This is a genomic window from Novosphingobium rosa NBRC 15208, from assembly GCF_001598555.1.
Taxonomy (GTDB): domain Bacteria; phylum Pseudomonadota; class Alphaproteobacteria; order Sphingomonadales; family Sphingomonadaceae; genus Novosphingobium; species Novosphingobium rosa.
In genome coordinates this window covers 1-56,066 of record NZ_BCZE01000021.1, presented here as the reverse complement: position 1 = coordinate 56,066, position 56,066 = coordinate 1, and the positions used below count along the sequence as shown (strand labels likewise).

Here is a 56,066-nt window from a genome sequence, read left to right as displayed (position 1 = left end):
ATAGCCAGCGCGATCAGCTCCTTGGTACGTGTATCGAGCGTGCCTTCGCTGGTGGCCGCACTGGCCATGGCGGAAAAGGCCTTCATCACCTCGGGCGCGCCCAGACGGACCTCCTTGATCGCGCCGGACAGATCCCTGGTCATCTGTGGCCAGTCCTTGTTCATGCTTTATCTCCTTCCAGAAAAAAAAAGCCGCCGACCCCAGGCTGCGGGACCGACGGCTGAACCAGATCACGGTTAAGCGCGTTCAGCGATCAAGCGCGCCGACCAGCGCATCGAGCTGCCATGCGGCAACAAGGCTTTGGCCCTCCGCCTCAATGTGTGCGGCCTGCGCGGTCACGGCTTCGCGCTCGGCATCAAGCACCGCCAAGGTAGGTTTGGCCCCCACCTTGGCCTCCAGCCGTGTCGAGCGCAGGGCTTCGTCTGCCGCGGCGCTGCGGGCCTGGGTCGCCTCGGCCATGCGCCGCGCGGTGGACAGGCCGGTCCATGCGGAGATCACCGCCGTATCGATCTGGTCGCGCGCGTCGCGGGCGCGTGCCTCGCTGCCGTCCACATTGGCGTCCGCCTCGTGAATCTTGGCCGAGGTGCGCCCACCCGCCCATAGTGTCCAGTGGCCGCGAATTCCGACAGAGACCGCATCGGCGCGGTAATCGGGGAAGAACTGGTCGCGGGTGCGGGTCGCCTCGGCATAGGCGCCAATGGTGGGCAGGCTTTCTGCCTTGGCGGCGCGCACGCCGGCGCGGGCGATGTCGACGCCCTTTTCCGCTTGCGCCAGAGCTGGGTTGTTCTGATGCGCCCCGTCGATCGCTTCCTCCAGCGTGGGCGGGGTGGGTGGAGGCGAGGGCAGGGGGGATAAAGCGCCCGCGTCATGACCGGTCAGGCGGCGGTATTGCGCCTCGGCGGTGATCCGGCGGCCTTGCGCCTGCGCGAGACCGGCTTGGCCCTCGGCCCGGCGCGCGGTGGCGCTGGCAAGGTCGGAGGCGGGGATCTCGCCGCTCTTGAAACGCAGGCCTGCCTGCCGCTCGACCTCGGTGAGTTCGCCCAGCAGCTGGTCGTAACGTGCCTCGATCCTTCGCGCGGTCAGCACCTCTGCATAGGCTGCCACCGCGCCCACCATGATGCGGGCGCGGGCATCGACCAGGCCCAGTTGGGCAACATCCATCCCGCCGCGTGCCTGGTCGATGGCGGCTGCCACCCTGCCGCCGGCATAGAGCGGCATCTCAGCCCCGGCCTTGAGGGCCAGCGGGGTGGTGTTCTGGGCGGTGAAACCGAAGAAGCCGCCATTGTCGATGCGCCCGGTACCGATCTCTCCCTCCACAGCCACCAGTGGATGACCCTGTGCCCTGGCGGCATCGAAACGGGCACGCGCCGCTGCATTATCCGCCTGCGCCTCGGCCAGCACGGGGGCATGGGCCAGTGCATCGGCAAGCGTGGTGGCCAGATCCTGCGCCTGCGCCGTGGCAGCGGGCAAGCACAGGGGCAGAGCACAGATCAGAAGGCTGACAGGCACGCGCATCACACCCATCCTTATTCGAAGGTGCAGCCGGGCCGGGCGCCCAGCGCCTTGAACACCATGGCGGCGGGGCAAAAGCCGGTGAAGCTCGCCTGGATCATGTTGGCCCCGGCGAACATCGTGAGGTAGATCCAGGCCGGGTGGATGAAATGGGCGGCCAGCGCGCTGCCCAGCACCACGCTGCCGGCAAAACGCATCACGGCTGTATCGAGCGTCATCATGCCTCTCCCTTTTGAGTTTGCTTGAGCTTGTTGATGCCGAGCATCTGAAGCGCGAGCTTCTCGTAAAGCGGCTCGCTGGTGCCGGTGCGCACCTTGCGCAGGAAGTATTTCTCGAAACCGACCTTGGCCATGTGCACCCACTTGCCCTGCGAGGACCAGTTGACGTTGCGGGGAGGCAGTTGCGGCTGGGCTACGAAAGCAACGCCGCCATCGCCGAAATCAGCCAGACACACCGCGTTCCATGAAGGGATCTCATTGGGCTCGCGCCCCTTGATCTGGGCCGCGAGATTGTGCGCAACGGCGGTCACCATGCTTTCGATCATGAAGCCGGTCTTGGGCACGCCAACGGGTACCGGTGTCGGGCCAATGGGTGGAATGGCAACGCACACCCCAAGCGAATAGACGTTGCGGAAGTTGGGATTGCGCTGGTGCTTGTCCGCCAGGATGAAGCCGCGCGGGTTGGTCAGCCCCTCGATGCCATGCACGGCCTTGATGCCGCGGAAGGCGGGCAGGATCATCGAATAGCCAAAGGGCAGGTCATGCGCCTTCTTGACCTTGGCGTCCTCGTCCAGTTCCTCCACATGCATCATGCCGGCCTCGACGGCGGTGATGCGCGCATTGGTCACCCATTTGATGTGGCGATTGCGCATCTCGCTTTCGAGCAAGCCCTTCGTATCGCCCACGCCGTCCAGGCCCAGATGGCCGATGTAGGGCTCGGGCGTCACGAAGGTCATGGGCACCGCGTCGCGGATCTTGCGGCGGCGCAGTTCGGTGTCGAGGATCAGCGCGAATTCATAGGCCGGGCCAAAGCAGGAGGCCCCCTGTGCCGCGCCCACGACGATGGGACGCGGATCCTGGCAGAAGGCATCGAACAGGTCGGCGGCATGGGTGGCATGGTCGGTGCGGCACACCGACACCGTGTGACCATCCGGGCCAAGGCCGCTCACCTCGTCAAAGGCCAGATCCGGACCGGTGGCGATCACCAGATAGTCGTAGGTGAGGCTGGAGCCATCGGCCAGGTCCAGCCGGTTTTCCGTCGGATGCACGCGCGCGCATCCCACGCTGGTAAAGCCGATCCCCTTCCTGCGCATGACCGGCGGCAAGTGAACGCGGATGGCATCGGCCTGCCGCCAGCGCACGGCCACCCAGGGATTGGACGGCACGAACCAGTAGTCCTCGCTGTCGGAGACCACCGTAACCTCGGCCCGGCCCTTGGTGGCATCGCGGATTTCATAGGCGGCAATGGTGCCGCCAAGCCCTGCACCCAGGATGACGATGCGCGGCAAGGACATTGGTTGCTCTCCCTTTCGATGATGCGTGGCAGGTCCATCTTGAGTCGCTTCGCCTGCCTGAAACACTCTTGACGAATATTCGTAAAATACAATATAAGCAAGTGGTGATTTTAAGGCGGTGCGCTCGGGTATCGCAGGGAGGCGTCTCATGATCTTCGGCATTGGAAAGACAAGAAAACATCACGAAATCGGGGCAAGCTCGCTCCACGGCATGATCACGGCGAATCAGGTCGTGATCGTTGATGTGCGGGAGCCGGACGAGTTTGCCGCCGGGCACATTCCCGGTGCGATCAACATGCCACTCTCGACGTTTCTCCCTGCCGCCCTGCCAGCTCATCCGGGCAAGGTGGTGGTGCTCAACTGTCAGGGCGGCAAGCGTTCGGGCATGGCGCTTGACCGCTGCGCGGCAGTCGGATCGGCGGTCGACACGCATCTGTTCGGTGGTTTCGGTGCCTGGGTCGCGGCTGGACTGCCGGTCGCGCGCTGAGTTGCTGAAAAGCCGTAAGGACGGGAGGGAATGATGCGCAAGGACCTGGGGCTGATCGTGATGCTGGCGTTGCCGCTGGCAGCTTGCGGCAAGGAGGAGGCGCCCCAGCAGGCACCTGGCATGGTCGCGGGACCGCGTTTGACGCTCGCGGCCATTGAGACGACTGATTGGCAAAGTGTCTCCGCAGAAGTGACCACACAGGATCAGGCTCAAGTCATCGCGCGGATCCCCGGTGTGCTCACCAGCCTGTCGGTGCGCGCAGGCGATAGCGTTCGCAAGGGGCAGGTGATCGGTCGCATCACCGACAACCAGTTGGCGTATCAGGCTGATGCCTATGGCGCGCAGGCCTCCGCCGCTGCCGCTCAGGCCCAGCAGGCCGGGGCTGAACTGGCGCGGGTGAAATTCCTCACGGCCAATGGCGTCTATGCGCAGGCCCGGCTCGATCAGGCCGAGGCAGGGGCGCGTTCGGCGCAGGCCCAGATCGCGGCGGCGCGGGCGCAGCAATCGGCGGTGCGTGCCGTGGCTGGCAACGGGCTGGTGGTCGCTCCGGCCAATGGCCGCGTGCTGCGCGCCGATGTGCCCGCCGGCTCGCCGGTGGCGCCCGGCATGGTGGTGGCCGCTGTCACCTCCGGCCCGGTGGTGCTGCGCCTCGATCTGCCCGAGGCTCTCGCGGCCAAGGTACGGACCGGCGCAAGTGTCCGCGTCGAGGGCATGACCGGAGAGGGTCATGTCACGCGGATCTATCCCGCGGTGCAGGGCGGACAGGTCAGTGCCGATGTCGCCATGGCCGGTCTCGATGCCGCACTGATCGGTCGGCGTATCGCCGCCAGTCTGGCGGCTGGCACCCATCGCGGACTCGTCGTGCCGCGCGGCTTTGTCACGGCGCGCTATGGCCTCGATTATGTCGAGGTGGTGGGCAAGGACGGGACCGCGAGCACCGTCCCGGTCCAGACGGCCCCTGCCACGGATGGCAAGGTTGAACTGCTTTCCGGCGTGTCGGCCGGAGATGTGCTCGTCGGGGGGGCGCAATGAAACTGGGCATCTCGGGCCGCATCACCCGCGCGACGATCGCCTCGCCGCTGACACCGCTGTTTCTGCTGGCGGCGATTCTGGTCGGCTTGATCGCGACAATCACCATTCCGCGCGAGGAAGAGCCGCAGATCAAGGTGCCGATGGTCGATATCCGCGTTGCCGCGCCGGGGCTTTCGGCGGCGGACAGCGTGGAGCTGGCCGGCAAGCCGCTGGAACAGATTGTCAAGTCGATCGACGGGGTGGAGCATGTCTACACCCAGGCGCAGGACAATGGCGTGATGGTGACGGCCCGCTTCAACGTGGGGCAGGATCCGGAGGCCGCAGCCACCCGCGTCGACGAGAGGATCAAGGCCAACATCGACAAGATCCCGGCGGGCGTGCAGCCCCCGCAGATTACGGTGCGCGGCATTTCGGACGTACCGATCCTGGTGCTGACACTGACCCCCAAAGGGCCGGGCTGGGACGAGCGCAGTCTTTACACGCTGGCGGGCAAGCTGCGCACCGAGGTCGCCAAGGTGGATGATGTGGGGCTCACCTTCATCACCGGCGGCCAGCGCGATGCCATCCGCATCATTCCCGATCCGGCAAAGCTGGCCGCCGCGCGCGTGCCGCTCTCCAGCGTGATGGAGGCTGTGCGTCAGGCCGGGCGTTCCTTCCCGGCGGGTACCGTCCGTGAAGATGGGCAGGCTCTGGCCGTGATGGCCGGGGCGCCTTTGCAGAGCGCCGATGCGCTGCGCCGTTTGACGGTGCGTTCGGCAAGCGGGGCGCCGGTGCTGCTGGGCGATGTGGCGCGTGTTGAGCAGGGCGGGGCGCAGGATCAGGCGCACAGCTGGCGCTGGGCGCGGGACGGTGCCGGGAAGAATGGCGGTTGGTCCATGGCGCCGGCTGTCTCCATCGCTATTGCCAAGCGCAACGGGGCCAATGCGGTGGATGTCTCGCAGGCGGTGGTGGCGCGGGTGCAGGGGCTCAAGGGCGGATTGATCCCGGCCAGCGTGGCCGTCAACGTCACCCGCGATTATGGCGAGAGCGCCAATGACAAGGCCAATGAACTGATTTTCCATCTGGCGCTGGCCACCGTCTCGATCGTCATCCTCATCGGCTTTGCCATCGGTTGGCGCGAGGCGGGGGTGACGGCCATCGTCATTCCCACCACCATCATGCTCACCATGTTCGCCAGTCGCATCATGGGCTTTTCGATCAACCGGGTCAGCCTCTTCGCGCTGATCTTCTCGATCGGTATTCTGGTGGATGATGCGATCGTGATGATCGAGAACATCGCGCGTCATTGGGGCATGAAGGATGGTCGCAGTCGACAACAGGCCGCCATCGAGGCCGTCGCTGAAGTGGGCAACCCCACCATCATCGCCACCCTGACGGTGGTGGCTGCCCTGTTGCCGATGTTGTTCGTCTCGGGCCTGATGGGCCCCTATATGGCGCCCATTCCGATCAATGCCTCGGCGGCCATGGTGTTTTCCTTCTTCGTGGCGGTGGTGATCGCGCCCTGGCTGATGGTGCGCTTTGCGCGGGCAACGCTCAGCCATGGCCATGATGGCGAGGATGGCGGCAAGCTGGGTGCTATCTATGCCCGCTATGCCGCACGCGTCATCGCTACCCGGGCCAGCGCACGGCGCTTCCTGATCGGCGTGGGCGTGGCCACGCTGGTTGCCTGCTCGATGTTCTATTTCAAGGCGGTGACGGTCAAGCTGCTGCCCTTCGACAACAAGAGCGAGGTGCAGCTTGTGATCGATATGCCGGCGGGCACGTCGTTGGAGCAGACCGGCCGTGTGGCCGAGCAGGCTGCCGCCATCGCCCGCCAGATCCCCGAGGTGACCGCCATGGAGGCCTATGCTGGCACGGCGGCGCCCTTCAACTTCAACGGTCTGGTCCGGCACTATTTCCTGCGCGCCCAGCCGGAGATGGGCGATGTGATAGTCACTCTGGCCCCCAAGGGCGATCGCAACCGGTCGAGCCATGCCATCGCGGTGGATCTCCGCCAGCGTCTGCGTGGCATGGCGCTGCCTGCGGGCGGTGTCATCAAGGTGGTGGAAACCCCGCCCGGCCCGCCCGTGCTGGCCACTCTGCTGGCCGAGGTCTATGGGCCTGATGAGGCCACGCGGCAAAGGACCGCACTGGTGCTGGAGCAAATTTTCAAATCGGTGCCCTTCATTGTCGATACCGGCAATTCCTTCGGTCTGCCGCGCCCGACGCTGCGGCTGGTGCCCGACCGCGATAAACTCGACCACTATGGCATTGGCGAGGGGCAGGTGCTCGATTCGATCGGCGCGCTGATGGGCAGGCAGGTGCTGACCTATGTGCCCCAAGGGCCGGGGCGTGATCCGCTGCCGGTCGAGATCGGACTGGACCAGAGCCAGCGCCAGGCGAGTGGGGTGCTGGCGGCGACGCCGGTCGCAGCCACCCCCGCTGGCCAGTTGCTTGGGCTGGGCGAACTGGTGGACTTTCGACGGGAGACAGGCGGTCAGACGATCTTCCGTCGCGATGGGCGCGGAGCTGCGATGGTGATGGCCGATATGGCGGGTCGGTATGAAGCGCCGATCTATGGGCTGATGGCGGTGGACAAGGCCGTGGAGGCTTATGACTGGGCGGGCCACGGCATGGTGAAGCCCCAGATCCTGATGCACGGCCAGCCGCAGGATGAAAGCCGCCCCTCGATCCTGTGGGATGGCGAATGGGAGATCACCTGGGTGACCTTCCGCGATATGGGCGGGGCCTTCATGGTGGCGCTGCTGGCGATCTATGTGCTGGTGGTGGGGCAGTTCGGCAGTTTCAAACTTCCGCTGGTGATCCTGACACCCGTGCCACTTACGCTGATCGGCATCGTGCTGGGCCATATGCTGTTTGGCGCGCCCTTCACGGCCACCAGCATGATCGGTTTCATCGCGCTGGCGGGCATCATCGTGCGCAATTCGATCCTGCTGGTCGATTTCATCCGCCACACCGCCACGCCGGGCAAGCCCCTGCGTCAGGTGCTGATCGAGGCGGGGCGCATCCGCGTGAAGCCCATTGCCCTGACAGCGGCGGCGGCCATGATCGGTGCCAGTGTGATCCTGACCGATCCGATCTTTCAGGGGCTGGCCATCTCGCTGCTCTTTGGTCTCGCGTCCTCCACGCTGCTCACCCTGCTGGTCATTCCGGCGATCTATGTGGTCTTGCGCGATGACGGGATGGCACTATCTGCGGAGTCACGATGAAACCGACGGATCTCACCGAGCTCAAGGCCAATGCGGCCTTCATGTCCCAGCGCCTCAAGGCGATGAGCAACGCCGAGCGCCTGCTGATGATGTGCCGGATGGACGAGGGCGAGGTGAGCGTCAACGAGCTGGTGGCGCTCACTGGCCTCAAGCAGTCGGCCGTATCGCAGCATCTGGGCATCCTGCGGGCCGAGGATGTTGTGGAGGTGCGGATCGACGCCAATGTGCGCTGGTACCGGTTGAAGGACCCGATTGTCTCAGGGGTGATCCACGCGCTCTGTGATCTCTGCGAGGTGCACGGGCTACAGCAGCCGGCGGCCGGTGCCGTGGCGGCTGCGGACCATTCTTGAACCTTCGCCCTAGCGGCGCTTGCGGCAGGTGCTGATCCCGAAAAGTGTGTAGGCGGGGCAGAAGCCGATCAGCCCGGTGATCAGCGGTATCAGGCCGATCCAGCCCAATGGTGTTTTTGGGCCGACAAAGACAAGCGAAACCACCAAGATGCCAAGGATGATTCTGACCAGGCGGTCGAAGCCGTTTTCATTGCGCATCGTCCATCTCCTTTTTTGATGGCAGAAGGGTAGAAGCGGCGAGCGATCGGGTCTGTGATGTAGATCAGTTTAGCGAGATCTTCTTCGCCTCGGCCAGTGCCGGAAGACGCAGGGGACGATGGCTACGGAGAATGGTGGCTAGGCATCCATCGTGATCGCCAGCTCCGCCCGCGACCGATCGAGAATAATTCTCAAAACCCGGTTCAGCAGGACGAAGTCAATCGTCCCGGCGTGCAGGCATAGTTCTGCGTCGGGTCGCGCAGGTTAACCGTTACAGCCTTCACCGCGCACCGGGTGATCAATTGGTAACCCCGGTGAGAATCGAGGCAAGGCGCCGGTCCGGATGCCTGTTGCGCGCGTCGTCGCACGGGATCAATATCTTGGCATGCCTTCTCTGTCGGACAGACTGCGCGGGAAGCATCAGACGGCCACACATGCTTCATGCTGCAAGATCGCAAGTCGCGATCTCGGTTGCTCTCTTAGAGGCGCCAATCGCCTTCGGCGTGCTCAAACCGGAGAGATGCCGTCCTCCAATTGAGAAGGGAACGGGTCACAGCGTTGACATAGTCGCTGCGTCGGTTCTGCACGTCCAGATAATAGGCGTGTTCCCAGACATCGATGACAAGAAGAGGGATCTGGTTGTCCATCATCGGATTGCCTGCATTGGACGTGGCTGTCACGCGCAACTTGCCATTTTCGAGCACAAGCCAGCCCCAACCGCTGCCAAATTCTCCAGCCGTCACCTTCGCCAATTCGTCGAGCAAGGCGTCATGGTTGCCAAAATCACGTTTTATGGCGCCTGCCAGCCTTGCTGAAGGGCTGGTCGCTGTGGGGCTCAGGCTTTGCCAATAGAGGTTGTGATTCCAGGCCTGTGCCGCATTCTCAAAGATGGCGTGCTTGCTCGGCTGACCGGCACTTGCAAGGATGATATCCTCCAGTGGATCCTGCGCCTGCGGAGTTCCCGCAACGAGCGCGCTAAGCTTCGCGAAATACGAAGCATGATGCTTGTTGAAGTGAAGGCCGATCGTGCGGGCCGAGATAAATGGCTCCAGCGCATTCACGGCGAAGGGAAGTGCGGGCTGTGAAAGAGGGGACCGGTCGATTGCCGGCACGGCTTCGGTTGCTTTGCATGGGCTTAGATCGAGCATGACGCTTCCCGCGGCCGCCATTGCTTGCAATACGGCGCGACGTGACTTGATAGGCATGTGCAAAGCTTTCCTGTCCCGTGTGGTTTCGAAATGCCTGCCTCAGGGCCGACATTTGGAGCGATCGTGATCGACATGCACCTCGTGCGCATCGTACGTTGCGGAGGCTTTTGTAAACCACCTACCCAAGACGTCATGGTGCAGAGATGTCCTCACCTCAAACCCTTGCGAAATCTCTGTCGGAGATCCGGTAAGGGGGGGGCTTGCGGTGAAGAGCCCAGGTTGAGGCCGCCATTTATCGTCGGCAGCTACGTCTTTGCGCTTCTTCCTCTGACGGAGAGAATGTTGGGATAATTTAATGTAATTTCCAAGTGCCTGTTAGTGCGTGTTTTTCCATTGAGCGATTATGTGAAGGGATGCCCTTGCCTCATAAGTGAAATATAAATTCCATAGTGGCGCCCTGAATATAGTCCAGGGAGCCTTTACTGACATGTCATACAGCACTCTGCGTGGGCGTTCCCCCGCGCCTGTTCGACTGCTTGCGTCGGCAGCAACAATCAGCCTGATTCCGGTGGCCTTGATGGTGCCGATGGCGGCCCTTGCGCAGACGGTTCCGCAAGAGACCATTGTGGTCAATGGCCATAATGACGCTCAGACAATCGCACCAGGCATCACCCCGCTGACTGCTGTACAGCCAACCTCGATCATCTCGGCCGATTTCATCGCAAAAAACCTTCCACCCTCGGGCAATTATGACGAAGCGATCAAGTTCAGTCCTTCAGTGTTTGACACGGCGCCGAACGGGCCAGGCCTTGCGGAAAGCCAGAACATTTCGATCCGTGGGTTCCAGGACGGCCAGTTCAACGTCACGTTCGACGGCATTCCCTGGGGCGACGCGAATGATTTCACCCATCACACCACCAGCTATTTCATGGCCCATGACCTGGGGCAGATCACCGTCGACCGCGGCCCCGGCACGGCCGCGACCATCGGCAATGCCACGTTCGGCGGCACCGTCTACACGCTGTCCAAGGCGCCCGAGGACACGTTTAGTGTCAGCCCCTATGTGTCCTATGGCAGTTTCAACACTTTCGATGCGGGCGTTGAACTGAACACGGGCAAGCTCAACAGTTCGGGCACGCGCATCTTCGTTGATGCCGAAACGCTCAGTTCAGATGGCTATCTCACCTGGGAGCGTCAGCGGCGGCAGAACATCTATGGCAAGCTGGTTCAGCCGATCGGCGGCAATTTTACCTTCACGGTCGTGGGAATGTACAATCACGTCCACCAGAACATTTCACTGGGCGCGACTCAGGCTCAGCTTGCGCAGTCTGGGCCGAATTTTGGTCTCTCGAACGATCCGACAAACCAGAATTACTATGGATATAATGCTGATTTCATCAAGACAAATTTCGAATATGGCGATCTCGCAGGTAGTTGGGGTGATGGCTGGTCCATCGACAGCAAGATCTATTCGTATGCCTATATCCACACGGGCCTGAACGGAGAAGATCCTAATGGTGAATATCCCAATCAGGTGGTGACAGTATCAGGAGGACCGCAAATTTCAGGCGTCCCCGGACAGTTGCTTGTTAATGATTATCGATCGATCGGCACTATCACCCGTCTAACGAAGAAGATGCCCTTCGGGGATATCCAAAGCGGTCTGTGGTACGATCATCAGACCAATTATCGTCATCTAAACGAAGTCATCATGTCCAATGGATTGATGGCTAATCTGGATGATAGTGGCAACAGCGCAACTGGCGACCCGGGTACCGGGGCCATCAACGGCATCGACCGGGACCTGCATCAAACCTTGCAGACTTTGCAGCCCTATCTGCAAGTGAATGTCAAACCACTTTCCGGCCTGACGCTGACACCCGGCGTCCGCTATTCCTGGTTTCAGCGCGATGTGAACGCGATCGTCAATGTAAAATACCCCGCCTCGGCTGATTACAGCAATACCTTCCATTCCTGGCTGCCCAGCTTTGAAGGCCGATATGAGATCAATCCCCACTGGTCGACCTATGCGCAGGTGGCCAAGGGCTTCCTGGCACCCAACGAGAATTATTTTAACTATTCGAATCCAGCCTCGACAAACTACCAGCCGGAAACGACCTGGAACTACCAGATCGGCACCACCTGGCAGAAGAATGGCCTCTCATTAGCGCTCGACGCTTATATGATCGACTTCTCGAATCTGATTGCCTCGATTGGCAGTGTCGGTGGTTTGCCAATATATGGGAACCTTGGAGGCGTGCATTACCGAGGCATTGAGGGCGAAGCGACCGTGCCCTTGGGCAAAGGCTTCAGCGCTTATGTTAACGGATCGATTAATTCGGCTCTCAGCACTGCGACGAATACCTGGGTTCCCAATGCGCCGAAGGGCACCGCAGCTGGAGGGCTGATCTACAGCCATAATGGTCTTTATGCATCGATTCTGGCTAAATGGGTTGGGGCCCGCTATGGGGATACTGGCGATACGCAGTATTTGGGAGCCTATGCAACCGCCGATATCTCACTCGGTCTTGATCTCGATCGGCTTGTGCGAAAAGCGTATGGCGCCAAACTCAAACTGAACATCCAGAACGTAACGAACAGCACCAAAATTATCAATCTTGCTGGTTACACGGTTGGGGCGGGAACCCCTTTGTACTGGACGAATGCAGGTCGTAGCGTGTTTGCTACTCTCGAATTGAAAATTAAATAATTATACATGAATTTATTGCCGAATACCGCAAGGGTGAGCCTGAGTGGTATTCGGTCAATTATTTCTGAATTTTCTGTAATTCATCAGTTGCACGCAATTTTTGGTACAATCGAGCGTTGGTTCGCCGCAAGGTGACGATGCCGACGGCCAGCAGGGGCAGGGCGCTGATGGCGATGGAGAGATCGCCCCGCCAGCGGTAAAGCAGCACGCCCAGCACGCCGCCAAGCAGGAAGGCGCCGATGGTGCCCACATGCAGGCGCAACCTGACCCATGTTCTGAGGCGATCTTCTCTCCCCTCGCTGCCGCGATCGCGGGCGATCAGGCGGGCCAGGCCGATCCCGACGTCGGTGGCCATGCCGGAGATATGAGTGGTGCGGACACGAGCGTCGGAAATATGGGTGACGATGGCATTTTGCAGACCCATAAGAAAGCTGAGGCCAAGGATGAGGCAGGCAATGCGCTCCGCAGCGGCCAGCAGCGGCGCGGCTACGCCCAGCACCGCCAGCAGCCCCGCCTCCACCAGCACGACATGGGCATAGATCGTGGCGATCTTCAGGCGCAAGCCGGTCTCGATGGCCAGGGAAGACAGGGCTGACCCGGCAATGAACGTGGCCACCACGGCCAGATAGAACAGTCCGTGTCCCCATTGGCCAAGCGCGATCAGGCTGGAAAGGGTGGAGACATTGCCGGTCATGTTGCCGGCAAAGAAGCCGACGGCGTGATAGGCGGCGGCGTTCAGGCTGCCAGCAACGCCTGCCAGAATGAAGGCCAGGCGGCGATCAAGCCTTGGGTCGCGGGCTTCGCCGCGCTGAATCAACACGGGAAACGATCTCCTTTCATGGGTAGAGTGGGCCATACAGCAACGGAAAGACAGGAAGAATTGAATATCGCCTGCAATTCTGGGAGTCTGTCTGGAAATTCGGTCATGCCGAATGTGCGGCACCGGCTCTGAAATCATCAATCCTGTTCCGGGTGTCGCTGGGTATGCTCTCTGGAAAACGCGGTGATATTTTCATGGTCTTCCTTCGGTTGGGGCTGACCTCCTTCGGCGGCCCGGTCGCGCATCTGGCCTATTTCCATCGCGAGTTTGTTCTCCGCCGCAAATGGCTGTCCGAGGAGGCCTATGGTGAACTGGTCGGACTGGGCCAGTTCCTGCCCGGACCGGCATCGAGCCAGGTGGGTTTCGCAATCGGCCTGACGCGCGGGGGCTGGCTGGGCGGCCTTGCCGCCTGGACGGCTTTCACCCTGCCTTCAGCGCTGGCCATGCTGCTTCTGGCCGGTTGGGTTGACCGCATGACCGGCCCTTTGGCCTTGCGCGCCCTTCATGGCCTGAAGCTGGTGGCCATCCCGATCGTGGCTCAGGCGGTGATCGATATGGCAGGCAAACTGGCGCCCGATCTCACCCGGCGACTGGTGGCTCTTGCGGCGGCCGTGCTGATGCTGCTGGTGGCCGCGCCGGCGATGCAGATCTGGATCATCCTGTGCGGCGGCGTTCTGGGCGCGTGGCTCTGCCGTGAGCGCGCCAACCCACCGGTATGCGGCGAGGGGTGGCGCCCGACGCCAGGCGGCGGCGCCATGTGCTTGCTTGCTTTCGGCGCTCTTTTCATTGTGCTTCCGATGGCGGCATCAGGCCATGATGTTCTGGCCATCGCAGCCATGTTCTACAGAAGCGGGGCTCTGGTTTTCGGCGGTGGGCATGTCGTGCTGCCGCTGCTGCGCGCGGGGCTTGTGCCACATTGGATGGGGGATGCCCCTTTCCTGGCGGGATATGGAGCGGCCCAGGCCATGCCGGGGCCGCTCTTCACGCTGGCCGCCTATCTGGGGGCGCTTTCCTTGCCTTCGTCTCCTGTCGCCGGCGGGCTGGTCGCTTTGGTCGCTCTGTCGCTGCCCGGGCTGCTGCTGATGGCCGGAGTCTTGCCCTTTCATGCCCGATTGCGCGGGCAGCGTGTGGCGCAGGGCATTGTGGCCGGGGTGAACGCCGCCGTTATGGGGCTTCTGGCGGCAGCGCTTTATACCCCGCTGTGGACCGGCGGGATTGTCGATGGGGGCGATGTTGCGATTGCGGGATCTGGCCTGGCCTTGTTGATGGTCTGGCGCTGGCCGCCGCTTGCTGTCGTTCTGGCCACTGTCGCTTTTTCCGTTGTGCGGAATCAGGTCATGTGAAGCGTTGGAGGCGATGATGGCGCGTTATGGCCCTGTTGTTTGGAAGATATTCAGATTATATTGTTGATAATGATTTTCAATCGGAGATAGAGATGATTTTGATTTTCACTATCTCTGATATTTTCCATTTTAGTCATCGTATTATATCGAGTCAAAAGGACAAATATTGTCATTTTGTAATTATTCCGAAGGTATGATTTCTGCTAACCGCCGCCCGTCAATCCGGGGGTCGAGGATATGGTGCGCAAGGCATTGATGGGGAAAGCTGCGCAAGGGGGACCTCTCATCAGGAAGCTCGCCATGGCATGCATGGGGTGTGCCCTGCTCGCCGCGCAGCCCGCCAAGGCGGCGCCCGAGGAAATTCAGGTCTATATGGATGAGATGGACAAGCCGGGCCATTTCGGCCTCGATACCCATCTCAACTATGTGACCGATGGGACCTATACCGACGACTATCCCGGCCAGCAGCAAGCACTGCACCGGCTGCGGATCACCCCCGAATTCTCCTATGGCATCACGCCCAATGTCGAGGCTGGCCTCTATCTGCCGCTGGCCACACTGGATGGACAGGGGCGGCTCGATCCGGGCGGGGTGAAGGCCAGGCTCAAATTCATCGCCCCGCGTGCCGAAGGGCAGGCCTGGTGGTGGGGCGCCAATTTCGAGATCGGCCATGTGAACCACAAGCTCGACGTCAATCCGTGGAATGCTGAGCTGAAGGGCATTGTCGGCACCCGCCTCAACAAATGGACGCTGGCCGAGAATGCCAATGTTGATTTCGTGGTTTCGGGCCCGCAGCCGCATTCGCCCGAGGTCGAGTTCGACACCAAACTGGCCTATGCCATGACCAAGGCTGTCTCGCTGGGTGTTGAAAGCTACAATGGCACCGGCAGCTTCGCGCATTTCGGCGCCGTGGGAGAAAGCGACCAGTCGATCTTTGCCGTGGCGGACATCGATCTGGGCCATTGGGCGCTCAATTTCGGGCTCGGTCGCGGATATGGCACAAATCCCGACCATATGATCGTGAAGGCGATCGTCAGCCTGCCGCTCGAACGCATACTGGGCCGACGGGATGCGGCGGACTGACGCTGGTTGTCGCGCTGGTCCTGAAGGGAAGATGTGATGTCAAAACGTGATGTTGCGCAATGGGATGACGACGCCGTCGATCCGGAGGCCAAGGCGCGGGCCGCCTCGCGCAGCACCTGGGTCAGCGTGGCGGTCAACACCTGCCTGTCCGCGCTCCAGGTGCTGGTCGGCTTGCTGTCGGGATCGGCGGGCCTGATTGCCGATGGGGTGCATTCCCTGTCCGATCTGGTGGCCGATTTTCTGGTACTCTTCGTCTCCGCCCATTCCAGGTCCGATCCTGACGAGCGCCATCCTTACGGGCATCACCGCTTCGAGAACGCCGCCTCGCTGGCTCTGGGGATGCTGCTGCTGATCGTGGGGGCGGGCATGGTCTGGACCGCAGCGGTCAAGATCGGACACCACACCGCCATTCCCAGGGTCGAGATGTCGGCGCTCTATGTCGCCGGGGCGGCGCTGGTCTCGAAGGAATTGCTGTTCCGCTACATGCTCGGCGTGGCCCAGCGGGTCCGTTCGGCGATGCTGGTGGCCAATGCCTGGCACGCCCGTTCGGATGCGGCCTCATCGCTGGTGGTGGGGGTTGGCATTGTCGGCAATCTGGCTGGCTATCCCTTTCTCGATCCCGTGGCGGCGCTGGTGGTGGGCTGCATGGTGCTCAAGATGGGCTGGAGCTTCGGTTGGGAGGCGCTGCATGACCTCATGGATCAGGCTGCCGACGACGAGCAGGTCGAGGCCATTCGCGTGACGCTTCTGGCGGCGCCGGGCGTGCGGGGCTGCCACAATCTGCGCACGCGCAAAATGGGGGACCTGGTGGCCATCGATGTCCACCTCGATATCGACGCGGAGCTGACTGTCGAGGCGGCCCATGACATCGTTCACCGCGCCGAGGATGCCGTTCGCGCGCAGCATCCCGTGCTGAGCCTGATGGCGCATATCGATCCCTGGCGCCCGCAGGCGCCAAGTATCCAAAAATCCTGAGAATTCGGGTCAACAGAAAGAGAATTCGATGCGCAAATGGCACCGTTGGTTGAGTCTGTTTTTTGGTGTCTTCATGCTCTGGATGTCGGTCACAGGCGTGCTGAGCCAGATTGTCCCTCTAACCCAGAGCCGACCGGATGAGGGCAAAGGCACTCCGGTCCAGCTTTCGAAGCTGCAACCTGCATTCGTCTGCCCGGTCGATGTGAGCTGCCGCCCCAAGCAGCCGAAGGGTGGTGGCAACGTTGTGGGCCTGCTGCACCATCTGCATTCGGGCGAAACCTTCGGCCCGCTGGGCGTTCTGGTTTCCACGCTGACCGGCTTTGCCCTGATGTTCTTCTCGATCTCGGGCATCTGGCTCTATGTCCAGATGTGGCGCTTTCGCAAAGCGCGCGATCTGGCACCCCGCTGGCTCTGGAAATGAGGTGAGGGGGGCAACCACCGGGGTTGCCCTCCGCTCCGGGCTGACCAGTCAGGACGCTGCGTGGAAAAGATGCCCGGCCAAGGCTGTGATGACCATGGCCACCGTGCCGAAGATGACAACGCGCGTCACGCCGGGAAGGATCGGCGCGCCACCGGCTTTGGCCCCCACCGCGCCCAGCAGGGCCAGCATGGCAATGGTCACCAGCATGATCGCGGTCAGAACATGGGGGCCGGGCAGCAACAGGGCGACGAGGAGCGGCGCCAGACCGCCTGTGACGAATGAGCAGGCGGAAGCCGCCGCCGCCTGAAGGGGATTGGCTGTGCTCGCTTCGGTGATGCCCAGTTCATCGCGCATATGCGCTTCAAGCGCATCGTTTCGCATCAGGGCGCTGGCGACCTGACCGGCCAGCGCGTCGTCGAGCCCGCGCTGCTTGTAGATGGCCTTCAATTCCGCTGCTTCCTGAAGAGGGTGCCGCTTCAACTCCCGCGCTTCCCGGCGCCGGTCGGCGGCTTCGGTGTCTGCCTGGCTTGAGACGGAAACGAACTCGCCCGCTGCCATCGACATGGCACCGGCGACAATGCCCGCCACGCCGGTCAGCACCAGTTGCCCCGGCGCCACTGCGGCGGCGGCGACGCCGCTCATCAGGCTGCCGGTCGAGAGCAGGCCATCATTGGCGCCCAGCACCGCCGCGCGCAGCCAGCCGATGCGGTTGACGTAATGGCCTTCGCCCGCTCCATCGGCGGCAGGCAAGGTCAGGGCGCTGGTGTCGGACTGGGTCAAGCTGATCCTCCTCTGGGCGGTCATTAACGTTGAAAGAGGCCAGGTTCAGGATCGTTCCGCCGCGCCGGTACTCAGCCTTGCAGGCATTCCATGGGCGATCGTCCAAAGCGTCCTGTCAACGGCACGAAACGCGTCGGGCACAGGCGACTATGGCGGAATTCGCGAGAGGACTGCCGCTCGGTCAATACCAGATGTTCGTCCCCCTGCATCGGGCCAATCGGCATCACCAGCCTGCCGCCGATCCGCAAGGCCGAGCACAGGGCAGCGGGCACCTCGCGCGCCCCGGCTGCCACCACGATGGCGTCGAAGCGCTCTTCCTCGAACAGGCCGAGTGCGGCGCCGTCGCCGGCCATGACATCGATGTTGGCAAAGCCCAGCCTGCGCAGGCGTTCACCGGAAAACCGCGCATGGGGCTCGAGAATTTCGACGGATGTGACATGCCGGGCCATCCCGGAAAGCACCGCTGCCTGATAGCCTGATCCCGTGCCGACATCCAGCACGTCGCCGCCACGCGGATCTGCGGCAGCAGCCAACACGGCGACCATTTCGGGATGAGAGATGGTCTGCCCCAGACCGATGTCGTGAGGCATCGGCAGATAGGCGATGTCCTCGATCCAGGGGCAGATGAACTTTTCACGTTCCACCTGTGCCATGGCGCTAAGAGCCCGATCGACAGCAGCGCGGCCAAGGGTGCCGGTCAGCCTCTCCAAGCGCTCGCGCAGGGCTTCCATCATGGCTGCGCGCTGCCCCGCAAAACTTTCCGGCGCCCAGGCCAGCCAATCGGCCGGGGCATCCTCATGCCATGACGGGGTGGGCGCATCGCGCGCCCTCTGCGCCCGCAATGCCGCTATCGTTTCGGCCAGGTACCCCAATTTGCCCCCTCACTCTTCCCCATACGCCGCCGGATCAGCCCCCATTTTTCCGATCTCACGCGGCAACCCTGTTTATTGCCCTATCAGGGCTTCATTCAGAATGTGCGCCTTGGTTGCCTCGTAAGCACCCTCAACATGGGCAAGGACGTGGCCTTCACGATCCACCACCAGCACGGCGATCTGGGTGCCGCTGGTGCCGAAGGCCCGGGCAAAAGCCTCGCTGTCACCGAAGAGCGGCGCCAGATGGTTCCGCTCGGCGGCGGAAGGGTGCTTGCCTTTCATCCCCGAGACGATCATGCTGCGGATGATCGGATTGCTGACGCCCACAACTGGGATTTCCAGCCAGTCCTGCCGGTTCCCGCTCAATCCCAGACTGGCCTCCCATTGTGCCAGCCCCGCCTGATCGGCATGGCGAAAGGCCAGCAGCACCAGCGTATGCGGGGCGGGAAGATCGCGCGGCAGCGAAAGGCTGGTTCCTCCAAGCGTCCTCACGGAAAGTGGCGCCAGATCCCCGGCCCAACTGGAGGATACAGCCAGCACAAGACCCGCAGGCAAGGCCAAGCCCCGAACAATGAACCGCCATCCCCGCATTCTCACCGGCCTCCGATCCGGGGCGACCGGCTCATCGAGAAGGCCCCCTGTGACCAGACGCCGCCATGCCCCGCTTCCCCCAGTCGCGGGGCCCGGCATCAGGCTTTTGTGTTCAGAAGTGGCGGGTCACCGCTACCTTGACCGACAGCGGCTGCTGGGGCGTGTATTGGGCCTGCGCCGCGCGAAAGGGATTGCCATAGGCAAAGACATTGCCGCGCCGATCCAGCGGATTGCTGATCGAGATGGCAAGCGTGGTGCGCGGCCAGGTCCAGTTGCTTTCGATCAGGCTGTCGAGCACCCGCCCCATGGCGCGGTCGAGCTGCGGCTGGAAACTCAGGCGAGCCGGCCCCGTGTAGCGCAGCGAAAGGCGCAGCAGGCCCGGCACCTGACCAATGCGGATTTGTCGTTCCACGGCTCCGCGCAGCGTATAGTCGGGGATGGATGGCAGGCGGGTGTCCGCCAGAGCCAGCCCCAGTACATTGTTGGCAAGATGGGCCGATTGGGCGGTGCCCCCCAGGGACAGGCGCCAGGAGGCATGGATCGGCAGGGAGAGGGAGACCTCGCTGCCGATGATCTTCGCGTCTCCTGCCGTGCGCGTTTCGATCAGTCCATTTGCCAGCAGCATGTCGGATTGAAGGTCTTCCCACCAATCGTAGAAGGCGCCCAGTTCCAGCTGGCCGCCTCCAGCCCATTCCTCGCGCCACCCGGCGGCGATGGTTGCGATGTTGTCCCCCGGATAGGGATGGATCTGGCCATTGCTCTCGAAATTCAGGCCGCCTTGCCGGAAGGCGGAATCATAACGCAGATAGACGGTTCGGCCACTCTGCGGGCGCCATGTCAGCCCGGCGGAGGGGGTGATCCCGAAGCGGGTGGTTTCCAGCCTGGCCTGGGTCGACGCGCTGGCGCGTGTCACATCGAGCGCGCTGCGAAACAGCCGACCGCCGCCCTCAAGCGTCAAACTGGCCGTCAAGGAAAGCGAGGCATCGAGATAGAGGCCCGTATCGGTCGCCGTGCGCCGCGATGTGTCGATGGTCAGCCCGCCACCGCCATCGCCGCTGCCATCGAGTGCGTCGAGCGTGCGCTCCTCATGCTCCCCGGCCAGCACATAGGACAGGCCCGCCAGCCAGCGGATCGAGCCAAGCTCGCCGTTGAAGCGGACCTCGCTGTCCCAGACGTGATAATGCCGGTCATCGGTGAAGGCGCCCGGATCGGCGAGGCCGAAGGATTGGGCGCCCACCGTCGCATCGAGGCGATCGCGCACCTCCTGCCACGACAGGCCCGAGACGATCACCGCATCGACCGCGCCGATATGCCCTTCGGCCCTGATCGCGCCATGGTAGAGGTCATTGTCATGGGGTTCGGGCATTTGTGCAGGGCGCGACAGGCTGCCGGGCGTGTAGACATACTGGCTGTCACGGGCGTCGATATGCTGGACCAGACCGCTGACATCGATGCGCCAGCCGCCGCGCGTCTCGATGCCCAGCGTTGCCCTTTCGCCGGAGACCAGCGTGTCGTTGCTGTCTTTGCGGGGGCCGGTGTCGATCCAGCCGGGCTCCTGGCTGGCATAGGCCACCAGGCGCAGGCCGATGCTGCCCTTGACCACCGGCAGGTTGAGGGTGGCCGAACCGCTGGGCCCCACGCCGCCCGACGCGATGGCGCTTACCCCGGCGGTCGCGCTGGCGGAAAAGCTGTCGACCTCGGCACGGCGGGTGACGATGTGATAGATGCCGCCCAGCGCCCCCGTGCCATAGAGCGAGCCCTGCGGCCCCTTGAGCAGTTCCACACGGTCCACATCGATCAGGCGCAGATCCGGGTCGGGCGCCGCATAGGTCACGCGCGTGTCGTCGATCATCACCGCCACGGTGGACTGGCTTGTGCCGTTGAAGGGGCTGTCGGCCACGCCGCGCAGGAACATGCGGTTGCGCCCCGGCCCCAGCGCGGTCATCGTCAGCCCGTCAAGGTTGGCGGCGATGGTCCCGGTGGCGCTCTGCGCGTCATGGGCCTGCGCGTCGGACAGGCGCAGAACCGAGACCGCGCGTGACATGTCACGCAGGGCGATGGGTTGCTTGGCTGCCGTCACGATGATCGGATCGCGCGCCAGGGTGGCAGGCGCCAGAGCCTCGGCGATGCGGGTGCGCGTGCGGGGCGCCGCCTCGATCCGCCAGAGCGAGGGGCCTAGCGCGACCGCGCTGGTGCCGGTTCCGCGCAGCATGCGCGCAAGCGCCTGACGGACGCTGGCGGCGTTCCGGCAGGGCTGTGTCCGCACATCGGGCAGCACGCCATCGGTGCCGATCGAGATCCCCGTCTGGCGCGCGAGTTCGGCCAGCGCTGCCCGCAAGGGACCGGCAGGCACGTTGATGGCAGAGTCGTGGCTTTGGGGTGGGGCCTGCCCGGCCTTAGCGCTGCCGCAGGGACAGGCGGCCGCCAGCCCCGCGCACAAGATCCAGCCCCATGAGCCGGGCAAGATCACGCGCTGTCTTCTGTCCCTCACCGACTGTCAAAACCCCCGAAAACCGCCGTCCGCGCAAGTCGGGGGGCAGGTCCACATGGATGCCACCATAGCGCTCCAGATCCTGCGCGACCAGTGTCAGCGGCGTATCGTCATAGAACAATTGCCCGTGCCGCCATGTGCCCACGGCCTGTTGGTCGAGCGGCTCCACCTGCGCGTGGGATGAGGCATGATCGTAGACCAGCGCGTGGCCGCCTGACACCGGCACCGTATGCTCCAGCTCCGGCGCGGTAACCGAGACGCTGCCCTGCGCTACAGCCACCCGCACGCTGTCTCCATCGGTTTGGACATCGAAGCGTGTGCCGATATCGCGCAGTTCAAGAGGTCCGGCGGCGATGGTCATGGTCCGTGCCGGATCATGGCGTATGTCGAAATAGGCGCCGCCGGAAAGGCGCATGGCCTGCCCCGTCGTCTGCCCCGCCATGTCGCCGATATCGATCTGGCTATGGGGGGCCAGCTCGATGCTCGATCCATCCTTGAGGGCGATCTGGCGCGACGTGTCCCCGGTGACATAATGACTGGAGGCCGGTTTCGGCCCACTGGGCAGGTTGAGAGCAAGGGCCAGGACTGCGGCAGCCGCCGCCCCCGCGCCAGCCCACAGGCCCCAGCGGCGGGGGCGCTCTGGACGTTGGTCGCTTGCCCGGCCGGCACGCAAAGCCTCACGATTGCCCAGAAGCATCGCGTCCGCCCGCGCGATCTCATCATAGCGAGTCCGGTGTTCGGGGGTTTCTTCCAGCCAGCGGGTGAAAGCATCCCAGTCCATGTCGTCGCGCATGCTGGCGACATGCCAGTGCGCCGCCTGATCGATGATGGTCTGCTTCGCGGTCATGACGATTGCTCCCCTGGCGTCTTGCCTCCGCTGTGTGGTTCCGCCCCTTCAGACGCCGCCGCGCCCAGCAACCCGCAGTCGAGGAGCTTGGCACGCAGATGTTTCATGGCCAGAGCAAGATGCTTTTCCACCCCGCTCAGGCTGATTCCCATGATTTTGGCCACTTCTGGCTGGCTATGTTCTTCGAGGCGGTAGAGATGCAAAGCCTGGCGCGCGCCGGGTGGCAGCGAGGCCATCGCCCGCGTCAGCATCAGCGTCTCCTGCGCTTTGGCCAACTGCGCTTCGGCATCCGGTGCCGGGTCGGGCCTTGCTTCCGGCAGCGGCGAGGACGGGACCTCCTCGTCGATCCATGCCCGATCCCGCGCCATGCCGCGCTGGCGCGATCTGGCATGATCGAGCACGAGATTGTTGGCCATGCGAAAGAGATAGGCCCGCCCGTCGCTGACCGGCCCCGAGGGCCGCGCGCCCACCTTGATCCACAGGTCCTGAAAGAGATCCTCGGCCAGATCGGCGTCGCCGCTGCGCGCGGCTAGAAAGCGGCGCAGTTCGCCGGCATGGCGATGGTAGAGCGCGGCCAGCCCATTGTCCGGGCCGGCTCGCGCCATGTCATCGGCTGCGTCGTCGGGATCGGTCAGCATGCCGGCCTCTTTCATCGTCTCACACCGTGGCTCTTACCAGAATACCATGGATCGAGCGCGTGATGGAGCAGGGCATGGTGACAATCTGCTCGCGCGCAAAGCCGCCCTCCATCAGGGCGCTGACAAGTTCCTCCTCGTCGAAGAGGCGATGCGTGCCATGGCGGGTGAAGGCCCAGCGCCCCATCGCGGCGCGATGGGTGACATAGGCAATCAGGCGGCCGCCGGGGCGCAGCATACGCCGCAGATCGCCGACCATCACACCCTGGCTGTCACAGAAATAGAGCATGTTGAGAGCCAGCACCGCGTCAAACTGACCGGCGATAAAGGGCAAGGCGCCCACCTGCCCCAGATGAAGCGTGACGTGGTGGAGATGAGGCGGCTTGCGATAGTGGCCAAGGCGCGCCTCCGCCCGGCGCAGCATGGTGGGTGACCAGTCCACACAATCGATCTGGCAGGTTGATCGGTGCAGGAGTTGTTCGGCGGCAGCGCCCGTGCCGCACCCGGCATCGAGCACCCTTTCATGCGGGCCCGGGGCGAGCAGGTCCAGCGCAAGGCGTGTCGGCTTGCGGTTTGCCATATCCATCACGGCACCGGTCAGGCGGCCCCCAAATCCCGTGGGATGCAGGAGCTGCCGGCCAAGAGCGCGTGCCATGCCTGTCATAAGCGCCCGCTCAGCCCACCTTTGCCAACAGGGCCTGCACCTCGCGGCGTCGCCCGGCATCCCAGGCCGGGCGACTGGGGTCATGAGGTGCACGCAGAGCCTTTTGGAGGGCAGCGCGTGCGCCTGCGTCGTCCCCTTGCGCATGCAGGAAATCGCCCCAGAAGTAATTGGCATCGAGGCCGCCCGGATCGATTGCCAACCCCTCAAGCAGCAGGCGCCGGGCCAGATGCTTGTCGCCAAAGCCGATCGGGGAGCCGGGAACCTTGTAGTAGAGGACGCCAAGGCTCATCGCCGCGCCGCCATGGCCCGCGCGCGGATCGATCTTGTAGGCCCGCTCGATCAGATCCTTCGCGCGCGTGGCGAGGGACAGCTTGTGGAAGATGTTGGCGCGATTGGCTTCCTCGCTCACCACGATCCCTTCCCACAGCAACGGCTCGGCCTGCCCGGGATTATGGGCGACCAGATCGGCGGCGCGCTGATCCAGCTGGGCCAGTGCCACGGTCTGGTGGCTCGATCCGTTCATGTCATAGGTGATATGGGCCCAACCGTCGTTGATGCCTTTGACCTGTGCCGCCAGATCGGGGGCGGCGCCTGCCGAACCGGCCAGAGTGAGGAGCAGTCCTCCCAGAGTGGCAAGATGTCGTTTCATGATGGCGTCCTTGGGTGTGGATCAGGAAAACTCGGCTCGCAGGCGGCGCAATTGCGGAGCGATGCCGCGATCGATCATCCGGGGGGCAATGGCATTGATCAGGCTGAAGAGGCCTTCCATCCGCCCGACCGTGACATGAGCAGCACCCGACCGGATCGCCTCGGCTATGCGGGCAGCAACATGGTCAGGGCTGTCGGCTGTCATGCCCGCCACGGTCAGGAAGCGGTTGACGAGGCTGTTGTTGAAGGCGGTGCGCGCCGCGCGCGGGGCAATATGGGTGACGGTGACACCGCTGCCGTCCAGCTCGCGCCGCAAGGCCTGGCTCAGCGCGGCAAGACCCGCCTTGCTGCTGGAATAGGCGGCAAACCATGGATAGGGGATGGCGCCGAGCACCGAGCCGACATTGACGATCTGCCCTGACCCGCGCGCCCGCATCGGCCCGGCGACGGCCTGGGCCAGAACGGCGGGCACGAGAAGGTTGATGCGATAGCACAGGGCAAGCTGCGCCGGATCCTGCTTTTCGTGCAGCCCGAAGGCAAGCACCCCGGCCAGATTGATCAGCATGTCGGGCGTCTCCGCCGCCAGCGTTCTGGCCAGCTGGGTCAGGGCGATGTCATCGCCCAGATCGGTCAGCCAGTTGACATGGGCGGCCGGGCAACGGAGCCGGTCCACATTGGTGACATGGGCGCCCAGATCATCGAGCAGCTGGGCCAGCGGCAGGCCGATGCCGCCCGCGCCGCCGGTCAGCACGATCCGCTTGCCCTCAAGCCGGTTCATGCGCCGCCTCCAGATCGATCGAGGCAAAGACACCGGCAAACAGGCCGAACATCGCCCGTGCCATGGTGATGATGGCCTGCCTGTCATCCTCACCAGGCAAGGCATCGACCAGATCGGCGAAGAAACGCATGTGATCCTGATCGAGCGCGCCATGCGAGGTGAGGTAGGTGAAGGCTTCCGGCGGCAGGGCGAGGCGGTCGGCCAGCGCGTTGGCGCCGCGCTGGGCCAGCGCCACGCTGACGCTTTCCAGCACATAGACCATACCGAAGAAGCAGACCGGATTACCGGAGGCGATCTGGTCATAGGCGTGCTGGACCATGGCATGGGTGGCCGCAGCGGGCTGGCTGTGACGAGCCCCATCGGCATTGCCGCCCGCTGCCGCGATGTCGGACAGGATCCATTCCTCATGCCCCGTTTCCTCGGCGATATAGTCATCGAGCGCGCTGACGAGTTCGGGGCGATGGGGCAGGCGGGCCCGCGCGGCGCGCATCAGCGGCACGGTGTGGCGCACATGGTGGTAGGCCTGCGTGAGATAGGCGATGTAGGCGCCAAGGCTGACCTCGCCCGCCAGCCCCGCGTGCACCTGCGGCGTGGAGAGAAAGGCGATCCGCTCGCGAACGGTGTCTGCCTCCAGCCTTGTTGAGAAACGCGGCTCGCCGTCAATCCACAGGGCGGAGATGGCTTTGCGGCGCAGGCGTCCGTTGCCGGTGAGGAGCCCGTTCATCGGTGTGAAATGGGCGACCTCGCGCCATTGCACCACATGGGCATAGGTCGGCAGCTGGCTGTTGGCCCGGGCGACCGCCGCGCCGAGATCCGCCCGGGGGTGGGCTGGAACCAGCAGCGCCTGCAAGGCGGGCAGGCCATCGCCATAGACCATGGCCTGCATGATGTCGGGCTCGGCCAGCAGCGCTTCCTCGACCCATTCGGGCGAGATGTTGCGACCGTGGCTGGTGATCAGCAGGTTGGATTTGCGGCCCTCGATCCACAGGCGCCCGGCCTCGTCGATGTGGCCGATGTCGCCGGTGGGGTAGGGGCAGGCTGGCGGCGCTTCGCCAATTGCGCCCAGACACAGGGGGCCCTCCAGCATGACCTCGCCATCCTGCGCCAGATGGACCCGCATATGGCCCAGCGCTTGCCCCACCGAGCCTGCGCCATCGGCCTGCGCGCCTTCCAGCGCCACCACCGACGCCGCTTCGGTCAGCCCATAGCCTTGCCGCAACGGCAGGCCGAGCGCCCTTGCGCGGGCCAGCAGCTCGGGCGCCACGCGCGCGCCGCCCACCGCCAGAATGGTGAGGTCGGGGAGGCGCAACCCCGTCGCCTCCATTACCCGGACCAGCCCGGCCAGATATTCGGGCACCAGAATGGTCGAGGTGATCCGCCATGCTGCCATGGCGCGCGCCATGACGTCGAAATCGGGGCGGAAGGGATCAGCGAGCCCCACCAGAGCCTGTGGCGGGCAGACATAGGTGCCGCCCGCCAGCAAGGTGGCGAACAGCCCGGCCACCGTCTCGAGCAGGATGCCCGGTGGCAAAAGCGCCAGATGGCGGCCGGCGTGATGGTCGCCGACGGCAGCCACCACCGAGGCTGCCACCTCCATCATATGGTCGGCGGAGAGGCAGATGCCCTTTGGCGTGCCGGTGGACCCGGAGGTGAAGGTGATGCGCGCCGTGCCCTCCGGCAGGCTGGGGGCAGTCGGAATAGCGCCGCCGCTGGGCGCATCGGACAGGCTCGCACCACAGGTCGCGATGGCATGAATGCGCTGCGCATCGGTAAAGAAGGAGGGGAGCGAAAGCACCGGAACGCCCGATTGCAGCAGCGCCAGCTCAAGCGCCACGGCCTCGGGCCCGTGGTCGCGCTGGAAGGCAATCGGTTGGCCGGACGGCGTGGCCTGGGCCAAAGCGTGGCGCAAGGTTTCGATCTGCCCACGCAGATCGCCGCGCGAGATGAGCGGCGCCGTGATCGGGTCGAGTGCCGGCGCCATGCCATCGGCGGCGGTGTGGCGATCCATCGCCTCAAACAGCGCGCTCATGCCGCGCGCACCTGATGGCGAGGTGCCATGAAGTCTGCGATCGCCTGTTGGGCTTTGGCGATCTCGCCCAGGCATACCTGTGGCGCAAGGTCGTAATAGGCGCCCCAGGCTCCGCTCTCTGGTGGCAGGCGGTGAGGCTCGGCCTCCCCTAGCACCTGAAAGGGAATGCCCACACGCCTGAACATGCGGCGCAGCGGCAGCGTCAGTGTTGCCACGGCAAGGTCGCAGTCTTGTGCCAGATCGTTGGAAACAGTCCCCCAGAGCGCGATCATGGACAGGGCGTTATCGGCCGCGAAATTGCCGATTTCCACGATGCTTTCGCGCGTGACCTGGCGGCCGAGCGCGGCGCTGGCGAGGCTTTCGATGGGTTCGTCGAGATAGCATTCGAGAAACAGCCTTTGGCCCGCAGCACGCCGAAAGCCCAAAGCCGCCTTGCAAGGCGTGGTTCCATGGCCGCGATAGGCCTCGAAGCTGGGCACCAGATCCGCGCCGAAGGACTGGGCGTAGCGCCGACGGATCATCTCAAAAGCTGGGCAACCGATCATATGCGCTCCTGCAAGCTTGCAGGATAGACGTCGCGGCCCGATGGCTCCCTCAGTGGCCGGGGCGCGATGGGCATCATTTCTCGTGCTAGACGGGCGCAACCACCATCCGCGTTTCGGCCAGCAGTTGTTCTGCCCGCGTTTCGGCGAGGGTGCGCTCGTACCCCCAGGTCATGGCCATGCCGAGCCGGTCGGCATTGTCGAGCGGCGGGGTTACCATGTCGCCGACGCGGGCCATCATGGTGAAGCTGGCAGGTTCGTCGGCGGTGTCGGGTATGTCGAGATGGGTCAGTTGTCCAGCGCAAGGCGCGGCCAGCCAGCGGTTGGTGACATAATGGGCCCGGTCGACCGGAGGAGGCAGCTGCCCTTCGACATGGAGGGCAATCAGATCGGCATGGATCGACCGCTGCAATCCGGCGCTGACCATGCGGGCAATCCGCGCGCCGACCAGCCTTGGGTTGATCTCGACCAGCACCGGCCCGTCGCGCGTCAGCATCATCTCGATATGCGCCGCGCCATGGTCGAAGCCGATTGCGTCGAGCAGGGCAAAGGCGCTGGCCTCAAGCTGGGCGAACTGGCCCGCATTGGCGATGAAACATCCCCCGCGCATGGCAAAGGAGGGCGCCGCGAACATCAGCTTCTCGTTGACGCCCAGAAGGCGGTGTTCCCCCCGCGCCGTCATCGTGTCGAGCCCGACCAGTTGCCCCTCGATCAGCCGTTCCACGAGCATCTTGCCCCGCGCGGCCACGCCAAGCCCATAGTGGCCCGGCCCGGCGGCCACCAGATCGGCGAGTTGCCGCAAGGTGTCCAGATCGGCCTCATGGCGCAGGGCAAAGACATTCTGCGATCCGAAGCCGTCGGCCGGCTTGATGAGCGCGGGCAGGCCGATGGCGGCGACGGCTGCCAGCAGGGCTTCGGGCCCATCGGCTTCAAGGCAGGGGGGCTGTGGAAGGCCTTTGGCCTCAAGATGGCGGCGCACGGCGGCCTTGTCGCGCGCCAGCGTTGCGGTCCGGGGATTGAGATGGGCCAGCCCGAGCGCCTGGGCGATTTTCGCGCTTTCCACAATGCGCAGGTCTTGCAGGCAGAGCACGGCGGCGAAGGGATCGTCAGCGTGCCGCTCCAGCAGGTCGGCAATCACCCCGGGCAGCTCGAAGCCGGGCACGGGGATGATGGCGGCGTCCGCCAATTCGTGCGCCACCTCGCTCTGGGCGAGATAATGCGCAGGGTCGGCGGTGAGAAAGCTGACCTTGTGGCCCAGATTGCGCGCCGCCGCCAGGATGTCGGTGTCATTGCCGCCGGGCAGGTCGATGACCAGCAGATGGCTCACTGCGGCGTCTCCGCGATGCGCAGCCCCATGGCATAGGTCGCCGAGCGCGGGTTGTGGCCATGGCGGCGGCGGGTGCGGGCAAGGTCGGCAAAGCGGCTGAAGGCGCCGCCGCGCGCCACGCGATAGGTGCCGTGGAGTTCGACCAGATCGTCGCGCACCGGGGCGCCGCCGGGATAGGCGGCATAGGCATCGGCAACATATTCCTCGACATTGCCGCCCATGTCGCAAAGGCTGAAGGGCGATGCGCCTCCGACAAAAACGCCGACCGGCGATGTATCGAGCAAGCCGCATTCGGCGGTGTTGGCCAGAGCGGGGTCGAAATGCTCACCCCAGGGGAACTCGCGGCCCTGCGGCCCGGCGGCGGCATATTCCCACTCGGCCTCGGTGGGCAGGCGCATGGCGCGGCCGGTGCGTGCGCCGAGCCAGTCGCAATAGGCCTGCGCCGCGCGGGCCGTGACGGTATGGACCGGATGATTGGCTTTTTCCGCCGGATAGCGCCGGAAGGCCCAGCTGGTGGGGATCTCCTCGTCGCCGCTCTCCAGCAGGAACTGGCGATAGTCGGCATTGGTGACCGGATAGCGCGCCAACCGGTAGGGCGCGAGACGCAGCCGGTGGCGGGGCACTTCCTTCTCGATCCAGCTGCGCGACAGGCCCAGCCGCTCATGGCGGGCGAGCACCGCATCAACCTCGTCGGCGTCCAGGCCGATGGTGACGTCTCCGCCGGGGATGTCGATCATCTCGGGCGCGAGGGGATCGATGCGCGGGTCCCCGGCGAGTGCCAGCAGATTGCCTGCCGCGATGCGCCGCGCCAGATCGACCGCGCCATCCTCGATCAGTGCCAGCAGCGCGCCGGCCGGTTGTTGCCGCAACTCGGTCGTCGCCTGCGTCACCTCGGCCTGAAGCGGTGTCTCGACGAAATGGGCGGGCATGCCCAGCCTTTCGCGGTCGGTCATGCCCTGCTTGCCGCTGCAATCCCAACCGGCAAAGCGGGGAAGGTGCCAGCGCTGCGGGGCGTTCATGCCGCGTTCCTCGTGTCGGCGCGCACGGCAAAGGCGCAGAACCGCGCGACGCAGGCGCTCCACCCCATGTCAGCGAGGCGCGGGTCGAGTTTGCCGCCCGCGTCCCAGGCCTGACCCGCATGGGGCAGAGTGATCGCCTCGCCGAAGGGCACCGCGCCGACATAGGCTAGCAAGGAGCGCAGGGGCACCAGGCCCAGCGCGCCGCCGCTCCACCCCGGCGTGGCGCTGCATAGCAGCACCGGCTTGTCGAGGAAGACATTGGGCGCGGTCGGGTCCAGCCAGGGCAGGCGCGAGATCCAGTCGATGAGGTTCTTGAGAAAGGGCGTCATCAGTCCGTTATATTCGGGGCTCGCCAGCATGAAGGCGTCGGCCATGGCAAAGCGTCGGTGCAGCGCGGCCAGATGGTGGCGGATGGCCGGGTCCTGCTCGCAGACGGCGTCATAGAGCGGCAGGCGAATCTCCCCGGGCGCAAAGCGGTCGATGGCATGGCCGGTCGGCACATGGGCGGCCAGCTCTTCGAGCAGCCTTGCATTGAGCGAACCGGCGCGCTGGCTGCCGCACAGGAGCAGCAGGCGGCTCATGCGGCGTGCCTATGGTTCAGCTGGGCGCTGGCGCAGTCGGGCAGGGCAACGGCATGGATTGCGCCATCATAGCCGGCGGCGGCAAAGGCGCCGCTGGCCTCTTGCCAGCACAGCGCGGAAATGCCCGCCTTGCTGATCCGGCGCATGTCCATAAAGCGCATCGCCGCGCGGTCGAACAGGGCCACCGTGCCGCCATAGCTGCCCGAGGCGAGCCAGCGCCCGCAAGGGCTGGCGGCAAGGCATTTGACCGAATTGGGATGAGGGGTGAGATATGTGCTCTCGCCCTCGGGCAGCCACAGGCGCAGCATCCGGTCGCGCCCGACGGTGGCAAAACCGGCCGGGCCAGCGGGACCGGATGCCAGCGCGCAGGCGGCATTGGCGATGCGTGTGTGGGCCTTGGGCTGGCGGCGGGTCTCGGTCAGATCCTCCAGATCGTGCCAGGCAAGCGTGGTGTTGGCGCAAGCCGAGAACAGCGCGCCGCCGCCCACCGCCAGACTTTTGACCGCATTGGCGTGGGCGCTGATCGTGGCGACATGGGCGAAGCTGGGGGTGACGGCAAAGACGAGGATCTCGCCGGTGTAGGTGCCCACGGCGAGATGCTTTTCGCTCCGGCGCTGGAAGGCCGCGCCGCAGTTGAGCGGGGAATGGTGGCGGTGGAGCAGCGCGCCGCTGGCGCCGTCATAAAGCTCGCCCAGATGGCCGCCGGTGAACAGGCGCCCGTCGCAGACGGTCAGGAAATTGCACAGGCTGCCCATCTCGGCCAGGCAGATGCCGCCAAGCCGCAGCCGGCCCGCGTCGCCGATGGAGGCCAGACCCCGGGGCGTGTCGATCAGCGCATTGATCGCCTCGCCCGCTTCCACGCCCTCCAGATCCCAGAGGGCGGTCTCGGGATCGAAGCGCGCCCAGCTGCCGCCGAAGGTGCCCACCGCGATCCGCCCGTCGGGACAGACCGCCGCCGCGCGGGCCCAGATCTGCGCGGGCATGGTTTCGCGGGCGATCTCGCGCGGGGGCTGCCCCGGTGCCAGATCCCACACGGCCAGCGCCCGGTCATAGCCCAGCGTGACCAGCCGCGCGCCATCGCGCGCCAGCACCAGCTTCTTGATGCCCGCCTCATGGGCCGGAATGAAGATGGTCTCCTCGCCTGAGAGCAGAGCGATCCGCCCCGCATCATCGCCCGCCAGAATGCGGCCGTCCGGGGCGATGTCCACGCAGTCGCTGCGCACGCCAAGGTCGGTGACGGCAAGGCAGGCGCCGGTTTGCGCGTCCCACTGGCGCAAGGTGCCATCGACGCTGGAGGTGACGAAGCGGGCGTTGTCGATCCAGGCGAGCGAGAGGATGTTGCCCGTGTGGCCACGCATCTCGTGGCGCAGGGCGCCGCTGGCCGAGAACACCCGCACGATTCGGTCGAGCGCGCAGGTGGCCACCAGCGCGTCATCGGGCGAGAAGCGGGCCATATCCACATCGTCGCCATGGCCGCCCAGCACGGCGATCAGCCGCAGGTCGGGCAGGGACCAGATGCGCGCGCTGTAATCGCTGCTGGCGCTGACCAGATAGCGGCCGTCATGGCTGAAGGCGCAGGCATTGACGAGGTGGTCGTGGGCCGAGCGCGCCAGCGCCCGGCGTGAAGCCGCGTCCCAGAGAATGAGGCGATTGTCGTAACCGGCGCTGGCGATCCACGAGCCATGGGCCGCCACGCCCGCGATCGGGCCGACGTGATGCATGATGCTGGTTCCTGTGCGAGACCAAGGGACGAAACCGACGGAGGGGAGCTTGAGCCTCCGTCGAGGGAAATCTAGGCTTGTATGGTCAACAGGTTTCAACTCCCGTTACCGGTAAATCTACCTGCGATGCCTTTGTGTACAAGCTCGAGAAAGGGTCTGGCCGGGAAGGGGCTTGTGCCGCAGCCCCGGCCAGAGATTCATGCCATGGTGCTGAAGGTGCTGCCCGTGGCCAGCGCGCTGATCGCGCTGGTGATCTGGGCGGCCTCATTGTTCTGAACGGAGGCGCTGACCTGAGCGGCCTTGTTGCTTGCTGGCGGGTTCGCAGCGCTCTGCTGTGCCTGCCAGGCCGCCATGGCAGCGCTTGAACCGCCGCTGCCCCCTACTCGCATGCCCATTGATAGTCTCCTAGGTCGTGATGGTATCGCACGAAGCATAGGACGGAGGGGCGCGCCTGGAATTAAGTGTGTAATCGGAATAAAAGAATCTTAAATCAATAGTTTAATGATTTTTCAAACGCAAACGACGCCCACCGGGGGATAACCGGTGAGCGTCGCCCAGATTCCCGTCATCTCCACGCAAGTGTGCGATAAGCTGACATGAAGGATCGAGGATCCGGAACCCTAAGGTGTTGGCATGTCCAGGACGTCACCGACCCGTGATCCCCGCAGTCGGGATGAGAATTTTTTGCTCATCGTCCAAGGCGCGTCGATGCGCCTTCTTGCGCGGCGGTGAATGTGCGCGCTACAAATTGAAAGTGCGGTCTTGCAAAACGCGAAAAATCATGTACAAAATCCCTCAACACGAAAGGGTGATCCATGATCGACATGCGCCGTGCCATTCTTGATGCTCTTCCTAAAGACCTCCTGTTGGATCTTGAGGACCGGTTGCGCGCCGAAGCGCACAAGGCGCATGAGATCGTGCGCCGTGAGTTGCCGCTCAATGCCAAGCGCAGCCGTGAGGCCGAGGGCCAAATCCGCTTTCGCCTGCAGGAGCAGGGTTACGAGGAGGTTGTTCAAGCGCATGGCGGCCATTTGCTGGTCAACGGTGTGATGCTCGGGACGGATCTGAAGGTTTTCCAGCCCTTTGCTCGTTTCGCCGGGCCCGATATCGGCGTTGTTCTGGGCTTTGCGACCATGCCGGAACGTAGGAAGGTCCCTCCCAAGAATATGTCGCGGGCCGCTGGTGTCACCTTGAACCTTCATCTTCAACCGAGCCTGCTCGACGATGAGAACACTCCGCGGCCGACCGATATGTTTGCCTTGTTCCTGACGGCCCGCGACCGTGAACGCGCCGGGCTGATCGAAGAGATCGCGATCGGCGTGATCGGTTCGGACTACCAGGACTTCATTTTCTATGAATCCCTTGAAAAGTTCATGGGCGGCTACGCTGCTGATCCCGTCGAGCCCACGCAGCCTGATCCTTCTGAAGAAGGCCTTGGCAAAATCGTGAAGCTTCGCCAGACGCGCAAGCCCTTCGTGCCGCCCGAGCGCAAGCCCGACAACGACGCTGAAGAGGGGACTGCCAGCTAAGTCTGGTTGGTAGTTTGCAGGCTATGATTGCTCCGCATCCAATGGGTGCGGGGCCAATGGGATTCAACACGATGAGGATCGGCACTCCAGGGTTCATTCCCGCTCGGCTGGTCGAGGCCAGAGAAGCCCGGCGGATCACAACGAAATCAGCCTTGGCCAAGCGCATCGGGGTCAGCCCGACGTCCGTTTCTCGATGGGAGGATGAGGCCGCTGATCAAAGCCCGGATTATTCCACGCTGGTGCGATTGGCCGGAGAGCTTGGGGTGCGGCCCGAGTATTTCCTGCGACCACCCTATCACAGCGATAGACCCACGTTTCTGCGTTCTCTGGCCAGCACGTTGGTGCGCGACCTTGCCTATCAAAAGGCGCAGATGCACTGGCTTCAGGAAACCAGTTTCATCCTGGGCCACTACGTCGATCTGCCGGACATCGATATTCCCGATGTTCTGGAGGGCTTAAGCTACAACCAATTGCGAGAAGACGACATTGAAGGGATAGCCCTGCGTCTGCGCCGTCATTGGAACATGGGGGAAGGGCCATGTGGTGACGTTGTCTCCTTGATGGAGCGTATCGGCATTGTCGTGGCTACGATCCCGATGGGAACCACCAAGCTTGACGGTCTTTGCAGCTGGTCCCCTGTTGATGGGCGTCCCCATGTGCTTCTCGCGACAGACAAGATGTCCTTTCCGCGCCGGCAGATGGATGCCGCCCATGAACTGGCTCACGCGGTTCTCCATCAGCAGGTCCCCGAGCAGGAGTTTCGGGAAAACCTGCGGATGATCGAACAGCAGGCCTTTCGGTTGGCGAGTGCCTTCCTGATGCCCTCGACGACCTATCCACATGAGGTGAAGCATACCTCGCTAACAATGTTGACCAGCCTGAAGGAGCGTTGGCGTGTGTCGATCAAGGCGCAGATCAAGCGCCTTTCCGACCTGGACATCATCCCAGAGGATTACGCCCGGCAGCTCTATAAGCTCTATTCGGCCAAGGGATGGTCGAAGGGAGAGCCGCTCGATCAGCACTGGGCGGTGACGGGCCCCAAGGCATTGCGTGACAGCCTCAATCTCATTGTGGAAAATGGTGTGCGAGAGAAGGCCGATCTGCTGGCGACTGAATTCACGATCTCTGCGGCAGATGTTGAGATGCTATGCGGCCTGCCTGATGGATGGTTCGACAGGGATGCTGCAGAAGTGGTGTCACTTAGAGTTCGAGAAGATCCAGCGCAGCCGCGTGCGCCAGGCATGGGCGAAGTTATCCCTTTCCCTGAGAGAAGGCGCTAGTTGTGCCTGCGACAAGCATGCGTCGCGTGCGGCACTCGACGTCAGCCCTGAGCGCCGAGGCGTGAAGTGCTCTTTCTTTTGATTGGAGAAAGAGATTAACTCAGTAGTGTAAAATAGTTGGCATGGAATATGGTGAATATCGCGCCCTGAATGTAGATCTTCAGTTTTTTGATGATTTGATCAAAAAGAAAGTATGCAATATTTTGTAATCTACCTAAATTCCTAAAGTGATGGCAATTATAAATTACTTGCCGCGAACGATGCGGCTGTACCCCTTATGAGAACGATAAGCATTGACAGGTGCAATCGACGGTGCTCCTGACCGGGGTTGGAGGGTGGCTGGACCTAACGTGAGTATCAACCGTTAGAAATGAATACTTCGTCCGAACAATCTTTCTCACTAGGATAGGCCATGCCCGATTGGTTCAAGCGCCGTTATCTCGATGTCCTGGCGAGCATCTATATCTACAATGAGCATCGCGGCTACACGGCGATCGATCAGGTTCTGTCGGCGGTCCGGCAGCAGGAGCCCTGCGATCCTGTCATGATCGCCATGGTCGAGCGTCACCGGGGGGATGAGCGGGCTCATTATCTGATGTTCCGCCGCTGGTTTGAGCGGCGGGGTCGGATGCCGTTCGCCCTCGACCGCACCTTCGGACACATCGACCGCTTCATCGAAATCATGTTCGGTGCGTCGATCAGCGGCTTGGACACGCAGGCCATCGTGCGCAGCAATCGCCTTTTCGCGCGGCTGTGCCGAGTCATCTCGCTCACGGAGCAACGGGGCTACCGCCAGGTGGAGATCCTGCTGTCCAACGCGATGGTGAGGAGCGACCCGGTGCTGTCGAAGATCTTTGCCATCATCCACAAGGACGAGCCGAGCCACTGGGCGCCCTATGATCGCTGGCTCGCGCTTCACGCCTGTCGTCGTCCCCGACGGTGGGAGCGTATGGTCGATGGCTTCGTGCACGCCGAGTTGCTGTTTGTGAAGCTGCCGTTCCTTTTCCTCAATCCATGGATCGCCCGGCGACGGGATTGGCCTGAGGCTTCCGAGTCCGGTGGCCATGCGTAGAGGAATGCCAAGGCCGGTTTACTCTCGGCTGGGCGGGCCATAGCACCGCCTTGGCACCGATGACCCGCGCCAATGGATAGATGAGGACAGGGGCCGGCGGGGTGCGACTGCTTCTACTGTCTTGTGCGCGGATTATGCCAGCGGGGTTCTGAACCCGGGGGCAAACGCATCTTGTGAAGACTACCCATCGGTTAGGGAAGGAAGCATGAGCCATAAGGCGATCCAACTCAGATACCGGGGGGCATGACGAAAGTGTCGAGCCGTTTGGGGTTATGGTTGTGACGCATCTGATCTGGTCGATCAAAAATCAAAGACCTTAGGAAGGCTTGATGCCCGCTTTCAAGCGATCGAGCGCACCGTGTTGCGGCCTGCGAATTTCGCCATGTAGAGGGCCTTGTCGGCGTGCCGGTAGAGGTCCTGGAAGGTGTCTGCCGTCCTCGAGCTGGCGATGCCGCAGCTCAGCGTCAGCATGATCTGGGTTTTGCCGTCCATGGCAATCGAATTCTGACGCAAGGCGGTGCGAATGCGATCGCAGATGTTTTCTGCCTCGCCGATGCTGGCGTCCTTGAGGAGCAGCAGGAATTCATCGCCGCCCAGGCGCCCCGCCGCGTCGCCGGACCGAATCTGGGTCTGAAGGACCTGGGCCGCCTGGACGAGGGCCCTGTCGCCGGCCTCGTGACCCCACTGGTCGTTGATGTTCTTGAAATGGTCGAGATCGATCGCGACCATGACGTGGGGGATGGCGCGGTCATGCAGGGCGTGTTCGACATGCGCCTCGAAGGCGGAGCGGCTCATCAGGCCCGTGAGACTGTCCGTCGAGGCTAGCAGCGACATGGCCTTTTCGCGCTTGGCGAGATTTTTGGTGAAACGGTTGCGTGCCGAAAGGTCGGCGGCGACCGGAAGGCATGTCAGCAGCAGCACGGCGAGGAAGAGCTGGAAGAGTTCGGCCTGTTGGACGTGATCCCGCGTGAAGTTCGCGATCGGGCCGACATCCTGAAGCGTGGCGCAGCCGCCGATGACCGCGATCACCATGACCGCCATCTTGGTGCCGAGCCGTCCTGCGCGGAAGGTGATGAGCATGACTGGCGCGAACAGGGTGAACAGCAGGGGGGCGTGGGCGACGAAGAAGACCAGGTAGGCGGTCACGCCGGCCAGCGCGAGCAGGCCGAAGGTTTCGGCGCGACTGATCCAGTCCTTTTCCCGGAAGCAGCGAACAATGTCGCCGTTGAAGATGGCGACGAGGACGGGGGTGAAGATGAGCAGGCCAAGCGCATCGCTGACGAACCAGGTCTTGAAGGCGAGCGCGAAGGGCTGTCCGAAGAAGAGGCGCGCCGTCATGGCGCCGAAGAACCCGCTCAGGCCGGGAGCGAGGAGGCCGCAGGCGAGCAGGAAGCGCACGACGACGCCCGCCGACCCCAGGATCGGCACGCAGCCCTTGTTCCGTCCGAAGACCGAGGCGGCGACGGTGACCTCGAGGACGTTGCTGAGGCCGTAGAGCATCGGACCGACGATCGTGCCGCGGGTGACGAGGTTCGCTGCGGCGTTGGCGATGAGGCCGGCCGACAGGACGCTGGGCCATGCGGAGCGGTCATGCACCAGCAGAAGGGCGAGGAGCACCGCGTTGGCGGGCCAGATGGTGGCGATGTCGCGACCGTTGCTGGTGAGATGGATGGTTGCGGCAGCCATGAGGAAATACAGGCATGCGGCCGTCAGCCAAAGTTGGCCGTACCTCCGTCTAAACCCCTGAATGTCTTTGTTATCGCGCCCGTACATAGTGCCTGTGTTAACTTCATGATGGCTAAGGCCGCGTTAACGACGAATTTCGGCTATTACAGGAACTGCCTGGTATGGCCTTGGCAAAGCCTTCCCCCGCCAGCAGACTGTTTTTGTCATTGGCAGATTTCGCAAATGGTCGGCATCATCGACACTTCATAGCGGCGGGCGGCCATGGCATGTGGCACTTCAGCGCATTGCCCGCAAAAATAATAGTTCATCACCCATTGAACTATCTCGGTGCGCCACCATCTTCGGCTCGGTCAGCGACTGTCGGAGGCGACGCAGATGGACATCGTGCAGTTCCGGTGCTCCGCCGGTATGGGCTATTCACCATTCGGCGGGGTGCCTTTCGAGGATGACCAGCCAGTTCGGATCGCATTGGCGCCGCCGGCTTCGTGGTCGATCGCGGCCCGCCGCCTCTTCACCGCCACGTTTGCGGTCACGGTCGGGGAGGAGACGGTCCTCTGGTTCTATGCATGTCACGCAGCATCGCGCGAAGGTGTGATGGAGGGGCTCGCTTCGCGGGTGCCGGCGGCACATTTGGCCGATGCGCAGGTGAGGGAGGGCATCGACCCCACGAATTGGATCGTGCGCCGCCTCGTACCCTCGGGAACGCTTCAGCTGCTGGCTGAGGTCGGCGACCTCTGTCCGAGCCGCCGGCCACTTGCCGGAGGCGGTGTGGTCAGCATCTTGGAGGGCACGGGCTGAGCCGTGAAGGCGGGGGCGGCGTCTCAGCCGGCTCCGGTCGCCTTCTCGATCAGGTCGAGCATGGACTGGGCGACCTGCCTGGCGGCGGCGGGGGTCACGCGATAGGTGACCTCACGGCCGTTCTTCTCCGCCGTGACGAGGCCTGCCTCCCGCATGATCTTGAGATGTGCTGACATGAGGTTCTTGTCCACGCCGAGACCCGTGGCAATCTCGCCCTGCAGCATTCCGTCTCCGCCATGCCGGACAAGTAGCTCGAAGGTGCGCCAGCGCGTGGCTTGGCCGAGGGCGGTGAGAATGGGTAGATCGTTCATATCCATAGTTCGTATATAAACGAACATTTTACCATTTTCCAGCCCCAAATCGCATCCTACGACAATCTGAAAAATATATATCAATACATCTTGAATTAACGAACTATAGATTCTAGGTGTGTCATACCCGATCGGCACCGCCACGATCGCTTCACGACCCCGGCGTGAACAGGCGGTGATGGAGGCTTCTATGGAAATCTTTGATGGTGAGGACCAGACATTCGTCATGACCAGTGTCGTGGAGGATCCGTGTGGGCTCGACGAGGCGGATGACGCGGTGATCGTTACGACCCGACGGAGCCTGTCGCGCATCGCCTTCGTCGCGGCTGAGACCGCGGCGCGCTTCCTGCGCGAGGGGATTGAATACGATCCGGTCGCCTGGATGATGGCCGGCCGCGAGCTGTTTGAAGGCTCATGCGCGCTCGACGCATGCCTTGGGCGGCAGGCCTTCATGCGGGCCGCGATCCTGCATGGCTTGTCGTGGGGCCTGGATGCCTCGCCCAGCGAGATCGACCCTTTCATCGATGACGACGATGACGACACCTTCGGTGCCGATGGCGAGCCGGACCATGCCGCGCAGCCGCTTCATCAGGCCGTCGAGCCCAAACACATGTCGCGCATTCGTTCCTGTGAGACCAACTTGCGCGTGACGTCCTGCCGTTCACCGGAGTTGAGGATGGAGCTTGGCAAGTCTGGGCGCGCCCACGACCAGGAAGAGGCGTGCATCAACGCTTTCGACATGGTGGTCCCGGGCAAGGCGCAGTTCTGATGGACACGCCGGCCACCGAGGCGGCCTGCCGCCCGCCGATGTCCGGCGGCGAGTTCCGCAGGGTGTACCGCCTGGATCTGAGGGGCGGTCCGACGGGCGTCGGCGGCGCCGCCGGCAACCGGCGCGCCGTGGTCGTCGATGTCGAAACGACCGGTCTCGACCGGAAGCGCGACGTCATCATCGAGCTGGCGATGCGCCAGTTCCTCTTCGACGATGCGGGCCGCATCACGAACATCGGTCGGCCCTTCTGCTGGCTGCAGGACCCAAGCCGGCCACTGACGGAGGAGATCATGAAGCTCACCGGGCTCGACGACGCCATGCTGAAGGACCAGTCCATCGACAAGGCGCTGGCGACGGGCATCCTTCAGCGCGCCGATCTCGTCATCGCCCACAACGCCTCCTTCGACAGGCCGCGCGTGGAGGACGAGCTGCCCGAAGCCGCCGGTCGGGCTTGGTGCTGCAGCTGCGTCGAGATCGCCTGGCGCGACTTCGGCTTCGACGGGCGCAGCCTCGGCTACCTGCTCTCGCAGGCCGGCTACTACAACGGCGCGCACCGCGCCTCCGACGATGTCGACAGCACCATCGCGCTGCTCGCCCGCGAGGTCGCGCCGGGCCGTACCGCCCTGGCGGATCTGGTCGAGCGGTCGTCGAGGGACAGCTGGATGTGCCGGGTGGTCGGCGCCGCCTTCGAACGCAAGGACGACCTGAAGGCGCGTGGCTACCGGTGGGATGCGGACAATCGGGTCTGGCACCGCGAACTGGCCGACCGCGACGAGGAGGAGACGTGGCTCATGGCGAACATCTACCAGTCCGGTGCGCGCCCGACCTCGGCTGGTCCTGAGTGGCGACAGATCTCTGCGCGCGAGCGCTGGGCCTGATGCGCCGCGGCCTGGCGGGCATCCTCCGCCGCCGCTGACCGGCGATCCGATCGCCTGAACGGAGCAACGCTGCCCCCCAACCCGGCGGCCCGACATGACGGGGCGGCGCACGGCGCGCCTTGACCGCCTGCGTCTTCCTACAACCCATACGAACCAAGGAGAATGGCATGCCCAAGAGCAAGAGCAGTCCAGCCAGGCGTCCGGCTGGCACCGGTGCCGTCACGGTCACCGATCCGACCAAGGCCATCGCCGCGATCAGCCAGTCCGGTGTGGTGACGAACAGGCTCGGCTTGACGCCGGTGACCGTCGTCACGCAGCAGGGCGGGGCGGTGATGGCGTCCCACGTCAATTACCGCACCCGCGACCGCGTCATCCCCGACGCCGAGGTCTTCTTCGTCGAGGGCGAAAAGCCCGCTGGCGATGATCCCTCGCTGGGCGAGGCGGACAAGGTGGCCTGGCGCGACGCGGCCACCGGCTACGAGTGCATCATGCTGCGCGAACCCAACGGCGGCTATCTCGGCGGCTATGTCGGCATTCCGAAGTCACATCCGCTCTATGGCTTCGAGCATGAGGCCGTTCCGGCCGACATCGGCATCGAGGTCCATGGCGGGCTGTCCTATTCCCGCATCTGCAACGAGGGGCCCAGTCCCAAGCGCTCCTTCGTCCTCACCGAATCCCGTCGAATCTGTCACACCTACGAGGTGCATTACAAGCAGGCGACCCAGGCGGGCGACTACCGCGTCGAGGATGCACATGCGTGGTGGTTCGGCTTCGACTGCAACCACGTCTATGATCGTGGGCCTGAGGAAAAGGATGGCCGGGGCGGTTATCTCTCCGCCGAGACTGCGGCGACCTACCGCGACGACACCTATGTTATGCGCGAGATCCTGAACCTCGCGGCCCAGCTGAAGGCGATCGCCGACGGCGATCCGGTCCCGCCCAGGGAGGGGCCCCCGCTGCCGCCCGTCGGCCTCGAGCCGGAAGGAGGGTGGTGACATGGAGATCGACTTCAAGGCGGCGCGGGATCTGCCCTGGGGGTGGTGGCTGCGGGCCGACCGCCGCATGTTCGAGGATCTGGATGGCCGGCGCTGGCATTCCGTCAGGGATGCGTTCTGGGAAGGTCGGCTGAACTTCCCTAGTGAGCGGACGGCCCCTGAGCAGCTCGAATTCCTGCTTCGCTTCTTGACGGCGATCAGTACGCGCCCTTGGGATGCTCGCGGTCTCAGGCATGAGATGATGGGAGGGGATTTGTTCCTCTGGCGCTTCTACCGTTCATGGCTGCTTTCGGTGGGTCTCACCCTGCCAGGGCAGTACATGAGCCCGCTCGAGGGCCCGCTGAGCGATGAGGGGCACAGCGCGATGCTGATGCTGCAGGCCACCCGCGAACCTGAGTGGATCGACGTGCCGATGCAGGAGGTGATCGACGCGGTGCGCGGCGCGATGCCGGGCTCTGATCCGGCTGGGGAGGCCGCGCGCGATCGCTTCGAGCGCGCCGTGGCCGGCCGACGCAACGTGTTCGCCAGGGAGACCATGGGCGGCCGCCACGTCGTCAGCCTCACCGGGTTTGAGACGACGGGACGCATGCCGCTGCGCCGGGTGATTTGGTCGGCCTCGTTCGGCGACGAGGTGACGCGCGACACGCTGTTCGCCTGGCTGGCGGAGCGGGTTGATTGCTGGGACGGCTGGGCTGCCATGGCGTATGGGAAGGGCGCGCCGGTGCTCACGCATCACATCCTCACGCTACTGCTGGCGGGCGACGCGCTGGGCAGGTGAACGGTGCGGTGCGACCGCATCGCGAAGCCGTCCTGCGTCCCGGGCCCCCATCGTCCATGCCGATGGGGGCCCTTCTTGATCGGCCCCGAGGTCCTTCGTTTTCGGCCGGCGCGCCGCCCGTCTGCACCTCTCGTATAGGCACCTCATGGGCGCCCCGCCCGGAATGGTGGCAATGTTCGACGATCATGGCAAGGAGGCCTTCCGATGATGGAGCGTGGCAACAGGAGCAGGCGCATCGACAGGGCGACGATGCTCGAACTGACGGCGTTGAACCGTGAGGTCCGCCGGCGCAGGCTGGAGATCTTTCGCACCCATCTGGAGCGGACCATCCGGCTGGCCTCGCCGCTTCTGATCGACGCCTGCACGCCCGATGAGCTTGACGAGGCCACGTGGCGGCTGAAGCCCGGTGCCGAGTGGCCCGGCGGGCAAACGCCGCGCGTCCTCGTCCGCGACTGGTCGGCCGAGAGCCGGCAGCGTGTCGGCAAGCGCGTCACCGCCGTCAACCACGCCACCGGCGAGCGCTTCTTCGTGATGGATCGACTTGAGCTGAGGATGGGGCGGCACACGGCCAACATGCTTCTTGAGATAGGTCCGCTGTCGATCCACACGGGGCATCGGGGCGGCTGCGTGTTCATCCCGCAGGCTCTGGACGAGAGGCAGTGCGCGAAGCTGGTCGGCGCGCCGCTCGACCGGGTGGTGGCGCTGCCGCTCGTGTCGGAGCGCCCCTACACGATCATCTCTCCCCCGGTTGCGCTGAATGACGACACGATGGCGGTGCGGTTCGAGGCGGCGCCCGTTGAATGGGTGGTGCCCTGGAACAGGCCATGGGAGTTGCCGTTCTGATCGGAACTCTTGCCGTGCGGGCGCAAACGGATCCGGAAGCTGGCTAACTCGCCATATCGGCATCGCCAGCCTATAAGTGGTCTGGAAGCCACTTGCCCGATCATCGCACAAGCAGAGCGATTTTCCAGCGGGGCAGCCCAAGTCGTGGATTGGCATTCAGACGAGATACATCAATGCTTATATAGGGTGAAGTCGTGGTCGATCCACATGATATGGAAGATGCGACCTTGTCGATACCCCACCACTGGCTTTTTTCCGTTGTAGCGGAAGGCTATGAGCGTGGTGTCTTTGGTGATGCTTGGCGGCATGGCCACCGAAATTTGAGATTCTGGTATTTTTTCAGTGCCGAGTCCATGCCTATTTGACTGATTGATCTGCCCCCAAGTCATCGTGCCGAGCTTGAACAGTCGTGCGATCAGTTGAGCGCCTTCCTCACTGCCACAGCAGTTGACGCTGTAGCCGGTCTTATCCCGCATGTGCTCAAAAGAGAAGATGACTGTCTGGTCGTTGTCGGAGACGGGCTCCTGCGTGACTTTGCGGTCTGAGAAACCGGGCTTAGTGGGCGTGGCGCCGCGAAATTTCGACATAGCGCTGACTATAATCCTGTTCGATCTCGTCCTTGAAGAAGGCTACCAGTGCGGGAAGCGTGATCACCCGGTTCATGTCCTGCTCGTAGGCGTCTTTCCATGGCGCCTCACCGTGCGTCATCTGACGCAGGCGCCATCCCGAGAACTGGGCGTAGTAGGTGTACACGTCGTCAAGGATCATTCGATCCTCCGGCTCGTAGTCATTCTCGTCGAGATCGATCACGGCAGGCAAGGGATTGTTCCCGTTCTCGCGGTATTCACGATAGAGGGCCGGCACCACGGGGCCATGCAGCCATGCCTCCATCGGCTCGTCGAACATCGGCTCGCCGCGCGTCGCGATTCCAACGCCTTGGGCGTAGTAGCACAGCTTCTGCAGCTTGAGGTGCGTGATCATGTCATCGCCGTCCACGTCCTGCTTGGCCAGGAAGTATTTGGCGATCGCGATGGCGGAATAACGCTTCGGCATGATTGTGTTACTCATTTCGCGCACGTCAAGTGGCGACGGTGCGGCGATTACGACATGCAGCGGCCGGTGGTCGGCACCGCTGACGATGCGACGGATCGCAAGGGCACTATCACGAAAGCGGTGCCACGCAAGCTCAATTACGCTCGACCTTTTGATCATAATTTTCTTGTCCTCTGGGCAGGGCAGCGATTGATCTCTGAAATTCTGAGATTTTTCCCTCATCAACCCTATTCAAACCCAGTGAATCCGCTTGAGAAGTCCGAGCGTGCAAACCATAAATCAAGCGCAGGCACGGTCGCCTGTGGCTTATTTAGTGGATGTGCTGAGATGTAGCGCAGCGCGATGCGTCGTCTGGGTGGTGGCGCTGCCGCTCGTATAAAACCGCCCCTACACGATCATCTCCCTCTCCCCGCCGGGGTTGCGCTGGATGACGATACGACGGCTGTGCGGTTCGAGGCGGCGCCAGTTGAATGGCTGGTGCAGTGGAACTGGCCATGGGGGGTGCCGTTCTGAACAGAACCCTCGTACTGATCAAACTTGATTGGGTTATGGATGATTGAGCATGTCCATGGTCGCCCACTAAAGGCGGCTCTGGATGGCCCAGCGACAGGGTTGCGCGCGCCACGTGTCTAGCGGCCAGCGTCGAGTTCGCTAGATGGGTGGCGGAGGGACAATGCTCGGTCTGCTAGGAAACAGGTGGTCGTATAAGCGTTGGCATGAGAGGCCACTTCCGTTATGGGATGCGCTCGGAGATTTACCAAATGAGCCCCGGAAAAATATCACTGTCGCTTTCTCTGACCGCTCTTGCTCAGATGGCCATGATGAGTAAGGCTGAGCAGGGCAGGCTCAACGCGTTTTTCGCCAACGAGACTGGACCATCGGGTCCGGATACAAAGAGCCTTGATTCGGGCGCCTTTGTCTCGCGGGTTGGGGGAAAGCGCGTGCTGTGGCGACGTCGTGCTGATAATAATCTCGAGATTCAGACCATTGTTGATGAATCCTATGCACGCAGCGGCGTGAAGGCTCATGCCCGCTGATGAGTGATTTCGATCCCATCGCTTACGATCTGTCCGTTGCTGAAGCCGAACTGACAAGCTTCAAGACGTGGTTTGGTAGCAAATCCTTCATTGGTGAAACCGAGATTGTGAAAGAGATCAGGGCGCGGCCTCAAATGGCGTGCCTTCTCGGTTCCGTGCTCAATATTCCGGCTCCTGACCTCATCAAGTTCGAACTTACGATGAAGGGAATTTTCCGCACCGACCTCGTGCTGGGCAACGATCACGCACGTGCTTTTGCTCTGATCGAATTTGAGCCGGCAGAGAAGACGACGTTGTTCAAACGGGGAACCGCTCAATATCGCTATTGGGGATCGGGTCTCGAGCATGGATTTGGCCAGATCATCGACTGGGCTTGGGTGCGCGACGAAAACCCCGATGACATTGTACTCGGAAACACCTTTGGCGGTAAGATCAAGAAGAGCGCATTCGCTGTGATTGCAGGCCGCGATGACGGCATAGACGGACCATTGGAGCAGAGCCGGTTCGATTATCGCCGCCACTTGGTCGCGGTTGGTGGACATCACGCCCAGATCATGACCTACGACGACATGCTCAAGAGAATGGAAGAGAGCCTGACGACCGCGAAAACTTATATCTGACTTTCGGATGAGTGTGTGTTCGGCTGGGTGCCCCCTGCCTCAGAAAGCCGTCAGCGCATCGGCAAGCGTACCACCGCCGTCAAATACACCACCGGAGGGCGCGTCGGCATCACAGGCCGGCTTTACTGGGGTTGGGGCGGCACACCTCGAACATGGTGCCTTGGAACAAGACGTGGAAGGTGCCATTCTGATCGGAACGCATGTTCCTAAGCCCCGGTCCATGAGCCACGGAACCCCCGGCGCGCCGATCCTGGCTGGTGCGCGCTGGCATGAGGCCTGGGGCAGTTCTATGGGACGTGGTCACCTAGGAGGCGAGCGGAGTGGTCCGCAGTCCGCCGCGGAGCTATGGCTGTCAGGCCTAGAGATCGATGGTGCAAGGCGGGCCGGAAAGACCTGCCTGAGCGTCAGATTTGGCGATTGGCTGGATACTCGGCGCGGTCTGAGCGTTCCCTCACACTAGGCTGCGCGTGTTGACTGGCGTGATCGCCGGCATTGGCTGCGGGCTTGGAAGCTGCGGTCCAGACATCTCTTTGGCGCCAGAGGCTTTCCATAATGGAATGCGCCGCGCGTGTAGTCTGTGCTCACAAAGAAAAGCATTTCATTTCAATGCATAAACTTGATGAGAGCCTTTTAAGTGTACAATTTTTTGCGATTGCACCTCCCTCAAGTAGCAATGTTAGCACTATCTATCTGAATTCGTTTGCGCTACTTGAGAGCATTCCAAGTGGCAACGTCATTCCTGACGTTGTCACATAAGACCCTCGTAAAGGCTATCTTAGCGAGGTTTTGGGGGGTCTGGCAACAAAAAAGCATCGCCCGAATCGGATTTCCGACCGGGCGACGCTTGTGTCCCAATATGACTCACAAATTCGGTGTCACGGTGATTCGCGGAGCTTCGTCCTTCGGCGGATCCGCTCCAGTGCCTGCAGCGCCGGCTCCCTCTTCCATCCTAGAGCATCTACCTGCACGCAGTGCTCCTCGTCGAGGTAGCGCTCGACCCAGCTAGAATGTCGTCCGAAGCGTGCCATCATCTCCGCCATCGTGATTCGCGTGCGGGCGAGGTGAAGGACGATTTCCCAGTCCATCTCCCAATTGTCATTGGCCTTGGCGAATTCCTTGAGGAGGTGGGCGTGCTTCAAGGGAAGGTTGAGGATTTCGACGGCATCGCGCTGAGAGCAATAGGGCGTGAGAGAGGAGGGGCGGTGTGATCGGAGATTCCGGGAAAGGAATGCATCCCCATCCTCGGGGCGGATGAACATCTTGCTGATCGAGTTTCCGGCCATGAAGAAGGGGGTAGCGCCTTCCTTCTTCAGGAAAGAGCGGAAGATCGTGCCCCAGGGCTTGAAGCCGCCGCCCATCGCACGGGCGAGCCTGTGAAGCGGGAGGGTCAGTCCGGCCTTCTTCGGATCGGTTGAGCCGGGCATGGCAGCGGCGCGAAGATCGCGGAGGAGGCGGTCATGTTCACGCCAGTCCATCTGAGGCATCTCGAAGAGCGACGTGAGAAAGGGGTGCGGGCGCATGTCGACATCTCCCGAGTCGGCGATGAGCTGCATCGCATACTGAGGAAGCCCCAGGGATGTAGACACCGCCTCTGCGCTGCGGCGATGATCGCGCAGATCCCTGATCTCCTCGACCTCGGCGTGATCGAGGGTGGGGAACAGCCGGTTGGCCCGCAGACAGATATGCGATTTGAGGAGGCCTTTCCGCCGTCCTTCTGCAAGAATGCCGAGCGGTAGTAGCGAGCGGTCTACGGCGGCCATCATCGCGATCTGCCCCGGCGGCGTGGTGCCGGGGGAGGATGAGATGGTGGCGAGCTGCCGATCCAGCGCCGTCCTCACGAGCGCCGGCAGTACTTCGCTTTCCAGTGCGGGAATGTATTCGGCGATGCCGGTGTAGCGGACATTGTATCTCGAGCGTGAATGCTTGCTGACGGCCCGTTCGAGAGCGGGGATGAAGGACGAGGGCCAGGCGCGGACCAGATCGGCAGTCTGGGAAAGCGCGCGGGCATACTTGGCCTGCTGACCTACGGGCGGGACCTTCGTCCGGGTGTGACGATATGGATCGGTCACCAGACGCATGAGCGCTATCGCGAGTTCGAAGACCATGCCACCGTCCCAGTCCGCGAGTTCGGTCGGGAGTTGTCGGCGGGCGGCATTCCTGGTCTCGGTATCGGGATCGAGCAGGCCGATGAGGAAGGCCAGGCCATCCCGCTGATCGGGCGGCACTGTCTCGGCTTGGATCAGATCGAGCCGACGGTTGCATCGGTCGCAGCGATCGAATCTGTAGGCATGCTGCCAGCGCTGTAGCCGGCCACATTTGCAGCGGGCGAGGAGGTATTCCCAGGTCTCGGTACAGCAGGGCACGGTCTTGAGCGACCAGAGCACCCGGCTGTGCGGGCTCGCGCCAACGGCTGACGGGGCGAATCGGAGCGTGCGGACGAGGATCTCATCCGCGCGCACCGCCACGCCGAAGCAGTCGACATACCCTTGCTCTGGCAAGGGAAGGTGGCGGCGTCGCGTGACCTCCTCGACCGGCACGCGGAGGATCTCCGCGAGGCCGACCGCGTCCAGATTCTCGATGAAGGCGGCTGTCGGATTGTTTGGATGTGACAACCCCACTTGGCGCAGGAGCGTGAAGGACGACGGCAGGACGTTTCTGGTCACGGTGCGGGTGACGAAGCTCATGAGTCCTTCGGTCGCGATCGGGGAAACCGCGCAAAGCACGGGCCCGCTCATTTCGTCTCTTCCCGAAACGGGTTGCTGTCGATCGAGTCGTCTTTGAGGGCCCATTCGTCGACGGCGCAGGCGAGCCGGTCATAGCTGACAGAGTCATCTCCCTCGCTTAGAGCTGCCTCTAAGGCTGCCATCATGATGCCGTGGAACTCCCCGATCAGGCCACGGCTCGCTTCACATAGTATCTTGCCGAGCGCGGCGAGGCCGGTGTGTCGGGCGATGATGCTCCGCTTCACCATCTCCTCGTCGATGCAGTCCATCAGCTTCTTCCAATGGGCCAGATCCTGAGAGCTCTCGGGAATATACGGCCTGAGATGCACCTGAGGCAGGCACCGGGTCTTCAGCTCCCAGTTGTTCTTCACGAGGGGTTCGGCGCCTGACGTTCCCATCAGCACCACGGGTGCCCAGCCTTTCGTCATGATGTTCTTGATCGTGTTGCCAGCCTCCGTGGCGAGGCTCTTTCCCTTGATGTGGTTAAGCTCGTCGATGATTATCAGTTCGACCTTCTTCTCCTCGATCGCCACTTTTACCCTTTCGAGCAGAAGTTCAGCCTCGCCTCGCGTGGCATACTCCTCTCCGGCTTCCGCCAAGATCGACGAGGCGAGGCTCTTGGGCGTACCGGTGGTCGACAGTGTGACGTGGAGGATCGATTTCCGCTCGGGATCGTTTCCGTGCTTCTTGGCCAGGTGCTGCTTCAGGATCTTGGCACAGGTGCTCTTGCCCGCGCCAGAAGGGTGCAGATAGCGGGCGCCGCGGCGCATCTGTCCTTCCGGCTGCAGCAGGCTCATGACGCGGAGCGCGTTCATCTGCCTGACTGAGCTCATCTGCTGCGGGGTCGGGATCACGATATCCTCGAACTGTGCGAGGGCCCTGCCGACGAGCTCGGAGACCGCGAACTCCTCGCTATCGAGAAAGTCGAAATCGGCGAGCGGAAGGGAGCCTTGGCCATCGCCTGCCGAGGGCGAAAGCGAAGTCGGGCCCTCGGAATGGTGGCGGAGCGCGCCGTCGAGGCTGTCGGCAGCTCGAGTGGCCGTGGTATCGCGGTGGATTGTCTTGGCGGGCGTTCTCATCGGGCAGTCTCCTTCGGCTTTGGGCGGTGGGTCAATTGTCGCTGTCCCAGCCGGAGCTGAAGCCGAGGCGGCGCGTCTGATTCCTGGCCACCTCCTCCTGCTCCTTGTGGACGGGATCGGTGGTGGTCTTCCGGGCGCGGCTCTTTGATGGCTTGCCTTCGTCGCCGTTGCGGTTGCTGCTACGTGGAGCGATGCGGGTCGCATCGCCACGCGTTCCATCGCGCAGTTCGTGGGGAATCTCGTTGGAGGTACCGGTCGGCGAGGACTGGATTCGGAGGATCTCGACGGCGTCGCCCAGATATCGACGGCCCTCGCTCGAGTCGATGAGCCGTGCCGTCGCATGCTGGTCTGCAATCTTGCCCTCAGGCAGGATGCGCGAGAACCATTTCCTGTATTCCTCGCGCACGGCGGCCATTTCGAAGTCGGTGTCGAACTCCGCCTTGCGCTCCTTGGCCCATGCCTTGATGCGCAGATGGAGCCACAGCGAGAGCCCGGTGGCGTATCGCCTCCGGGTGCACGGGATCTTCACGTACTCCCTGTTGAGCTCGTCGAAGAGCCAGGCATGGCCGAGATCCGAAGGATCCCATTTGATCTTGACCTTGCCGAAGGTTCGCACCTTTGCGTCGGTCGCGACACCTCTTGCCATGCCGAGGTTGAAGAGGATGTCCTCGTTGGACAGGGGAAACTCATCGTCGGAGCCATCGGAGCCATACATGAGCCCGTTGATCTCGGCGCCCTGGCCACGGAAGGAGGGGTAGCTCACGTTTCCGATCGCCCGGCGGAAGTGGTCGATGTCGCCGACGGTGTCGTGGCCGTGGATGGACCTCTGCTCCAGCCAGACGTCCAGCGGCGGCCGTGTGTTGAGCTCGGTGTGCCCTTTGGTGTGGTAGTCGGCGACGACGGCTGCGAAGATCTCGCGGAACTTCTCGATGGTGACGATCGCGTGCTTGGCGGGATCGTAGTCGAACTCCCGCATGAGCGGAATGTCCCAGGTGCTACCCTTCAATTCTTCCCGGACCATGTCCTGCAAGGTATTCAGGCAACTTTCGACATGCCCCTTGTGCGTGGGCTGCTTCTTGCCCGCCCAGCGAACTGCGGTACCTATGTCGCCGCCTGCATCCTGCGCGGCCCGCGCGGTCTGGTGCTTGGCGTTGTCGAGAAGGATGGTCCCCACGACCTTGCCGTGCAGGTCACCGAGCTCCTTGATGCGGGCGAACGGCTCGGGCACGCTCTTGGGAAGGGCCGTGTGGAGCAGCGTGCTCATGTAGGTGACATGGCTAGGCGGATCGAAGGAGATGTCCCATCCAAGGATGACCCGCGTGTATATGCACAATGCGATGGTCACGGTCGGGACCCCGCATGGCACGCCGCGCACGGGATCGATCACGAACACCACAGGGAAGGGGGTGTCGTCGATCTGGACGATCTCGAGGTAGCGCGTGGGATCCTGAGCCACTCCGCCTCCGCCGAAGCGCTGCCGCCTTGCGGCGGTTCCGTGGCCGATCTGGAAGGCCTGGGCTCCCTTGGCGCGCTCGACCTCCATGTCGAAGATGCGGCGCGAGCACATCTTGATGGAGCCGACCGTCGGGTCCAGGGGGACCGGCTCGAAATCATGGATTTCCAGCGCCCGGCCCTCGGCGTAGCGCTGCACGTCGTCCCTGGCCCTCAGGAAGTAGCTGCTCTTCGACTTTTTCGGACCGGAATGGCACTTGAGCGCCCACACCTTGATGATGGCAAGTACAACCGGCTTGATCCTGCGACGACGGCGCACGATGCCGGAGAAGGAGGCGAAGTCCGCGGGTCGTCGGTCGCGGGGCAGTCCGCGCCTGTCCACCCACTGGCGGACGGCGAAGTCGCTGGGGAGCCGCCCGTACTGGGCCTTGAGAGCCTCGACGTCGAAGTTGTCCTCGAAGAACTTTCTGACGCCAGCCACGCTGAGCGGAGGTTGGCCGACCTCGTCCACCTTCTTCATGACTTGCTCGCGCAGGGTGTACCAGCGGTCGCGGGGCCTGGCTTCCTCGCCCTTGCCCTGCGGCTTGGTCTTCGCATTGACGAGTTCCTCGCGGGTCGGCTCCTGCTGTCGCGCCAGGCGGCGCGTCGCGTCTGCGAGCGGGCAGGAGCGCAGGATGAGCTTCTCCTGCGCCATGAGGTGGCGAGCCTGTTCGGCCGTCGGCCACACCGGAAGGCCGGTTTCCGGGTCGGCGACTTCCAGCATTCCATGGGCGCCGTCCGTGAACATGCAGAGACCATTCGGCGCCACCCCCCGAAAGGTGTAGGACGCGCCCCGGTAGGCGAAGTGCCGGTTCAGGAGGTTGTCAAATCCGCTCACGGCCGCCTCAGAACCAGATCTTCGGCGTGAAGTGCGCGACCGGCAGCAGCCTGACGGGCGATGATCCGAAGAGGATGTGATCGAGATCGAACTCCACGCGGCCCCTGCAGATCAGCGCCTGCGCCATCGCCTCGCCCTGGACACGCTCAGGCGAGAGGGTGTCGCGCAGGGTCGCGAACGTGGTGTTGGGGGACTTCACGACCAGGCGCTCGAAGGCGTCCATGGCCACCTCGTCGATGGGCGCGGTCTGACGCGCGTAGATGCGCCCGAAGTTGAGCTGGCGTTCACCGCCGCCTAGGACGTCTTTCCCGCAGATGACGCGGAACTTCCAGCCCATGCCCTCGATGACGCGCTTTATGGCGAGCGTCCTCTGGCGTTCGAGGGGATCGCTGACGTAGGAGAGGTCGGGCTTGCACTCGATGGCCTCGATCACGTAGCCACGCCCGATGCGGATCTGCCGCAGGTGATCGCAGATCCATTCGCGGACCGTCGTGCCGACCATCAGTCTGAGCCGGAACGCCTGCGTGCGGAAGGTCAGCACGTCGGCACGCAGCTCGCTCTCGATGATCAGCGCGTGCTCGGTCGGTCCTTCGTAGGGATTGGAGAGGCCGGTCTTGGCGGAATGCTCCTCGCCGACCCAGTGGCTGTAGTTGTTGCCGACGATCGTCCGCAGCGGGCCGCCGTCCTCGGCGACATGCATCCGCGCGGCCGGGCGGGCGCCGGTCGCATCGTCCGTCCCGACATAGACAAGCCGGAGAGGCTTTCGAGGATCGACCAGCGAGGGTGCGGCGTGAAGCCCGCTCGCGGCTGCGCTCCGGCTCATGTGCGGTCCGACCGGCAGGCGGCGAGATGCCCAGGAAAGCGTGCCTCGGCGTGGCTCGGGCGACCCTTCGCCACGATGGTCTGGCGGTCGATCCGGTACCGCCGTCTCTGCGTCCGGGTGCGGGGGACGAGTTGGTCACGCTCGTTCATCTTTCGTCTCCAGGCGGGGAGAGCGTGCGTCGGCATCCGCCGACCGCAGGCACGGTCTCGGTGAACCGGGTCTGCGAACCCGGAAGGTGGCGCCTCTAAGGCGAGCGTCTGTCGGGGTTCGGACGGTCCGCGGTGCGGACGGTCAGGTCAGGTTGGGCTGAACGGTGATACGAGGCGCCGTGACGATGGCGCTGCTGGTCTTCAGCGAGCGGATGGACGTCCCGACGCCGCCGGCTCGGAGCGGGGGATGATAGGGAAGCGCGTCGAACGACGCGGTAGGCCTGTCAGGTGCGAACGTGGTGCAGAGTCCTCCACGACCGCGCCCGAAGGAGAAGTTCCTGATGACCTCTCGTTCGCGACGGCGGTATCCTCGTGGGGGGCGGTTTCCGATGAGCACTCTCTTGGCTGAGCGTCTCATGCGCACCTCCCCTCGAACTGGGCGAGCCTGAACGCGATGAACGCACGTTCGACGCAGGCCTTGGCGCACGGGCTCGACGTTGCAATGCCCGACCAGAAGGGGAGATCGGGTGAGAATCGCCCGTCCGGCGATCGGCTGGAGATAGGGTCATCGGGCCGGGTATCCGGTCCGGCTTCCTGGGGCATTTCGTGTCGCATCGGGTGTCTCCTCGGCGTTGCGGTAGTCGATAGATAGTTGGACACACCACGAGAGTCAATCGAGAGATAGTTGGAGATCGAAATTTAGTTGGATAATTTGCATTAAGGATGTGGTCGGGCCGGATGTCCCTGACGTCCAAATGTTCAACTAACTCTCGACATTCCGGGACTTTCGCCCTAACCGGACGCCATGGAAGATAGCCCCGAAAAAAATTCAGGCCCCAGGATGCCGATGGGCGTGCGAAGGCAGATTCCAAGGCCCGAGCCGACGCTCCCGACCGAACTGCTGACCGCCTTCGGGCCGGAGTTGCCGCATTCCGAATCGGAGATGTGGACGGCGATGTCCTTCGTGCAGCGTTCCCAGACCCTGGAGAGGCTCCGCATGCTCCTGGATCTCGAGCGGCCTGACACGACGCTGTCGATGGACAAGGCCGCGACCAAGGTGGGGGTCAGCTTGAACCGCTGGTACGAGATCCGCGCCGACTGGGAGAAGTGCCGCTCGATCGCGTCGCTGGGCACCTTCGCCATCAATCCGCGGACCCGCAAGCTCTCCCATCACCAACAGCTCGAGGAGCTCGCCGTCGCGGTCTTCGACAAGGATCCCACCGGCAGCGTCCGGCAGCATGCGCTGGCGCTCGGTGAAGCCTACGCCAAGGCGACCGGCCGGCCGAACGACGAGCTGCCCAGCCACAACACGCTGAGGAAGTTCGCCGAGACGGAGAGGCGGCGGCGCGCGCAGGGCGAGCGGCCGGGCGCCTACGTCGTCCTCGACTGCTGTGCCTGCCAGCTCCCGCATTCGGACAGTCTCTTCGCGGCGTTCCTCATCATCGACCGGGGGACCCGCATCGTGCTCGGTGCCGGCCTTGGCGACCCGCGCGACAGCCGGGTCGGCTACATGTTCGCTGGCGCCGACGCGCAGGACCGGCTTTCGGCCGACCCGCTGATTGGCCTGGCATGGGCCGACAGGTTGGAAGGCAGCGAGATCGTCCACGGACTCGATTCCGAGGACTGGGACGCCCAGGCCGGGAGGATGCAGGCAGCAGGTCTGGCAGACCAGCTCAGGCCAGCCACGGCCGCAAGACGGTTCGGCGTCTTCGTCCGACCGCTGATCGGGGCGCGCATGGGCCGGGTGAAGTTCCTCCCTGGCCAGACGGCGAAGGCGGAACATGCCGCAGAGCCCAACGTCGACGACCTGGTGCGTTTCCTCGCCGAGGTCGGTGCGTACAATGCTGAACTGGTCGAACCCTGGAAGACAGCGGAACGGCGCGATCCGCCTGCCGGTCTCATGACCCTGCTCGGCATGCTCACGAACGGCTAGGCGCGTCGATCCAGATTGCAGCAGGGGCTCCGCGGCTCTGGTTGTGCCTGGCGATCGCGCCAGCGACGACTTCGCGCACGTCCGCAAGGGTGAGAGGGCTGTCCTGTCTGGTCTTGAGCAGGCGCTCGGGCGCGATCGCCTTGCCTGTCAGATAGACCAGGCGGACGTCATCGATCCCTCTGCCAAGGATGCGGGATAGGGCCGATCGCGCGGCAGTCGATGGGATAGGGGTCACGCCGTCGATCGGATCGGTCCCGATCAGGGCCGCATCGACCCGTACTGCCAGCCCGCTCCCGCTGATGCCGGCTGTGAACCCGTGCCAGTCGGCCGGCCCCAGGGACGCCGCGACGATGGCGCCGTCGTCGGCGCGGACCGCCAGCCCGAGCATGGGCATCACTATGGCGCCGTCCTGCCGCATCGGCAGGCGCACGGCACAGGATCCGACGACGAGACCTTCCTCGCCGCCATGAGGCTGCTTGCGGCTGACCATCACCATGTTCCACAGGGTGCTGCGTGAGGGAGGTGCCGCCCCCAGCTCCTTGCAGTGAGAGACCACCGCCTCGTTGATCCGCACGAAGGGCGCATCAGGACCCATCTCGTCGATGACGCGGGCGGCTGCCTCCTTGGCGGCCTTGGGCACGGAGATGCGGTTGGCGCGGCGCGGACTACCACGATGGGCTCCGGATCCGGCCATCTTGGCCGGCGACTGGTGCACGCGCCACGCCCGCACGAGTGCCTTGAACTGGTTGATGCTGAGGCCGAGCAGATCGGCATGGCGTCGCAGATCCATCTCGGTCGGGGCCACGATGTTCAGATAGTCGCGCACGACGCCGACGCGGCGCCGTACCTCGGGCCGACGCATGGCGTCGACGCCGCTCAGGTCGAGCTCGTCCATTGTCTTCCTCCATCTTGGTAAGTTCGGTCCCGGCCTTTCCACCGACAGCTTGCGGCTATGGGCCGGGCCCGCTGGCCGGGACCGTCGGTCAGGCGCCTGCGCGTCCTTCGCCGGCGGAGCGGGATTGACTTCGCCGGGCTGCACACCCACGCTCGGGTGC

53 protein-coding genes (1 of these 53 running past the window's edge) are annotated in these 56,066 nt (G+C 63.6%); 21 read left to right on the top strand and 32 right to left on the bottom strand.

Going from position 1 to position 56,066, the window contains the following annotated elements:
* The 4 genes from SR3_RS08275 to SR3_RS08260 all read right to left on the bottom strand — a co-directional run.
* Positions 1–164, bottom strand: the 5' portion of a protein-coding gene (locus tag SR3_RS08275; protein WP_068083576.1) for a carboxymuconolactone decarboxylase family protein. Its footprint begins 184 nt before the window's first position; only the first 164 of its 348 coding nucleotides appear in the window; the start codon lies at positions 162–164; its stop codon lies beyond the left edge, outside the window.
* Between the two features lie 82 nt (positions 165–246).
* Positions 247–1,515 (bottom strand): TolC family protein, encoded by a 1,269-nt coding sequence (locus SR3_RS08270; protein WP_068083815.1) that lies wholly within the window; start codon positions 1,513–1,515, stop codon positions 247–249.
* Positions 1,516–1,526: 11 nt separating this feature from the next.
* On the bottom strand, positions 1,527–1,730 hold the full coding sequence (locus SR3_RS08265; protein WP_068083813.1) for a YgaP family membrane protein: 204 nt from the start codon (positions 1,728–1,730) through the stop codon (positions 1,527–1,529).
* The gene (locus SR3_RS08260; protein ID WP_068083574.1) at positions 1,730–3,025 is read right to left on the bottom strand and encodes an NAD(P)/FAD-dependent oxidoreductase; all 1,296 of its coding nucleotides are present in this window, start codon (positions 3,023–3,025) and stop codon (positions 1,730–1,732) included. Before SR3_RS08260 ends, SR3_RS08265 begins: the two co-directional genes overlap by 1 nt.
* A 148-nt stretch (positions 3,026–3,173) precedes the next feature.
* On the opposite strand from SR3_RS08260, the gene SR3_RS08255 reads away from it, so the two are divergent.
* The 4 genes from SR3_RS08255 to SR3_RS08240 are packed head-to-tail and all read left to right on the top strand — an operon-like array spanning position 3,174 to position 8,103.
* A complete protein-coding gene (locus tag SR3_RS08255) occupies positions 3,174–3,512 on the top strand; it encodes a rhodanese-like domain-containing protein (protein ID WP_068083573.1) in 339 nt (112 codons plus the stop codon).
* A 30-nt stretch (positions 3,513–3,542) separates the two neighbouring features.
* Positions 3,543–4,544, top strand: coding sequence for an efflux RND transporter periplasmic adaptor subunit (locus SR3_RS08250; protein WP_157098713.1), 1,002 nt, complete (start codon positions 3,543–3,545; stop codon positions 4,542–4,544).
* Positions 4,541–7,753, top strand: coding sequence for an efflux RND transporter permease subunit (locus SR3_RS08245; RefSeq protein WP_068083572.1), 3,213 nt, complete (start codon positions 4,541–4,543; stop codon positions 7,751–7,753). Before SR3_RS08250 ends, SR3_RS08245 begins: the two co-directional genes overlap by 4 nt.
* Positions 7,750–8,103 carry an ArsR/SmtB family transcription factor gene (locus tag SR3_RS08240; RefSeq protein ID WP_068083570.1) on the top strand — a complete coding sequence of 118 codons (354 nt, stop codon included), beginning with the start codon at positions 7,750–7,752 and terminating at the stop codon, positions 8,101–8,103. Before SR3_RS08245 ends, SR3_RS08240 begins: the two co-directional genes overlap by 4 nt.
* 9 nt (positions 8,104–8,112) lie before the next feature.
* On the opposite strand, the gene SR3_RS08235 is transcribed toward SR3_RS08240, so the two are convergent.
* Together SR3_RS08235 and SR3_RS08230 are read right to left on the bottom strand one after the other, a co-directional pair.
* A complete protein-coding gene (locus SR3_RS08235; RefSeq protein WP_068083567.1) occupies positions 8,113–8,301 on the bottom strand; it encodes a YgaP family membrane protein in 189 nt (62 codons plus the stop codon).
* Between the two features lie 479 nt (positions 8,302–8,780).
* The gene (locus SR3_RS08230; RefSeq protein ID WP_068083564.1) at positions 8,781–9,506 is read right to left on the bottom strand and encodes a superoxide dismutase; all 726 of its coding nucleotides are present in this window, start codon (positions 9,504–9,506) and stop codon (positions 8,781–8,783) included.
* A 430-nt stretch (positions 9,507–9,936) separates the two neighbouring features.
* Here SR3_RS08230 and SR3_RS08225 point away from each other — a divergent pair, with 430 nt between their 5' ends.
* Positions 9,937–12,159 carry a TonB-dependent receptor gene (locus SR3_RS08225; protein WP_084455204.1) on the top strand — a complete coding sequence of 741 codons (2,223 nt, stop codon included), beginning with the start codon at positions 9,937–9,939 and terminating at the stop codon, positions 12,157–12,159.
* A 58-nt stretch (positions 12,160–12,217) separates the two neighbouring features.
* Here SR3_RS08225 and SR3_RS08220 read toward each other — a convergent pair whose 3' ends face one another.
* Positions 12,218–13,117 carry a YoaK family protein gene (locus SR3_RS08220; RefSeq protein WP_245653826.1) on the bottom strand — a complete coding sequence of 300 codons (900 nt, stop codon included), beginning with the start codon at positions 13,115–13,117 and terminating at the stop codon, positions 12,218–12,220.
* Positions 13,118–13,173: 56 nt separating this feature from the next.
* Between SR3_RS08220 and chrA the strand changes: the two genes are divergently transcribed.
* The 4 genes from chrA to SR3_RS08200 all read left to right on the top strand — a co-directional run bounded on the left by chrA (position 13,174) and on the right by SR3_RS08200 (position 16,801).
* Positions 13,174–14,322 (top strand): chromate efflux transporter, encoded by a 1,149-nt coding sequence (chrA, locus tag SR3_RS08215; protein WP_245653825.1) that lies wholly within the window; start codon positions 13,174–13,176, stop codon positions 14,320–14,322.
* Between the two features lie 300 nt (positions 14,323–14,622).
* The gene (locus SR3_RS08210) at positions 14,623–15,405 is read left to right on the top strand and encodes a hypothetical protein (protein WP_068083552.1); all 783 of its coding nucleotides are present in this window, start codon (positions 14,623–14,625) and stop codon (positions 15,403–15,405) included.
* A gap of 36 nt (positions 15,406–15,441) precedes the next feature.
* Entirely contained in the window at positions 15,442–16,380 is a 939-nt protein-coding gene (locus SR3_RS08205) for a cation diffusion facilitator family transporter (protein ID WP_068083550.1), read from the top strand.
* 28 nt (positions 16,381–16,408) lie between these two features.
* Positions 16,409–16,801, top strand: coding sequence for a PepSY-associated TM helix domain-containing protein (locus SR3_RS08200; protein ID WP_068083547.1), 393 nt, complete (start codon positions 16,409–16,411; stop codon positions 16,799–16,801).
* Positions 16,802–16,849: 48 nt separating this feature from the next.
* Here the strand turns inward: SR3_RS08200 and SR3_RS08195 are convergent, their stop codons facing one another.
* The 16 genes from SR3_RS08195 to SR3_RS31185 all read right to left on the bottom strand — a co-directional run bounded on the left by SR3_RS08195 (position 16,850) and on the right by SR3_RS31185 (position 32,721).
* The gene (locus SR3_RS08195; RefSeq protein WP_245653824.1) at positions 16,850–17,581 is read right to left on the bottom strand and encodes a VIT1/CCC1 transporter family protein; all 732 of its coding nucleotides are present in this window, start codon (positions 17,579–17,581) and stop codon (positions 16,850–16,852) included.
* 71 nt (positions 17,582–17,652) lie between these two features.
* Positions 17,653–18,423, bottom strand: coding sequence for a protein-L-isoaspartate O-methyltransferase family protein (locus tag SR3_RS08190; protein WP_068083544.1), 771 nt, complete (start codon positions 18,421–18,423; stop codon positions 17,653–17,655).
* Positions 18,424–18,525: 102 nt separating this feature from the next.
* Positions 18,526–19,008, bottom strand: a complete 483-nt coding sequence (locus tag SR3_RS08185) for a hypothetical protein (protein WP_157098712.1) — start codon at positions 19,006–19,008, stop codon at positions 18,526–18,528.
* A 148-nt stretch (positions 19,009–19,156) separates the two neighbouring features.
* Complete coding sequence (locus SR3_RS08180) at positions 19,157–21,397, bottom strand: TonB-dependent receptor (RefSeq protein ID WP_281198711.1); 2,241 nt, start codon at positions 21,395–21,397, stop codon at positions 19,157–19,159.
* A gap of 43 nt (positions 21,398–21,440) precedes the next feature.
* Positions 21,441–22,382: a FecR family protein gene (locus tag SR3_RS08175; RefSeq protein ID WP_068083535.1), complete on the bottom strand. Its 942-nt coding sequence runs from the start codon at positions 22,380–22,382 to the stop codon at positions 21,441–21,443.
* Positions 22,379–23,020: an RNA polymerase sigma factor gene (locus SR3_RS08170; protein WP_245653823.1), complete on the bottom strand. Its 642-nt coding sequence runs from the start codon at positions 23,018–23,020 to the stop codon at positions 22,379–22,381. Before SR3_RS08170 ends, SR3_RS08175 begins: the two co-directional genes overlap by 4 nt.
* A 19-nt stretch (positions 23,021–23,039) precedes the next feature.
* Positions 23,040–23,603, bottom strand: a complete 564-nt coding sequence (locus SR3_RS08165) for a class I SAM-dependent methyltransferase (protein ID WP_245653830.1) — start codon at positions 23,601–23,603, stop codon at positions 23,040–23,042.
* 88 nt (positions 23,604–23,691) lie between these two features.
* Entirely contained in the window at positions 23,692–24,330 is a 639-nt protein-coding gene (locus tag SR3_RS08160) for a tetratricopeptide repeat protein (RefSeq protein ID WP_068083532.1), read from the bottom strand.
* Between the two features lie 21 nt (positions 24,331–24,351).
* Positions 24,352–25,107, bottom strand: a complete 756-nt coding sequence (locus SR3_RS08155) for an SDR family NAD(P)-dependent oxidoreductase (protein ID WP_068083529.1) — start codon at positions 25,105–25,107, stop codon at positions 24,352–24,354.
* A complete protein-coding gene (locus SR3_RS08150; RefSeq protein WP_068083526.1) occupies positions 25,094–27,136 on the bottom strand; it encodes an AMP-binding protein in 2,043 nt (680 codons plus the stop codon). The genes SR3_RS08155 and SR3_RS08150 overlap by 14 nt, the downstream gene beginning before the upstream one ends.
* Positions 27,133–27,681, bottom strand: coding sequence for a thermostable hemolysin (locus tag SR3_RS08145; protein WP_068083523.1), 549 nt, complete (start codon positions 27,679–27,681; stop codon positions 27,133–27,135). Before SR3_RS08145 ends, SR3_RS08150 begins: the two co-directional genes overlap by 4 nt.
* Positions 27,682–27,766: 85 nt before the next feature.
* Entirely contained in the window at positions 27,767–29,005 is a 1,239-nt protein-coding gene (locus SR3_RS08140) for an ATP-grasp domain-containing protein (protein WP_068083519.1), read from the bottom strand.
* Positions 29,002–30,024 carry a formylglycine-generating enzyme family protein gene (locus SR3_RS08135; RefSeq protein ID WP_084455198.1) on the bottom strand — a complete coding sequence of 341 codons (1,023 nt, stop codon included), beginning with the start codon at positions 30,022–30,024 and terminating at the stop codon, positions 29,002–29,004. Before SR3_RS08135 ends, SR3_RS08140 begins: the two co-directional genes overlap by 4 nt.
* Positions 30,021–30,605 carry an NADPH-dependent FMN reductase gene (locus SR3_RS08130; RefSeq protein ID WP_068083516.1) on the bottom strand — a complete coding sequence of 195 codons (585 nt, stop codon included), beginning with the start codon at positions 30,603–30,605 and terminating at the stop codon, positions 30,021–30,023. Before SR3_RS08130 ends, SR3_RS08135 begins: the two co-directional genes overlap by 4 nt.
* The gene (locus tag SR3_RS08125) at positions 30,602–32,326 is read right to left on the bottom strand and encodes a WD40 repeat domain-containing protein (RefSeq protein ID WP_068083513.1); all 1,725 of its coding nucleotides are present in this window, start codon (positions 32,324–32,326) and stop codon (positions 30,602–30,604) included. Before SR3_RS08125 ends, SR3_RS08130 begins: the two co-directional genes overlap by 4 nt.
* Before the next feature lie 197 nt (positions 32,327–32,523).
* Entirely contained in the window at positions 32,524–32,721 is a 198-nt protein-coding gene (locus SR3_RS31185; protein WP_157098711.1) for a hypothetical protein, read from the bottom strand.
* A 420-nt stretch (positions 32,722–33,141) separates the two neighbouring features.
* On the opposite strand from SR3_RS31185, the gene SR3_RS08120 reads away from it, so the two are divergent.
* The 3 genes from SR3_RS08120 to SR3_RS08110 all read left to right on the top strand — a co-directional run bounded on the left by SR3_RS08120 (position 33,142) and on the right by SR3_RS08110 (position 36,207).
* A complete protein-coding gene (locus tag SR3_RS08120; RefSeq protein ID WP_068083510.1) occupies positions 33,142–33,855 on the top strand; it encodes a hypothetical protein in 714 nt (237 codons plus the stop codon).
* Between the two features lie 56 nt (positions 33,856–33,911).
* Positions 33,912–35,135 carry a helix-turn-helix domain-containing protein gene (locus SR3_RS08115; protein WP_218018779.1) on the top strand — a complete coding sequence of 408 codons (1,224 nt, stop codon included), beginning with the start codon at positions 33,912–33,914 and terminating at the stop codon, positions 35,133–35,135.
* Between the two features lie 412 nt (positions 35,136–35,547).
* Positions 35,548–36,207 carry a hypothetical protein gene (locus tag SR3_RS08110; RefSeq protein WP_068083507.1) on the top strand — a complete coding sequence of 220 codons (660 nt, stop codon included), beginning with the start codon at positions 35,548–35,550 and terminating at the stop codon, positions 36,205–36,207.
* Positions 36,208–36,546: 339 nt separating this feature from the next.
* Here SR3_RS08110 and SR3_RS08105 read toward each other — a convergent pair whose 3' ends face one another.
* Positions 36,547–37,980, bottom strand: coding sequence for a GGDEF domain-containing protein (locus tag SR3_RS08105; protein WP_068083504.1), 1,434 nt, complete (start codon positions 37,978–37,980; stop codon positions 36,547–36,549).
* Between the two features lie 288 nt (positions 37,981–38,268).
* Between SR3_RS08105 and SR3_RS08100 the strand changes: the two genes are divergently transcribed.
* Entirely contained in the window at positions 38,269–38,691 is a 423-nt protein-coding gene (locus SR3_RS08100; RefSeq protein ID WP_157098710.1) for a hypothetical protein, read from the top strand.
* 23 nt (positions 38,692–38,714) lie between these two features.
* Here the strand turns inward: SR3_RS08100 and SR3_RS31805 are convergent, their stop codons facing one another.
* Positions 38,715–39,230, bottom strand: coding sequence for an ArsR/SmtB family transcription factor (locus SR3_RS31805; RefSeq protein WP_169805584.1), 516 nt, complete (start codon positions 39,228–39,230; stop codon positions 38,715–38,717).
* Between SR3_RS31805 and SR3_RS31800 the strand changes: the two genes are divergently transcribed.
* The 5 genes from SR3_RS31800 (at position 39,229) to SR3_RS08070 (ending at position 43,265) form a co-directional block, all read left to right on the top strand.
* On the top strand, positions 39,229–39,771 hold the full coding sequence (locus SR3_RS31800) for a hypothetical protein (RefSeq protein WP_169805583.1): 543 nt from the start codon (positions 39,229–39,231) through the stop codon (positions 39,769–39,771). The genes SR3_RS31805 and SR3_RS31800 overlap by 2 nt on opposite strands.
* A complete protein-coding gene (locus tag SR3_RS08085; RefSeq protein ID WP_068083493.1) occupies positions 39,771–40,649 on the top strand; it encodes a 3'-5' exonuclease in 879 nt (292 codons plus the stop codon). The genes SR3_RS31800 and SR3_RS08085 overlap by 1 nt, the downstream gene beginning before the upstream one ends.
* A gap of 167 nt (positions 40,650–40,816) precedes the next feature.
* Positions 40,817–41,644 carry a hypothetical protein gene (locus tag SR3_RS08080; RefSeq protein WP_068083490.1) on the top strand — a complete coding sequence of 276 codons (828 nt, stop codon included), beginning with the start codon at positions 40,817–40,819 and terminating at the stop codon, positions 41,642–41,644.
* A gap of 1 nt (position 41,645) precedes the next feature.
* Entirely contained in the window at positions 41,646–42,422 is a 777-nt protein-coding gene (locus SR3_RS08075) for a hypothetical protein (RefSeq protein WP_068083487.1), read from the top strand.
* A 204-nt stretch (positions 42,423–42,626) separates the two neighbouring features.
* Positions 42,627–43,265, top strand: coding sequence for a hypothetical protein (locus tag SR3_RS08070; RefSeq protein WP_068083484.1), 639 nt, complete (start codon positions 42,627–42,629; stop codon positions 43,263–43,265).
* Positions 43,266–43,435: 170 nt separating this feature from the next.
* Here the strand turns inward: SR3_RS08070 and SR3_RS08065 are convergent, their stop codons facing one another.
* Together SR3_RS08065 and SR3_RS08060 are read right to left on the bottom strand one after the other, a co-directional pair.
* Complete coding sequence (locus tag SR3_RS08065) at positions 43,436–43,852, bottom strand: hypothetical protein (protein ID WP_218018778.1); 417 nt, start codon at positions 43,850–43,852, stop codon at positions 43,436–43,438.
* Complete coding sequence (locus tag SR3_RS08060) at positions 43,821–44,477, bottom strand: Panacea domain-containing protein (RefSeq protein WP_218018777.1); 657 nt, start codon at positions 44,475–44,477, stop codon at positions 43,821–43,823. Before SR3_RS08060 ends, SR3_RS08065 begins: the two co-directional genes overlap by 32 nt.
* Before the next feature lie 602 nt (positions 44,478–45,079).
* On the opposite strand from SR3_RS08060, the gene SR3_RS08055 reads away from it, so the two are divergent.
* Together SR3_RS08055 and SR3_RS08050 are read left to right on the top strand one after the other, a co-directional pair.
* Positions 45,080–45,355 (top strand): hypothetical protein, encoded by a 276-nt coding sequence (locus SR3_RS08055; protein ID WP_157098708.1) that lies wholly within the window; start codon positions 45,080–45,082, stop codon positions 45,353–45,355.
* Positions 45,355–45,975 carry a Shedu anti-phage system protein SduA domain-containing protein gene (locus SR3_RS08050; protein ID WP_068083478.1) on the top strand — a complete coding sequence of 207 codons (621 nt, stop codon included), beginning with the start codon at positions 45,355–45,357 and terminating at the stop codon, positions 45,973–45,975. The genes SR3_RS08055 and SR3_RS08050 overlap by 1 nt, the downstream gene beginning before the upstream one ends.
* Before the next feature lie 875 nt (positions 45,976–46,850).
* Here the strand turns inward: SR3_RS08050 and SR3_RS08045 are convergent.
* From SR3_RS08045 to SR3_RS08030, 4 genes are read right to left on the bottom strand one after another with little or no spacing between them, the layout of a single operon-like run.
* A complete protein-coding gene (locus SR3_RS08045) occupies positions 46,851–48,710 on the bottom strand; it encodes a hypothetical protein (RefSeq protein WP_068083475.1) in 1,860 nt (619 codons plus the stop codon).
* On the bottom strand, positions 48,707–49,777 hold the full coding sequence (locus SR3_RS08040; RefSeq protein ID WP_068083472.1) for an ATP-binding protein: 1,071 nt from the start codon (positions 49,775–49,777) through the stop codon (positions 48,707–48,709). The genes SR3_RS08045 and SR3_RS08040 overlap by 4 nt, the downstream gene beginning before the upstream one ends.
* Before the next feature lie 31 nt (positions 49,778–49,808).
* A complete protein-coding gene (locus tag SR3_RS31795; RefSeq protein ID WP_068083469.1) occupies positions 49,809–52,106 on the bottom strand; it encodes a hypothetical protein in 2,298 nt (765 codons plus the stop codon).
* Positions 52,107–52,113: 7 nt separating this feature from the next.
* Positions 52,114–52,929 (bottom strand): hypothetical protein, encoded by an 816-nt coding sequence (locus SR3_RS08030; protein ID WP_157098706.1) that lies wholly within the window; start codon positions 52,927–52,929, stop codon positions 52,114–52,116.
* A 990-nt stretch (positions 52,930–53,919) separates the two neighbouring features.
* Here SR3_RS08030 and SR3_RS08025 point away from each other — a divergent pair.
* A complete protein-coding gene (locus SR3_RS08025) occupies positions 53,920–55,011 on the top strand; it encodes a hypothetical protein (RefSeq protein WP_068083464.1) in 1,092 nt (363 codons plus the stop codon).
* On the opposite strand, the gene SR3_RS08020 is transcribed toward SR3_RS08025, so the two are convergent.
* Positions 54,998–55,906, bottom strand: a complete 909-nt coding sequence (locus tag SR3_RS08020; protein ID WP_068083461.1) for a hypothetical protein — start codon at positions 55,904–55,906, stop codon at positions 54,998–55,000. The two genes, SR3_RS08025 and SR3_RS08020, sit on opposite strands and share 14 nt — an antisense overlap.
* Between the last annotated feature and the right edge of the window lie 160 nt (positions 55,907–56,066).

Bases quoted from the DNA above. Each gene is read 5' to 3' on its own strand.
- SR3_RS08085 (WP_068083493.1), top strand. From the start codon at position 39,771: ATGGACACGCCGGCCACCGAGGCGGCCTGCCGCCCGCCGATGTCCGGC.
- SR3_RS08025 (WP_068083464.1), top strand. From the start codon at position 53,920: ATGCCGATGGGCGTGCGAAGGCAGATTCCAAGGCCCGAGCCGACGCTC.
- SR3_RS08200 (WP_068083547.1), top strand. From the start codon at position 16,409: ATGCGCAAATGGCACCGTTGGTTGAGTCTGTTTTTTGGTGTCTTCATG.
- SR3_RS08045 (WP_068083475.1), bottom strand. From the start codon at position 48,710: ATGAGCGGGCCCGTGCTTTGCGCGGTTTCCCCGATCGCGACCGAAGGA.
- SR3_RS08070 (WP_068083484.1), top strand. From the start codon at position 42,627: ATGATGGAGCGTGGCAACAGGAGCAGGCGCATCGACAGGGCGACGATG.
- SR3_RS08150 (WP_068083526.1), bottom strand. From the start codon at position 27,136: ATGAGCGCGCTGTTTGAGGCGATGGATCGCCACACCGCCGCCGATGGC.
- SR3_RS08265 (WP_068083813.1), bottom strand. From the start codon at position 1,730: ATGACGCTCGATACAGCCGTGATGCGTTTTGCCGGCAGCGTGGTGCTG.
- SR3_RS08130 (WP_068083516.1), bottom strand. From the start codon at position 30,605: ATGAGCCGCCTGCTGCTCCTGTGCGGCAGCCAGCGCGCCGGTTCGCTC.
- SR3_RS31185 (WP_157098711.1), bottom strand. From the start codon at position 32,721: ATGGGCATGCGAGTAGGGGGCAGCGGCGGTTCAAGCGCTGCCATGGCG.
- SR3_RS08100 (WP_157098710.1), top strand. From the start codon at position 38,269: ATGGACATCGTGCAGTTCCGGTGCTCCGCCGGTATGGGCTATTCACCA.
- SR3_RS08255 (WP_068083573.1), top strand. From the start codon at position 3,174: ATGATCTTCGGCATTGGAAAGACAAGAAAACATCACGAAATCGGGGCA.
- SR3_RS08125 (WP_068083513.1), bottom strand. From the start codon at position 32,326: ATGCATCACGTCGGCCCGATCGCGGGCGTGGCGGCCCATGGCTCGTGG.
- SR3_RS31800 (WP_169805583.1), top strand. From the start codon at position 39,229: ATGACCAGTGTCGTGGAGGATCCGTGTGGGCTCGACGAGGCGGATGAC.
- SR3_RS08160 (WP_068083532.1), bottom strand. From the start codon at position 24,330: ATGAAACGACATCTTGCCACTCTGGGAGGACTGCTCCTCACTCTGGCC.
- SR3_RS08170 (WP_245653823.1), bottom strand. From the start codon at position 23,020: ATGCTGACCGATCCCGACGACGCAGCCGATGACATGGCGCGAGCCGGC.
- SR3_RS08165 (WP_245653830.1), bottom strand. From the start codon at position 23,603: ATGGATATGGCAAACCGCAAGCCGACACGCCTTGCGCTGGACCTGCTC.
- SR3_RS08105 (WP_068083504.1), bottom strand. From the start codon at position 37,980: ATGTACGGGCGCGATAACAAAGACATTCAGGGGTTTAGACGGAGGTAC.
- SR3_RS08020 (WP_068083461.1), bottom strand. From the start codon at position 55,906: ATGGACGAGCTCGACCTGAGCGGCGTCGACGCCATGCGTCGGCCCGAG.
- SR3_RS08050 (WP_068083478.1), top strand. From the start codon at position 45,355: ATGAGTGATTTCGATCCCATCGCTTACGATCTGTCCGTTGCTGAAGCC.
- SR3_RS08040 (WP_068083472.1), bottom strand. From the start codon at position 49,777: ATGAGAACGCCCGCCAAGACAATCCACCGCGATACCACGGCCACTCGA.
- SR3_RS08225 (WP_084455204.1), top strand. From the start codon at position 9,937: ATGTCATACAGCACTCTGCGTGGGCGTTCCCCCGCGCCTGTTCGACTG.
- SR3_RS08155 (WP_068083529.1), bottom strand. From the start codon at position 25,107: ATGAACCGGCTTGAGGGCAAGCGGATCGTGCTGACCGGCGGCGCGGGC.
- SR3_RS08240 (WP_068083570.1), top strand. From the start codon at position 7,750: ATGAAACCGACGGATCTCACCGAGCTCAAGGCCAATGCGGCCTTCATG.
- SR3_RS08210 (WP_068083552.1), top strand. From the start codon at position 14,623: ATGGCATGCATGGGGTGTGCCCTGCTCGCCGCGCAGCCCGCCAAGGCG.
- SR3_RS08080 (WP_068083490.1), top strand. From the start codon at position 40,817: ATGCCCAAGAGCAAGAGCAGTCCAGCCAGGCGTCCGGCTGGCACCGGT.
- SR3_RS08205 (WP_068083550.1), top strand. From the start codon at position 15,442: ATGTCAAAACGTGATGTTGCGCAATGGGATGACGACGCCGTCGATCCG.
- SR3_RS31805 (WP_169805584.1), bottom strand. From the start codon at position 39,230: ATGACGAATGTCTGGTCCTCACCATCAAAGATTTCCATAGAAGCCTCC.
- SR3_RS08230 (WP_068083564.1), bottom strand. From the start codon at position 9,506: ATGCCTATCAAGTCACGTCGCGCCGTATTGCAAGCAATGGCGGCCGCG.
- SR3_RS08235 (WP_068083567.1), bottom strand. From the start codon at position 8,301: ATGCGCAATGAAAACGGCTTCGACCGCCTGGTCAGAATCATCCTTGGC.
- SR3_RS08060 (WP_218018777.1), bottom strand. From the start codon at position 44,477: ATGATCAAAAGGTCGAGCGTAATTGAGCTTGCGTGGCACCGCTTTCGT.
- SR3_RS08110 (WP_068083507.1), top strand. From the start codon at position 35,548: ATGCCCGATTGGTTCAAGCGCCGTTATCTCGATGTCCTGGCGAGCATC.
- SR3_RS08270 (WP_068083815.1), bottom strand. From the start codon at position 1,515: ATGCGCGTGCCTGTCAGCCTTCTGATCTGTGCTCTGCCCCTGTGCTTG.
- SR3_RS08030 (WP_157098706.1), bottom strand. From the start codon at position 52,929: ATGAGCCGGAGCGCAGCCGCGAGCGGGCTTCACGCCGCACCCTCGCTG.
- SR3_RS08250 (WP_157098713.1), top strand. From the start codon at position 3,543: ATGATGCGCAAGGACCTGGGGCTGATCGTGATGCTGGCGTTGCCGCTG.
- SR3_RS08135 (WP_084455198.1), bottom strand. From the start codon at position 30,024: ATGAACGCCCCGCAGCGCTGGCACCTTCCCCGCTTTGCCGGTTGGGAT.
- SR3_RS08055 (WP_157098708.1), top strand. From the start codon at position 45,080: ATGAGCCCCGGAAAAATATCACTGTCGCTTTCTCTGACCGCTCTTGCT.
- SR3_RS08260 (WP_068083574.1), bottom strand. From the start codon at position 3,025: ATGTCCTTGCCGCGCATCGTCATCCTGGGTGCAGGGCTTGGCGGCACC.
- SR3_RS08245 (WP_068083572.1), top strand. From the start codon at position 4,541: ATGAAACTGGGCATCTCGGGCCGCATCACCCGCGCGACGATCGCCTCG.
- SR3_RS08075 (WP_068083487.1), top strand. From the start codon at position 41,646: ATGGAGATCGACTTCAAGGCGGCGCGGGATCTGCCCTGGGGGTGGTGG.
- chrA (WP_245653825.1), top strand. From the start codon at position 13,174: ATGGTCTTCCTTCGGTTGGGGCTGACCTCCTTCGGCGGCCCGGTCGCG.
- SR3_RS08065 (WP_218018778.1), bottom strand. From the start codon at position 43,852: ATGTCGAAATTTCGCGGCGCCACGCCCACTAAGCCCGGTTTCTCAGAC.
- SR3_RS08115 (WP_218018779.1), top strand. From the start codon at position 33,912: ATGGGATTCAACACGATGAGGATCGGCACTCCAGGGTTCATTCCCGCT.
- SR3_RS08145 (WP_068083523.1), bottom strand. From the start codon at position 27,681: ATGATCGGTTGCCCAGCTTTTGAGATGATCCGTCGGCGCTACGCCCAG.
- SR3_RS08220 (WP_245653826.1), bottom strand. From the start codon at position 13,117: ATGATTTCAGAGCCGGTGCCGCACATTCGGCATGACCGAATTTCCAGA.
- SR3_RS08120 (WP_068083510.1), top strand. From the start codon at position 33,142: ATGATCGACATGCGCCGTGCCATTCTTGATGCTCTTCCTAAAGACCTC.
- SR3_RS08175 (WP_068083535.1), bottom strand. From the start codon at position 22,382: ATGACCGCGAAGCAGACCATCATCGATCAGGCGGCGCACTGGCATGTC.